Annotated in this window: 52 protein-coding genes and 1 tRNA gene (1 of these 53 only partly in view); 30 read left to right on the top strand and 23 right to left on the bottom strand. The window is 69.2% G+C overall.

Translation table 11 applies throughout. The features are described 5' to 3' along the window. The 4 genes from AB0P11_RS11760 to AB0P11_RS11775 form a co-directional block, all read right to left on the bottom strand. Positions 1–590, bottom strand: the beginning of a protein-coding gene (locus tag AB0P11_RS11760; protein WP_230100682.1) for a DUF2252 domain-containing protein. The gene continues 835 nt to the left of window position 1, outside the view; only the first 590 of its 1,425 coding nucleotides appear in the window; the start codon lies at positions 588–590; its stop codon lies beyond the left edge, outside the window. Next, positions 587–2,047, bottom strand: a complete 1,461-nt coding sequence (locus tag AB0P11_RS11765) for a hypothetical protein (RefSeq protein WP_363522119.1) — start codon at positions 2,045–2,047, stop codon at positions 587–589. The genes AB0P11_RS11760 and AB0P11_RS11765 overlap by 4 nt, the downstream gene beginning before the upstream one ends. A gap of 14 nt (positions 2,048–2,061) precedes the next feature. After that, complete coding sequence (locus AB0P11_RS11770) at positions 2,062–3,186, bottom strand: AI-2E family transporter (RefSeq protein ID WP_230100680.1); 1,125 nt, start codon at positions 3,184–3,186, stop codon at positions 2,062–2,064. 63 nt (positions 3,187–3,249) lie between these two features. Then, positions 3,250–5,820, bottom strand: a complete 2,571-nt coding sequence (locus AB0P11_RS11775) for a LuxR C-terminal-related transcriptional regulator (protein ID WP_363522121.1) — start codon at positions 5,818–5,820, stop codon at positions 3,250–3,252. A gap of 159 nt (positions 5,821–5,979) precedes the next feature. Between AB0P11_RS11775 and AB0P11_RS11780 the strand changes: the two genes are divergently transcribed. Genes AB0P11_RS11780 through AB0P11_RS11790 form a run of 3 tightly spaced genes read left to right on the top strand, consistent with a single transcriptional unit; the run spans position 5,980 to position 7,769 of the window. Then, positions 5,980–6,237 (top strand): hypothetical protein, encoded by a 258-nt coding sequence (locus AB0P11_RS11780; RefSeq protein WP_056277873.1) that lies wholly within the window; start codon positions 5,980–5,982, stop codon positions 6,235–6,237. Between the two features lie 44 nt (positions 6,238–6,281). After that, on the top strand, positions 6,282–6,659 hold the full coding sequence (locus tag AB0P11_RS11785; RefSeq protein WP_363522123.1) for an SHOCT domain-containing protein: 378 nt from the start codon (positions 6,282–6,284) through the stop codon (positions 6,657–6,659). Positions 6,660–6,683: 24 nt separating this feature from the next. Beyond that, the gene (locus AB0P11_RS11790; RefSeq protein WP_285363107.1) at positions 6,684–7,769 is read left to right on the top strand and encodes an ATP-binding protein; all 1,086 of its coding nucleotides are present in this window, start codon (positions 6,684–6,686) and stop codon (positions 7,767–7,769) included. Positions 7,770–7,785: 16 nt separating this feature from the next. Here AB0P11_RS11790 and AB0P11_RS11795 read toward each other — a convergent pair whose 3' ends face one another. The 7 genes from AB0P11_RS11795 to AB0P11_RS11825 form a co-directional block, all read right to left on the bottom strand. Continuing rightward, on the bottom strand, positions 7,786–8,145 hold the full coding sequence (locus AB0P11_RS11795) for a Fe-S protein (RefSeq protein WP_363522126.1): 360 nt from the start codon (positions 8,143–8,145) through the stop codon (positions 7,786–7,788). Between the two features lie 53 nt (positions 8,146–8,198). Continuing rightward, positions 8,199–8,672, bottom strand: a complete 474-nt coding sequence (gene ribH, locus AB0P11_RS11800) for a 6,7-dimethyl-8-ribityllumazine synthase (RefSeq protein ID WP_056277883.1) — start codon at positions 8,670–8,672, stop codon at positions 8,199–8,201. Then, positions 8,669–9,937 carry a GTP cyclohydrolase II gene (ribA, locus tag AB0P11_RS11805; protein ID WP_285363106.1) on the bottom strand — a complete coding sequence of 423 codons (1,269 nt, stop codon included), beginning with the start codon at positions 9,935–9,937 and terminating at the stop codon, positions 8,669–8,671. The genes ribH and ribA overlap by 4 nt, the downstream gene beginning before the upstream one ends. Beyond that, positions 9,934–10,563, bottom strand: coding sequence for a riboflavin synthase (locus tag AB0P11_RS11810; RefSeq protein ID WP_056277889.1), 630 nt, complete (start codon positions 10,561–10,563; stop codon positions 9,934–9,936). The genes ribA and AB0P11_RS11810 overlap by 4 nt, the downstream gene beginning before the upstream one ends. Further along, on the bottom strand, positions 10,563–11,597 hold the full coding sequence (ribD, locus tag AB0P11_RS11815; RefSeq protein ID WP_363522128.1) for a bifunctional diaminohydroxyphosphoribosylaminopyrimidine deaminase/5-amino-6-(5-phosphoribosylamino)uracil reductase RibD: 1,035 nt from the start codon (positions 11,595–11,597) through the stop codon (positions 10,563–10,565). The genes AB0P11_RS11810 and ribD overlap by 1 nt, the downstream gene beginning before the upstream one ends. Positions 11,598–11,868: 271 nt before the next feature. Continuing rightward, positions 11,869–12,732 carry a DNA-formamidopyrimidine glycosylase family protein gene (locus tag AB0P11_RS11820; RefSeq protein WP_056277894.1) on the bottom strand — a complete coding sequence of 288 codons (864 nt, stop codon included), beginning with the start codon at positions 12,730–12,732 and terminating at the stop codon, positions 11,869–11,871. Between the two features lie 33 nt (positions 12,733–12,765). Next, positions 12,766–13,329 (bottom strand): GNAT family protein, encoded by a 564-nt coding sequence (locus tag AB0P11_RS11825; protein WP_056277897.1) that lies wholly within the window; start codon positions 13,327–13,329, stop codon positions 12,766–12,768. 80 nt (positions 13,330–13,409) lie between these two features. On the opposite strand from AB0P11_RS11825, the gene mfd reads away from it, so the two are divergent. Beyond that, the gene (gene mfd, locus AB0P11_RS11830) at positions 13,410–16,988 is read left to right on the top strand and encodes a transcription-repair coupling factor (RefSeq protein WP_363522131.1); all 3,579 of its coding nucleotides are present in this window, start codon (positions 13,410–13,412) and stop codon (positions 16,986–16,988) included. Between the two features lie 25 nt (positions 16,989–17,013). Here the strand turns inward: mfd and AB0P11_RS11835 are convergent, their stop codons facing one another. Beyond that, positions 17,014–17,895 carry an SDR family oxidoreductase gene (locus AB0P11_RS11835; protein ID WP_363522133.1) on the bottom strand — a complete coding sequence of 294 codons (882 nt, stop codon included), beginning with the start codon at positions 17,893–17,895 and terminating at the stop codon, positions 17,014–17,016. A 153-nt stretch (positions 17,896–18,048) separates the two neighbouring features. On the opposite strand from AB0P11_RS11835, the gene AB0P11_RS11840 reads away from it, so the two are divergent. From AB0P11_RS11840 to AB0P11_RS11850, 3 genes are all read left to right on the top strand, one after another. Further along, a complete protein-coding gene (locus AB0P11_RS11840; protein WP_072590958.1) occupies positions 18,049–18,675 on the top strand; it encodes a gamma carbonic anhydrase family protein in 627 nt (208 codons plus the stop codon). Continuing rightward, positions 18,672–21,782, top strand: a complete 3,111-nt coding sequence (locus AB0P11_RS11845; protein WP_363522135.1) for an aminotransferase — start codon at positions 18,672–18,674, stop codon at positions 21,780–21,782. The genes AB0P11_RS11840 and AB0P11_RS11845 overlap by 4 nt, the downstream gene beginning before the upstream one ends. 157 nt (positions 21,783–21,939) lie before the next feature. Continuing rightward, positions 21,940–23,373 (top strand): APC family permease, encoded by a 1,434-nt coding sequence (locus AB0P11_RS11850; protein WP_082297762.1) that lies wholly within the window; start codon positions 21,940–21,942, stop codon positions 23,371–23,373. A gap of 84 nt (positions 23,374–23,457) precedes the next feature. On the opposite strand, the gene gdhA is transcribed toward AB0P11_RS11850, so the two are convergent. After that, on the bottom strand, positions 23,458–24,828 hold the full coding sequence (gene gdhA / locus AB0P11_RS11855) for an NADP-specific glutamate dehydrogenase (protein WP_363522137.1): 1,371 nt from the start codon (positions 24,826–24,828) through the stop codon (positions 23,458–23,460). Positions 24,829–24,979: 151 nt separating this feature from the next. Then, positions 24,980–27,667, bottom strand: coding sequence for a phosphoenolpyruvate carboxylase (locus AB0P11_RS11860; protein WP_363522139.1), 2,688 nt, complete (start codon positions 27,665–27,667; stop codon positions 24,980–24,982). 86 nt (positions 27,668–27,753) lie between these two features. Here AB0P11_RS11860 and AB0P11_RS11865 point away from each other — a divergent pair, with 86 nt between their 5' ends. The 4 genes from AB0P11_RS11865 (at position 27,754) to AB0P11_RS11880 (ending at position 31,802) form a co-directional block, all read left to right on the top strand. After that, positions 27,754–28,920: a Na+/H+ antiporter NhaA gene (locus AB0P11_RS11865; protein ID WP_285363100.1), complete on the top strand. Its 1,167-nt coding sequence runs from the start codon at positions 27,754–27,756 to the stop codon at positions 28,918–28,920. Positions 28,921–29,005: 85 nt separating this feature from the next. Next, entirely contained in the window at positions 29,006–29,620 is a 615-nt protein-coding gene (locus tag AB0P11_RS11870; RefSeq protein ID WP_053099038.1) for a MazG family protein, read from the top strand. 65 nt (positions 29,621–29,685) lie between these two features. Continuing rightward, complete coding sequence (locus AB0P11_RS11875) at positions 29,686–30,936, top strand: ATP phosphoribosyltransferase regulatory subunit (protein ID WP_363522349.1); 1,251 nt, start codon at positions 29,686–29,688, stop codon at positions 30,934–30,936. A 53-nt stretch (positions 30,937–30,989) separates the two neighbouring features. Further along, positions 30,990–31,802 (top strand): SGNH/GDSL hydrolase family protein, encoded by an 813-nt coding sequence (locus AB0P11_RS11880; RefSeq protein ID WP_363522141.1) that lies wholly within the window; start codon positions 30,990–30,992, stop codon positions 31,800–31,802. Here AB0P11_RS11880 and AB0P11_RS11885 read toward each other — a convergent pair. Then, a complete protein-coding gene (locus AB0P11_RS11885) occupies positions 31,771–32,295 on the bottom strand; it encodes a VOC family protein (RefSeq protein ID WP_363522143.1) in 525 nt (174 codons plus the stop codon). The two genes, AB0P11_RS11880 and AB0P11_RS11885, sit on opposite strands and share 32 nt — an antisense overlap. 154 nt (positions 32,296–32,449) lie before the next feature. Here AB0P11_RS11885 and AB0P11_RS11890 point away from each other — a divergent pair, with 154 nt between their 5' ends. Beyond that, positions 32,450–33,253 (top strand): helix-turn-helix domain-containing protein, encoded by an 804-nt coding sequence (locus AB0P11_RS11890; protein WP_072590962.1) that lies wholly within the window; start codon positions 32,450–32,452, stop codon positions 33,251–33,253. On the opposite strand, the gene AB0P11_RS11895 is transcribed toward AB0P11_RS11890, so the two are convergent. Together AB0P11_RS11895 and AB0P11_RS11900 are read right to left on the bottom strand one after the other, a co-directional pair. Next, complete coding sequence (locus tag AB0P11_RS11895) at positions 33,254–34,480, bottom strand: amino acid permease (protein WP_363522146.1); 1,227 nt, start codon at positions 34,478–34,480, stop codon at positions 33,254–33,256. Between the two features lie 48 nt (positions 34,481–34,528). Then, positions 34,529–34,999 carry a DUF4442 domain-containing protein gene (locus AB0P11_RS11900; protein ID WP_056277931.1) on the bottom strand — a complete coding sequence of 157 codons (471 nt, stop codon included), beginning with the start codon at positions 34,997–34,999 and terminating at the stop codon, positions 34,529–34,531. 100 nt (positions 35,000–35,099) lie between these two features. Between AB0P11_RS11900 and AB0P11_RS11905 the strand changes: the two genes are divergently transcribed. The 11 genes from AB0P11_RS11905 (at position 35,100) to AB0P11_RS11955 (ending at position 45,396) form a co-directional block, all read left to right on the top strand. Then, positions 35,100–35,450, top strand: coding sequence for a GntR family transcriptional regulator (locus AB0P11_RS11905; protein ID WP_072590965.1), 351 nt, complete (start codon positions 35,100–35,102; stop codon positions 35,448–35,450). Then, a complete protein-coding gene (locus AB0P11_RS11910) occupies positions 35,447–36,466 on the top strand; it encodes a DUF1648 domain-containing protein (RefSeq protein ID WP_363522149.1) in 1,020 nt (339 codons plus the stop codon). Before AB0P11_RS11905 ends, AB0P11_RS11910 begins: the two co-directional genes overlap by 4 nt. Before the next feature lie 73 nt (positions 36,467–36,539). Continuing rightward, a complete protein-coding gene (locus AB0P11_RS11915; protein WP_363522151.1) occupies positions 36,540–37,490 on the top strand; it encodes a type II CAAX endopeptidase family protein in 951 nt (316 codons plus the stop codon). Positions 37,491–37,521: 31 nt separating this feature from the next. Continuing rightward, entirely contained in the window at positions 37,522–38,181 is a 660-nt protein-coding gene (locus AB0P11_RS11920; RefSeq protein WP_295103320.1) for an O-methyltransferase, read from the top strand. A gap of 99 nt (positions 38,182–38,280) precedes the next feature. Further along, on the top strand, positions 38,281–39,561 hold the full coding sequence (gene eno, locus AB0P11_RS11925) for a phosphopyruvate hydratase (protein WP_053095504.1): 1,281 nt from the start codon (positions 38,281–38,283) through the stop codon (positions 39,559–39,561). Positions 39,562–39,614: 53 nt separating this feature from the next. Further along, positions 39,615–40,178 carry a septum formation initiator family protein gene (locus tag AB0P11_RS11930; protein ID WP_363522153.1) on the top strand — a complete coding sequence of 188 codons (564 nt, stop codon included), beginning with the start codon at positions 39,615–39,617 and terminating at the stop codon, positions 40,176–40,178. 68 nt (positions 40,179–40,246) lie between these two features. Next, positions 40,247–40,789: a DUF501 domain-containing protein gene (locus AB0P11_RS11935; RefSeq protein ID WP_053095505.1), complete on the top strand. Its 543-nt coding sequence runs from the start codon at positions 40,247–40,249 to the stop codon at positions 40,787–40,789. Continuing rightward, positions 40,786–42,078: a S8 family serine peptidase gene (locus tag AB0P11_RS11940; protein ID WP_363522155.1), complete on the top strand. Its 1,293-nt coding sequence runs from the start codon at positions 40,786–40,788 to the stop codon at positions 42,076–42,078. The genes AB0P11_RS11935 and AB0P11_RS11940 overlap by 4 nt, the downstream gene beginning before the upstream one ends. 39 nt (positions 42,079–42,117) lie before the next feature. Next, the gene (locus tag AB0P11_RS11945; protein WP_053099042.1) at positions 42,118–43,587 is read left to right on the top strand and encodes an FAD-dependent oxidoreductase; all 1,470 of its coding nucleotides are present in this window, start codon (positions 42,118–42,120) and stop codon (positions 43,585–43,587) included. A gap of 286 nt (positions 43,588–43,873) precedes the next feature. After that, a complete protein-coding gene (locus AB0P11_RS11950) occupies positions 43,874–44,689 on the top strand; it encodes a cation-transporting ATPase (protein ID WP_363522159.1) in 816 nt (271 codons plus the stop codon). Beyond that, positions 44,686–45,396 carry a DedA family protein gene (locus tag AB0P11_RS11955; protein WP_056277947.1) on the top strand — a complete coding sequence of 237 codons (711 nt, stop codon included), beginning with the start codon at positions 44,686–44,688 and terminating at the stop codon, positions 45,394–45,396. Before AB0P11_RS11950 ends, AB0P11_RS11955 begins: the two co-directional genes overlap by 4 nt. 11 nt (positions 45,397–45,407) lie before the next feature. Here the strand turns inward: AB0P11_RS11955 and AB0P11_RS11960 are convergent. Continuing rightward, a tRNA-Leu gene (locus AB0P11_RS11960) sits at positions 45,408–45,480 on the bottom strand. A 324-nt stretch (positions 45,481–45,804) separates the two neighbouring features. Here AB0P11_RS11960 and AB0P11_RS11965 point away from each other — a divergent pair. The 3 genes from AB0P11_RS11965 (at position 45,805) to AB0P11_RS11975 (ending at position 49,016) form a co-directional block, all read left to right on the top strand. After that, positions 45,805–47,052 (top strand): alanine racemase, encoded by a 1,248-nt coding sequence (locus AB0P11_RS11965; protein WP_072590972.1) that lies wholly within the window; start codon positions 45,805–45,807, stop codon positions 47,050–47,052. Continuing rightward, positions 47,049–48,362 (top strand): D-arabinono-1,4-lactone oxidase, encoded by a 1,314-nt coding sequence (locus tag AB0P11_RS11970; RefSeq protein WP_363522161.1) that lies wholly within the window; start codon positions 47,049–47,051, stop codon positions 48,360–48,362. The genes AB0P11_RS11965 and AB0P11_RS11970 overlap by 4 nt, the downstream gene beginning before the upstream one ends. Before the next feature lie 87 nt (positions 48,363–48,449). Continuing rightward, positions 48,450–49,016: a LemA family protein gene (locus tag AB0P11_RS11975; protein WP_042542063.1), complete on the top strand. Its 567-nt coding sequence runs from the start codon at positions 48,450–48,452 to the stop codon at positions 49,014–49,016. Positions 49,017–49,106: 90 nt separating this feature from the next. On the opposite strand, the gene AB0P11_RS11980 is transcribed toward AB0P11_RS11975, so the two are convergent. Next, positions 49,107–49,592 (bottom strand): hypothetical protein, encoded by a 486-nt coding sequence (locus AB0P11_RS11980; protein ID WP_363522164.1) that lies wholly within the window; start codon positions 49,590–49,592, stop codon positions 49,107–49,109. After that, complete coding sequence (locus AB0P11_RS11985; protein ID WP_056277957.1) at positions 49,589–50,851, bottom strand: crosslink repair DNA glycosylase YcaQ family protein; 1,263 nt, start codon at positions 50,849–50,851, stop codon at positions 49,589–49,591. Before AB0P11_RS11985 ends, AB0P11_RS11980 begins: the two co-directional genes overlap by 4 nt. Positions 50,852–50,930: 79 nt before the next feature. On the opposite strand from AB0P11_RS11985, the gene AB0P11_RS11990 reads away from it, so the two are divergent. Then, the gene (locus AB0P11_RS11990; protein WP_082297766.1) at positions 50,931–52,127 is read left to right on the top strand and encodes an AI-2E family transporter; all 1,197 of its coding nucleotides are present in this window, start codon (positions 50,931–50,933) and stop codon (positions 52,125–52,127) included. After that, a complete protein-coding gene (ilvA, locus tag AB0P11_RS11995) occupies positions 52,124–53,353 on the top strand; it encodes a threonine ammonia-lyase (protein ID WP_053095513.1) in 1,230 nt (409 codons plus the stop codon). The genes AB0P11_RS11990 and ilvA overlap by 4 nt, the downstream gene beginning before the upstream one ends. 76 nt (positions 53,354–53,429) lie before the next feature. On the opposite strand, the gene greA is transcribed toward ilvA, so the two are convergent. Next, on the bottom strand, positions 53,430–53,918 hold the full coding sequence (greA, locus tag AB0P11_RS12000) for a transcription elongation factor GreA (RefSeq protein WP_053095514.1): 489 nt from the start codon (positions 53,916–53,918) through the stop codon (positions 53,430–53,432). A gap of 96 nt (positions 53,919–54,014) precedes the next feature. Next, positions 54,015–54,401: a DUF4307 domain-containing protein gene (locus tag AB0P11_RS12005; protein WP_053095515.1), complete on the bottom strand. Its 387-nt coding sequence runs from the start codon at positions 54,399–54,401 to the stop codon at positions 54,015–54,017. Between the two features lie 69 nt (positions 54,402–54,470). Here AB0P11_RS12005 and AB0P11_RS12010 point away from each other — a divergent pair, with 69 nt between their 5' ends. Next, the gene (locus tag AB0P11_RS12010) at positions 54,471–54,755 is read left to right on the top strand and encodes a hypothetical protein (RefSeq protein ID WP_053095516.1); all 285 of its coding nucleotides are present in this window, start codon (positions 54,471–54,473) and stop codon (positions 54,753–54,755) included. 16 nt (positions 54,756–54,771) lie between these two features. Here AB0P11_RS12010 and AB0P11_RS12015 read toward each other — a convergent pair whose 3' ends face one another. After that, positions 54,772–55,500 carry a hemolysin III family protein gene (locus tag AB0P11_RS12015; protein WP_072590976.1) on the bottom strand — a complete coding sequence of 243 codons (729 nt, stop codon included), beginning with the start codon at positions 55,498–55,500 and terminating at the stop codon, positions 54,772–54,774. 96 nt (positions 55,501–55,596) lie between these two features. Between AB0P11_RS12015 and AB0P11_RS12020 the strand changes: the two genes are divergently transcribed. Further along, a complete protein-coding gene (locus AB0P11_RS12020) occupies positions 55,597–56,376 on the top strand; it encodes an isoprenyl transferase (RefSeq protein WP_053095518.1) in 780 nt (259 codons plus the stop codon). Positions 56,377–56,448 lie beyond the last annotated feature (72 nt).

Here is a 56,448-nt window from a genome sequence, read left to right on the forward strand (position 1 = left end):
TGACGGGTCGACAGCCTCGCACTCTCTGCGTCGAGTCGGTCGTACCAGGCGTCGAGCACCCTCGACTTGGCCGCCGCCCTCATCGCGGTGCGATAGCCTTGTGCCGCGGCCACGACGCAGGCGCGCTCCTCGTCAGCGCTGAATCCACGCTGCCTGCTGGCCACCGCGAAGCTCGCCGCGAGTCGTTTCACATCCCACTCGAACGGCCCTGGAAGCGTCTCATCGAAGTCGTTGATATCGAAGATCAGGTGCCGCTCAGGGGAGCTGAACAGTCCGAAGTTCGACAGGTGCGCGTCTCCGCAGAGCTGCGCGATGATGCCGGTGTGCTCGGACGAGGCGAGGTCCGATGCCATGTGCAGGGCCGCCCCCCGATAGAAGGCGAGCGGGGACGCGGCCATGCGCGCGTACCGCACCGGCGTGAGTTCCTGCACCCGTGATCGCCCCTGCTCCTCGAGCAGATAGATGGGATCCGGCCGGTCCGTGGCCGGTGACCATGCTGCGAGCTGCGACCGGGGCATTCGCGATCGAGCGGCGCGTCCTTCATCGCGCCGCTCGGCGAACGGCTTCGCGACCTCCGGGGACCGAGTCATGAGCTGGCTCGGCCAAGGGAGTCGGTGGAGGCGAGGGCAGCCTTCTCACGCGAGATCTCGTCCCGCGCGTCGTCCTCAGCCGCCACGGCATCGATGGCATCGGCATCGGCATCGGCATCGTCATCGTCGGACGACGGACGTTCGACGACCTCCAGGACGAGGACGACGAGCAGCGACAGGGCCAGAGTCCACAGCACGAGTGCGGGGGTGAGCGGCCGTACGAGCAGCACGACCGCCGCACCGGCCACGATGATCGCAGCCCTCAGGAGAGCGCGTCTCGAGTACATCCACGTGCCGACGCGTCCGCTGCTCAGGCCGCGCCGGTCAAGGGTGCCGCGCAGCGAGGCGGCGCCACCGTGGACGACGGCGCGAAGTCGTCGTGGAACGTCGAAGGGGCCGGCGAACCACGCGACCACGGCGGTGACGAGCGCGAGCACGAGCACAGCCACGGCGGTGTCGCGCATGGCGCCGCCGACCAGTTCGTAGATCGCGCCCCCGGCATCCGCGGGGATGCCGTTGCTGCGCAGAGCGGCGTCGAAGAGCACCCTGCCGATGGCGAGACCCGCGAGCACGATCAGCATCACGAGACCGAGGGAGAGCGCTGCGGTGACCAGCGCGACCGAGCGTCGTCGCGCGACGACCACGCCGGCGGCGAGGAACACGATCGCCACCCAGGGCAACCAGAGTCCAGCGGCCACCACCAGCTCGTAGGCGAGCTGGACCGAGGCGAGGGAATCGACCTGCGCGACGGTGATCGTGCGATCGACCGTCGGAATCGACGCCGCGAATCCGACGCCCTGGTCGACGAGCACTTCTTTCGCGGCGTCGATGATCGGCGCCAGCTGAATCCCGATCGTGCCGTCGGACCCGAGTGCGATGGCCGCATCCGGATCGTCCTGCAGCGCGGACACCACCTGCGCGTGGCTGATGCGGAGCGCCGACGCCCAGACGTTCGCGAACGCTTCGGACTCGACGAAGCGCTCGACCAGGGTTCCCACGAGCGATTGCAGACCCTGCGCAGCGGGTCCCTTCAGCAACTCCAGTGCACGAGTCGCCGCGGGGCCGGTGCCGAGGTCGATGATGCCGTCGATCACGTCCGTGGTGAGGGTCGGTATGTCGACCTGTCCCTCGATCGCCTCGACAACCTGATCGGTGACCGCGGACTGCACGTCAGGATCGCTCGCGAGCACGGCGTAGCTCGCGACGAATCGATCGGTGTCGGTGAGCTGCACGTTGCCCCAGGCAGCGACGAGGGCGACGGGTGCGATGAGCGTTCCCAGCACGATGAGGACGGTGGCCGAGAGAGTGCGTCCCCACCCGCGGGATCGGCGGCGCGACCCGACCGGATCGGGTGTCGAGGCGGGGGTTGCCGCCGGGATGCCGCCACGGAGGGCGCTGTTCTCGGCTTCGAGGGCAGCGAGGCGCCGCTGCAGCTCCTGGACCGTGGATCGTGCCATGTGATTCTCCGTCCTCAGACTCTCGCGTTCTGACGCGGGATGTGGACCTGCTTGATGATCAGAAGTATCGCGGCGGTGATCGGGATCGACACCAGTGCGCCGAGCAGACCGAGCAGGGCCCCGCCGATGAGCGCCCCGATGATCACGAGCGACCCTGGCACCGCGATCGCCCTGTTCATGATGCGCGGAGTCAGCAGATATGCCTCGAACTGCATGTAGATCAGATACAGCACCGCGAAGATCAGCGCGAGCAGGGGGTCGCTGAACAGCGCGACGACCGAGGCGAAGATCCAGTACGCGACCGGACCGATGAGCGGTATCAGGGTGATCAGGAAGGCGGCCAGCCCCATGAACGCAGGAGCTGGGAGCCCCAATATCAGATGCAGGAGGGTCGCGAACACCGCATTGCAGGCGGCGAGCACCACCATCCCGATGAGATATCCGCCGATCGAGTCGGTGATCTGCTCCGTGAGCGATCGGAGTCTGGCTCGATCGCGCGCGGGTGCGAGCGAGTAGAACGCGGACTTGATGGGCGACAGCGACGCGAGGAAGTACAGCGTGAGGACGACGACGATGATCACACCGGAGATCGCGTTGCCGACGCCGAAACCCACGGCGAGCACTCCGCCTCCGACGGCGAGCAGGTTGCCGGGATCCGCGAAGAACGCCGCGAGTTGATCGAGTGCGGTTCCGACGACATCTCCGACCTGTGCTTCGAAGGCTGTGTACGCCTCCGAGGTGCGGAAGTCGGCGATGGCCGCGGGGATGGAGCGTGCGAACTCGCCCACCTGCACCAGGGCGGGCGGGAGGATGAACCCGATCACGACGGCGAGGAAGACGAGGAAGCCGCCCGAGACGATCAGCAGTCCGCGCGTTCGCGACACCCGGTGTGCCTCCAGCCAGCGGATCACCGGGTCGAGGCCGAGGGCGACGAAGAGGGCAATCGCGATGTAGATGAGGATCGTGGCGACCGAGCTCGCGGCGACGCCGAGGACGAACGCGCCGAGCCCGCCGAGAACCAGCGCGAAGCCGAACAGCAGGGGGCGCGTCACGGTGATCTGGATGCTGCGTGGTCGCGGCCCGCGTGTGGCGCGCCGAAGCTGAGGGGGTGACTCCTCAGGCACGCTCGCATCGCTCACGGTGCCACTCTCGGGCGCAGGGCGCACGGCCGCGTCACCCTTTCAGGGCGATATACCGCGGGGTCAGATCAGGCCGAGGTCCTGTGCGCGCGCGACGGCCGTGTTGCGGTTGGGCACCGCGAGCTTTCGGTAGATGTGAGCCATGTGGGTCTTGATCGTGTTGGGCGACACATAGCAGCGGGCTGCCAGCTCGGTGTTGGTCATGCGAGTCGGAAGGTAGGTGAGGATCTCGAGCTCGCGGTCGGTCAGTTGCTCGGCCAGTTCGGGCGAGGTCGCGCGGGCGCGGCGGAGCAGGCTCGCCCTCTCCAGCACGGTGGCGCGGAACGGCGTCGAGGTGCCGGGGAGGTCGGCGATCAGGCGCATGACCTCGGGGCCGGCGCGCACGAAGACGGCGACCAGATCATGCCGTGACGCCAGATCGAGGGCCTTGTGCATGGCTTCCGCACCCGCGCCCGTCCCACGCTCGCGGGCATCGAGCCACGAGCGGAGGAGGAGCTGTTCCACACGGGCGCGCGGCATCGACTCGGGCGGCTCCGGGGTGACCACATCGAGGTGGGCACGAGCGAGGTCGGGACGGTTGCGCGTCAGTGCGGCGGCTGTCGCCTCGAAGGTCAGAGGAGACCAGCGTCCTGCGGTCGGATGGCGCAACCCGCCGTTCGGTGCATGCGCGAGGCGGAGTGCGCGAGCCTCTTCGGCCTCGAGCGCCACCGCGACGATCGGAGGCGGGGTCGACGGCAGACGCTCGACCGGGTCCACGGCGTCTCCCTTGCTGAGAACCGTCTCAAGGTGCGCGATCCACATGAGCTGAGTGCGGTGGTTCGCGGCGGCGCGGAGCGCACCCTCGTGCAGGGACACCGCGGCGAAGGACGGCGTGGCTCGCTCGATCGATGCGAGTGCCGCCGCCAGGAAGGCGTCCGCCGGCGACGGATGTGCGAGCAGGCCGGTCTCGGCGGCGAGATCCAGTGCCTCCTCGGAGACCGCCGCGGCACGGCGCAGCCGTCCTGCCCACGCTTCCAGCAGCGCGAGCGAGCCGAGAAGATGGATGCGATACAGGCTGTACTGGCCCCCTGGCGCGGCGAGCGCCTCGTCGAATCGTCGTCGCGCCGCGGTGAGATCGCCCGAGAGGAAGAGCGCTCGGCCCGCCGAGGTCAGCGAACTCGTGCGCAGCAGGTGCGGGTGCGTGAGACCCAGCAGCTCGGGCGGGTGCAGATCGGGATGCTCGCTGAGCAGTGCCGCAGCCGACTCCGCAGCCTGCAGTGCGATGCGGGGGTCAGACCGGAACTGCGCCCGCGCGGCGAGGAACGTATGAATGACCACCGAACGGCCCGGTGTGAGCGTTGGCCGATCGGCCTGTTCGCGCAGCACGTCCTCGGCTCGGGCCGCGTCTCCGTTCATCATCAGCAGCATCCCGCGGAGGATCTCGACGTCAGGTCGGGTCGCACGGAACTCTGCCGGCAAAGCATCGAGCCACCGACTGACCGACACCGTGTCGTTGCGTTCGAGCACCTCGCGGCCGTGTCCGGAGATGACGGTCGCCGCCCGCTCCCACGATCCGGCCTCGAGGAGGTAGTCGATGGCTGAAGGCGCATCACCCCGGGCGAGGTGCCAATCGGCCGCGGCCGTGCAGATCTCGGTCGCCGCTCCGGGGTGCTCGGCCTTCAACCGGTAGCGCAGGAGCTCTCGGAACATCGGGTGAAAGCGGAACCACTCCCGGTTTCGATCGAGGGCGACGAGGAACATCGACTCTCTCTCGAGCTCCTCGAACAGCGAGGTCGCGTCGTCGACGAAGAGGATCGACTCGACGAGTTCCGCGGACATCCGGTCGAGGCCCGACAGGTGCAGCAGCAGCGACCGTCGCTCGGGCGGCTGCTGGGCCAGGGCCTGTTCGCTGAGATACTCGGAGATGAGGCGATCGGTGCCGCGAAGTTCACTCGCGAAGTGCTCCGGATCGTCTTCATTGCGCAGACCGAGACCGGTCAGCACGACACCGGCGGCCCATCCCTCAGTGCGCTCCATCACTGCTGTGAGGGTGCGAGGACTGACTGGAGCGCCGATGATCCGCTCGAGCAGCGTCGCACTCGCGGCCTCATCGAGCGCGAGGTCGCTCTGTCGCAGCTCGATCAGCGAGTGGCTCAGTCGATGGTGACCCCAGCCGAGGCCGTAGTCGATACGTGACGAGAAGATGAGGTGGGTGTGCTCGGGAACATTGTCGGCGAGCCACCAGAGGTCGGGCAGCAGCGGCGATCCGGCGAGATGGTGCAGGTCGTCGAGCACGAGCACGACGGGGGGATGCTCGCGGAAGACGCCGACGAGAGACTCGAGGACAGGACGCCCCAAGGCGCGCGCGTTGACTGCATGAGGCCGTCCGAGGTCTCTCGTCCCGCGGCCGTGGGGCAGCACCGCACTCAGCAGGTGATCGAGCAGGCGGCGTGGATCGCTGTCGGCCGGCTCCAGCCCGATCCAGCTGACGCGCACGTCGGGGTGCGATGCCGCCCATTGCGACACCAGCACGGTCTTGCCGGAACCGGCCGGAGCGACGACCACGCTGAGGGGCGCGTTCAGCGCCGCGTCGAGTCGACTTCGCAATCGTGGTCGCTCGACGGCGTGAGCCGGCGGGGGAGGTATGGCTGTCATCGGCGAATCCGGTGTCAGTATGGCAGGGCGCGGCCGCGTCATCCACAGCGACTTCAGATCATCCGCAGAGGATGAGGACGCCCGCGATCCGCGCGTCCATCATGGGACCGTCGCGCTCGCGCGTTCACGCCGCTCGTGCACCCCAGGGAGGCTGCCGTCATGACCCAGGTCTTCGAAGTGCTCGTCCGCGGACGAATGAGCCCCCAGCTCGCACAGGCACTGGATGGCTTCACGGTGCAGCCTCGTCCTGGTGGACTGACGAGCATCCTCGGACCGATCGATGATCAGCCGCGCCTGCTGGGCCTGCTCGGGGCATTCGACGACCTCCACATCGAGGTCATCTCGGTGAATCCGGTCCCTGCATCTGACGCCGGGTCACCCGGGCAGGGTGACGCGGGGGCATCCGCGCCTGGCTAACTTCAGACCTGGTACTCACCACCTCCGATCGAAAGGGATCGCGCATGTCCATCTGGGATCTCGTGGCCTGGTTCTTCTGGTCCTTCGTCTTCATCTCCTACCTCATGGTCGTCTTCACGATCATCGGTGACCTCTTCCGAGACAGCTCTCTGAACGGATGGCTGAAAGCGGTGTGGATCATCTTCCTCGTCTTCCTCCCGTTCCTGACATCACTCGTGTACCTCATCGCCCGAGGGCAGGGGATGGCGCAGCGGCGCGGCGAGCAGATCGCCGAGTTGCACGCGGCGCAGACCGCCTACATCCGGGAGACCGCGGGGTCTTCGCCGGCTGACGACATCACGAAGGCACGAGGTCTGCTCGACTCGGGCGTGATCACCCAGGCCGAGTTCGAGACGCTCAAGGCGAAGGCGCTCGCGTCATAGCCGACGAAGGGCTGGAGGCAGGGCATGACCGAACTGACCATCGGCACGATGACGGACGATGCGGACGCAACCGTGCAGCTGGATGCACGTCGCTTCAACAGGCACACGTTCTGGTGCGGGCAGAGCGGCAGTGGCAAGACCTATGCGCTCGGCGTCGTCCTCGAGCAGCTCCTGCTGCGCACCGAGCTGCCGATGCTCATCCTCGATCCGAACGCCGACTTCGTCAGGCTGGCGGAGACGAGAGCGGGCGCGTCGACCGAGCATGCGGCCGCCATCGCGCAGACCGACATCCGCGTGTTCCGGTCGGGCCACGGGGAGGGTGACAAGGTTCATGCCCGGTATGTCGATCTGTCTCCCGCCGCGAAGGCCGCCGTGCTGCAGATCGATCCGATCGCCGACGCCGAAGAGTACAACGCGCTGCTGCACTGGTCGGTGAGCACCACGGACTTCGACGCCGACGAGATGCTCAGGGGGTTCCGCGCGACGGGTGATCCCGCGCATATCAGGCTCGCGAATCGGATGGAGAACCTGCAGGTGCTCGAGTGGGATCTGTGGTCGCGAGGCGCGGGATCTGTCGTCGACGTGGTCGATGAGCGGCCGCGGGTGACCGTCCTGGATCTCGGAGGATTCGATCATCCCGCCGAACCGAAGGTCGCGGCCCTCGCGGTGCTCGAGTCCCTCTGGACGCAGCGAGAGAGCCGTCGCCCCCTTCTCATCGTGATCGACGAGGCGCACAACCTCTGCTCGCCCGAGCCGCGCACCGCCGTCGAGAGGGCTCTCACCGAGAGGCTCGTGCAGATCGCTGCGGAGGGACGCAAGTTCGGACTCTGGCTCCTCCTGTCGACGCAGCGCCCGACCAAGATCCACCCCAACGTGCTCTCGCAGTGCGACAACCTCGGCCTGATGCGCGTGAACGCCCCGCGGGACATCGCCGAGCTGGCCGACGTGTTCGGCTTCGTCGGGGAGGACGACATCCGCCGGGCCCAGGGATTCGCCCAGGGGCAGGCGCTGTTCGCGGGAGGGTTCATCGCCCAGCCGACGTTCGCACAGATGGGCGAACGGCTGACCGAGGAGGCCGGAGCCGACGTGCGGGTGCCGCTGCGCTCGTGACCGAGTGATGCGCGGCTCAGCGCCAGATGGTCGCGATGCCTGCGTTGAGCGCCGTCAGGATGCCGACGAGCCAGAACATCGCGACGGGCACGGAGCCGGACTTGCGCTGCTTCGAGGTGCCGATGCCGAGGAGCGCGCCGATCACCAGGAGCACGACGAGCTTCGTGCCGATCTTGGCGTAGTTCATCTCGACGCCCTCGGGGAGACCCCACGGTGCGGCGAGTGCGAGGCCTGCGATCGCGGCGATCGTCATGCCGATGCTCATCAGACGGGTGAACTCGCGCTTGCCGCCGAAGGCCTGCACCGCCCAGGCGCCGAAGAGCGCGGCGAAGCCGATCAGGTGGACGAACAGAACGACGTGACGCAGAGTCTCCATGCCCTCACGCTATGAGCACGCGGGGTGCGCACGCCAGCAAGGGCAGGCTGACCTCAGCCGCGCAGCGCGCGCGTGACGAGCGCGGTGCGCAGCGCGGCATCCGCAGCCTCCGCACCCTTGTCTTCCTTCGATCCCTCGAGTCCGGCACGATCGAGGCCCTGCTTCTCGTCGTCGAGGGTGAGGACGCCGAAGCCGACCGGCTTGCCCGCGTCGAGTGCGACCCTCGTCAGCCCGTCGGTCGTGGCCGCCGAGACGTACTCGAAGTGGGGGGTGCCGCCGCGGATGATCACGCCGAGTGCGATCACCGCGTCCGCGCCGCCGGCGAAGGCGGCCTGCGCCGCGAGCGCGAGTTCGAACGACCCGGGCACGCGCACGAGGCGGTGCGTGGCGCCGGCCTCGTTCAGCACGCGCTCGGCGCCGGCGATCAGGCCGTTCGAGATGGTCTCGTGCCACGTGCCTGCGACGATGACGACATCGAGTCCGCGTCCGTCGATCTTCTCCGTCTGGGGTGCTCCTGCGCCGCTCATGCGTCGTCCTTCTTTCCTTCGGCGAGAGCCTCAGCGAGCTCTGCCTCTCCGATGATGTGACCCATGCGGTCACGCTTGGTCTCGAGGTACTGGTGGTTGTTCGGGCCGACTCCGACGATCAGCGGCACCTGCTCGACCACGTCGAGTCCGAGGCCGCGCAGCTGGTTCACCTTGTCGGTGTTGTTCGTCAGCAGGCGCACCTTCGACACCCCGAGGTCGGCGAGGATGCCGGCGGCGGCCGCATAGTCGCGGGCATCGGCGGGAAGCCCGAGTGCGAGGTTGGCATCGACCGTGTCGAGGCCCTCCTCCTGCAGGCTGTAGGCGCGGAGCTTGTTGATGAGACCGATGCCCCGACCCTCGTGGCCGCGCATGTAGATGACGATGCCGCCGTCCTGCTCGATCGCGTCGAGTGCCGCATCGAGCTGCGGGCCGCACTCGCACTTCAGCGACCCGAAGGCCTCGCCGGTCAAGCACTCCGAGTGCACCCGCACGAGGGCGGTCTCACCCGGTTCGCCCGAGACGACGGCGATGTGGTCGGTGCCGGTGACCCGGTCCTTGTAGGCGAGGAAGCGGAAGGTGCCGTGCGTCGTCGGCACGGTCGCGTCGGCCCTGAGGCTCACTCTGCGGCTGGCGCGTTCGGGAGCCCAGCCGGTGGGGTCGATCTCATTGAGGTGGGCGATGAGCTGCTCGATGGTGATGACGGGCACGCCGTCGCGCTGCCCGAGCTCGAGCAGGCCGGGAAGACGCATCATGCTGCCGTCCTCGGCGACGACCTCGGCGATCGCGCCGACCGGGCGGAGCCCCGCGAGCTTCATCAGATCGACCGCGGCTTCGGTGTGACCGCTGCGCTCGCGCACACCGCCGTCGACCGCCCGCAGGGGCAGGACGTGACCGGGGCGGATGATGCTCGTCGCGGTCGACGCGGGGTTCGCCAGCACGTTCAGCGTGTGCGCGCGGTCGTGTGCGCTGATCCCGGTGGTCACGCCCTCTGCGGCGTCGACGCTCACGGTGTACGCGGTCGAGCGCGCGTCTTCGGAGGCGGCGACCATCGGCTGCAGGTTGAGGTTGTCGGCGAGATCGGTCGGCATCGGCGCGCAGATGAATCCCGACGACCAGCGAACTGTCCAGGCCACCCACTCGGGCGTCGCGAGCTCGGCCGAGAGGATGACGTCGCCCTCGTTCTCGCGGTTCTCGTCGTCCGCGACGAGCACGGGGCGCCCGGCGCGCAGGGCCTCGAGGGCCTCGGGGATGGTGGAAAGGCTCACAGCGAGCCTCCTTCCGGTGCTGCCCGGAACGCCAGAAGGCGTTCGACATGGCGGGCGAGGATGTCGGTCTCGAGGTTCACGCGGTCTCCGACCGTGCGAGAGCCGAGGGTGGTGGCGGCGAGGGTCTCAGGGATCAGCGACACCTCGAACCAGTGCTCGGTCGCACCGGCCTCGCTGACTGCGCTCACGGTGAGCGAGGTGCCGTCGACGGAGATGGATCCCTTGTCTACGACGAGCGGGGCGAGATCGTCGGGCAGTGAGACGCGCAGCACGCTCCACTGCTCTCCCGGTCGCACCTCGACGATGCTGCCGACGCCGTCGACGTGACCCTGCACGATGTGGCCGCCGAGGCGCGCCCCGACCGGCATCGCCTTCTCGATGTTCACGCGGGTGCCGACGGATGCGCCGCCGAGGGCTGCGACGTCGAGGGTCTGCTTCATCACATCCGCGTCGAAGGTGTCGGCGGTCGAGCCGACGACGGTGAGGCACACGCCCGACACTGCGATCGATTCGCCGTGGATCGCGTCCGATGCGGCCTTCGCAGCGCGCACGGTCAGACGCCACCCGTCTCCGGCGGGTGCGATCGCAGTGATCTCGCCGATCTCCTCGATGATTCCGGTGAACATCAGGGGGCTCCTTCTTCCAGATGATTCGCGGGGGAGGCGATCGCGAGAAGATCTGCTCCGAGGGGCAGCCATTCGTCGATCGTCAGACGGCGGGCGGCGTCGATCGAGCCGACGCCGATGTCGGTGAGTGCCAGACGGTCGCCGCCGAGCAGCACCGGGGCGATGTAGGCGAGAACCCGGTCGGCGAGACCTGCGGCGATGAAGGCGCTCGCCAGCGTCGGACCGCCTTCGACGAACACGCTCTGGACTCCGCGGGAGTGCAGGTCTGCGAGAACCGAGTGCAGATCGCGGGTGTCGTAGAAGAGCGGCGTCTGCGGGTGCCGCCGGATCGCGGCATCGTCGGGCGTGGGCCGCGAGCCGATGACGACCGGCACCGGCTGGTTCTCGAACAGCACATCGCCGTCGCGAGCGGTGAGAGAAGGGTCATCGGAGAGCACGGTGCCGGTTCCGACGGCGATCGCATCTGCTGCGGCACGACGCCGATGCACGTCGGCTCGGGCCTGCGGCCCGGTGATCCACTGGCTCGAGCCGTCGGATGCCGCGGCGCGACCGTCGAGCGACTGCGCCCATTTCACGGTGACGTGCGGGCGGCCGAGGCGCTGCGCGGTGAGCCAGCCGTCGATGATCGAGTGCGCGATTCCTGCCTGTTCGCCGGCATCGACGCTCACACCCGCCGAGCGCAGGCGATCGGCGCCGCCGCCCGACACGGCACCGGGGTCGTCGAGCGCGTAGACGACCCGCGAGACACCGGCATCGATGAGCGCGAGCGCGCAGGGACCGGTACGCCCGGTGTGATTGCAGGGTTCGAGAGTCACCACGGCCGTCGCGCCGTGCGCGGCTCCCGGTGCGAGCTTCGAGAGGGCGTCGACCTCGGCATGCGGGGTGCCGGCGCCATGGTGCCAGCCTTCGGCGATGATCTCGCCGTCGGGGGAGAGGACGACGGCGCCGACCTGCGGGTTCACTCCGCGAGGGCCGAGCGTCGCGAGCTCGAGCGCACGGGTCATCGCCCGGCGTTCCGCCTCGTTCACTGCCATCCGTGGTCCTCTCTGAGGCTCCGGGGGATCTCCTCGAGGGAGACGTCGGCAGAACGCGCGCGCGGCGGCGCACCGTGCTGCCTCCCTTCCGGACTAGCGAGGCTGGGCCTCGCACCACCGTCGGTCCCGGAATTCCACCGGATCGGCATCTCGGAGAACCGAGACGCTCGCGGACTGTCACCGCCGGTTCGGATTCTCACCGACCCCGGAGCACGTTGATGCTCTGAGTGTACTCAACACATCCGGATGCATTTCATTCCGCGTCGAAGTGCTACTTGAGCAGCCGTGACAACCGGCGATCGGCGAGCGGTTTGCCCCCGGTCTGACAGGTCGGGCAGTACTCCATCGAGCGATCTGCGAAGAAGACGCTGCGCACCGTGTCGCCGCACACGGGGCAGGCCTCGCCACGACGGGCATGCACCTGCATCCCACGGCGCTTGGCGTCTTTGAGGTCGGCCGGCGGCTTGCCCGAGGCCTCGGCGACCGCATCCGCGAGAGTCGTCTGCATGGCGGCATACAGGCGATCGACCTCGTCGTCGTCGAGCTTGTCGGCGATCGCGTACGGCGACATCCGCGCGGCGTGCAGGATCTCGTCGGAGTAGGCATTCCCGATTCCGGCGATCACGCCCTGATCGCGGAGCAAGCCCTTGATCTGCGTGCGCCGCCCCTGGAGCAGACCGCCGAAGACCTCCCGGGTGAACGACTCGTCGAGAGGGTCGGGCCCGAGCCGGGCGATCCCCGGGACGTCCTGCGGGTCGCGCACGACATACACAGCGAGCGACTTCTTGGTGCCGGCCTCGGTGAGGTCGAATCCGCTCTCGTCGTCGAGGCCGACACGGACGGCGATGGGTGACTTGCCGGGTTTGATCGGCGTCGTGGGCAGCGTCTCGTACCAGCGCAGCCAGCCCGCCTTGGCCAGGTGGAAGACGAGATGCAGGTCGTCGCCGCACGAGAGCACGACGAACTTTCCCCGTCGGGAGGCCGCAGTGATCTGCTGACCGTGCAGTGCGGAGTTCGGCGGGTCGTATGTCTTGAGCGCGGCGATCGCGCCCACGCTGGTTCGCACGATCGTCCGCCCCACCGCGCGCTGGGTGAGGAATGTGGTCAGGCCCTGTACTTCCGGCATCTCCGGCATGCGTTCATCCTGCCATCGGGGTCGGACACGCGACTAGAGCACCGGCCAGTCGACCGGTGTGCGGTCGTCGGACGCGAGGAGTCCGCCGAACCACCCGTCGTCGCGGCCGCGCTCGCTCGTGAGCGCCTGGCGTGCGAATCCCTCGTAGCGGAACCCGAGCGCCCTCGCCGATCGTGCCGACGGGATGTTGCCCGCGACCGCCCGCCAGCCCAGCCGTGCGAGACCGAGCTCGTCGAAGCCCCAGTCGACGACGGCGCGCGCGGCCTCGACGAGGTAGCCGTTGCCGCGCGCGGCAGAGGTGACCCAGTATCCGAGCTCCGCGTGCCCGCCGGTGTGGTGCGGCGTGATGTGGTGCAACCCGATCGAGGCGACGAGCTCCTCGTCGCGATACGCGCACCAGATCGTCTGGCTCCCGTCGGCCCACCACTCGCCGATCAGGCGCACATAGTCCGCGGCGTGCTCTCGCGTGTAGGGGCTCGGCACGGTCGTCCACCGCGGGATCTCCGGATCCTGGCAGGCTGCGACGATCGCGTCGATGTCCGACTCGTCCGGCACATGCAGCGTGAGGCGGTCCGTGGTGAGGGTGACCGGTTCCATCCCGGAATCCTACGGGTCGGAGAACGCGTGTGCGCGCGGCTCCCGGTCCCGGTGTCGGCGGCCGCGACTAGGCTTGTCCGGTGACTGTTCCGGGGATTCTGCGCGCCTTGGAAGAGGCGTCTCTTTTTCGTGACGCCCTCGGCTGGGCGCAGACCGATGCCGATCTCGGCCTCGTCGACGGCCTCGACGCGCCGGCGCTCGCCGGCCTGCTCGAGAAGCGCCGCGCCGCGGGTCATCCCGCAGCGCTGCTGACCGTCGTCCCCACGGGGAGGCGCGCCGAGAGCCTCGCCGCGGCGCTCGGCGCCTACATCCCCGACGCCGAGGTCGTGACCTTCCCCGCGTGGGAGACACTGCCGCATGAGCGACTGAGTCCCAGCCCCGACACCGTCGGTCAGCGACTGCAGACCCTCCGTCGCGTCGCCGAGTGGTCGGGTGATCACCCCCTCGTCGTCGTCGCCTCGGTGCGAGCAGCGCTCCAGCCCATCGCCGGCAACCTTGGCGAGATCGCTCCGCTCGAGCTGCGCGCCGGCACGCGCGGTCATGAGCTCGACCGCGTCGTCGAGCAGCTGGTCGAGCGCGCCTACTCGCGCGTCGACATGGTGTCGCGTCGCGGCGAGTTCGCCGTGCGCGGCGGCATCCTCGATGTCTTCCCCGCGATCTCGGAACACCCCTTCCGCGTCGAGTTCTTCGGCGATGAGGTCGACCAGATCCGCGCGTTCTCCGTCGCCGACCAGCGCTCGCTTCCGGGCGACGTCGACGGCGTCGATCTGCCTCCGAGCCGCGAGCTGCTGCTGACCCCCGATGTGCGCGATCGTGCGCGGGCGCTGATCGGCGGCTTCCCGGCGATCGCCGGCATGCTCGAGAAGATGGCAGAGGGCATTCCGGTCGAGGGAATGGAGTCGCTGCTCCCGGCGGTGTCCGGTCCGCTCAAGTCCCTGGCCGAGTATCTGCCCGAGGGCAGCGCGACCGCGGTCGTTGATCCCGAGCGCTCCAGCGCGCGGGCCATCACGCTGGGCGAGACGAACCGCGAGTTCCTCGATGCGGCCTGGAGTGCGGCGACGTCCGGCGCATCGGCTCCCATCGACCTCGGCGCCGGCGACTTCCTCACCATCGCCCGACTGCGCGAGGTCGTCCGCGACCGTGGCGGCGTGTGGTGGCGGCTGAGCCCGTTCGCGATGGGCGGCGAGGATGCCGAGACCATCGACGCCCAGGTCATCCCGTCGTTCCACGGCAACGTCGACGGCGCGATCTCGTTCGTCGACGCCAAGGTGGCCGAGGGGTGGCGCGTGGTGGTCATCGCCGCCGGTGCCGGACTCGTCGACCGCGCCCGCGACGTGCTCTCCGACCGCGGCATCGCCGCGCGCATCGTCTCCGAGCTCATCGAGGCGCCCGACACCGGCGTCGCGACGCTCGTCACAGGATCCGTCGAGGCCGGCTTCCAGATCGGCGAGGCGAAGCTCGCCGTCCTCACCGACAACGAGTTCTACGGCCGCACCATCGGCGGCGACCAGCGGGTCGTCAAGAAGCTCGCCTCGCGTCGCAAGAACGTCGTCGACCCGTTGCAGCTCAAACAGGGCGACTTCGTCGTGCACAACACCCACGGCATCGGCCGCTTCGTCGAGATGACGCAACGCGAGGTCTCCACGGGCGGCCGCAATGCGACCAAGTCGGTGCGCGACTACCTCGTGCTCGAGTACGCGCCGTCGAAGCGCGGCTACCCGGGCGACAAGCTCTACGTGCCGACCGACCAGCTCGACCTGCTCTCGAAGTACGTCGGCGGCGAGGGCCCCACGCTCTCGAAGATGGGCGGCAGCGACTGGTCGCAGGCGAAGGGCAAAGCGCGCAAGGCCGTGCGCGACATCGCCGTCGAGCTCGTCAAGCTGTATTCGGCGCGGATGAGCGCCAAGGGGCATGCCTTCGGTCCGGACACGCCCTGGCAGCGCGAGCTCGAAGAGGCGTTCCCGTTCGCGGAGACCCTCGATCAGCTGCAGACCATCGACGAGATCAAGGCCGACATGGAGCGGCCGATCCCGATGGACCGCCTGCTCTCGGGCGATGTCGGGTTCGGCAAGACCGAGGTCGCCGTGCGTGCGGCGTTCAAGGCGATCCAGGACGGTAAACAGGTCGCGATGCTGGTGCCGACCACGCTTCTCGTGAAGCAGCATCTGGAGACCTTCACCGAGCGTTTCGCCGGATTCCCGGTCAAGGTGCGGCCGCTGTCCCGCTTCCAGACCGACAAGGAGGCTCGTCTCACGCTCGACGGGCTGCTCGACGGCACGGTCGACATGGTGATCGGCACGCATCGCATCCTCACCGACCAGGTCATGTTCAAGGACCTCGGTCTGATGATCATCGACGAGGAGCAGCGCTTCGGCGTCGAGCACAAGGACACCCTCAAGAAGATGAAGACCAACGTCGACATCCTCGCGATGAGTGCGACGCCGATCCCGCGCACGCTCGAGATGGCGGTCACCGGCATCCGCGAGATGTCGACGCTCGCCACCCCGCCGGAGGACCGGCATCCGATCCTCTCGTTCGTCGGCCCCCGCAGCGACAAGCAGATCGCGGCGGCGATCCGGCGCGAGATCCTGCGCGAGGGACAGGTGTTCTTCGTGCACAACCGTGTGCAGTCGATCCAGCGGGTCGCGGCACAGCTCGCCGAGCTCGTACCCGAGGCGCGCATCGCGGTCGCACACGGTCAGATGGGCGAGCACGCGCTCGAGCAGGTCGTCGACGACTTCTGGGAGCGCAAGTTCGATGTGCTCGTCTCGACGACGATCATCGAGACCGGCCTCGACATCTCGAACGCGAACACGATCATCATCGACCGTGCCGACAAGTACGGACTCAGCCAGCTGCATCAGCTGCGCGGACGTGTCGGGCGAGGTCGCGAGCGTGCGTACGCCTACTTCCTCTACGACGAGATGAAGCCGCTGAGCGAGACGGCGGCTGACCGACTCCAGACGATCGCCGTGAACAACGACCTCGGCTCCGGCATGCAGGTCGCGCTCAAGGACCTCGAACTGCGCGGCGCGGGCAACCTGCTCGGCGGCGAGCAGGCCGGGCATATCGCCGGCGTCGGATTCGATCTCTATCTTCGGATGATCGGCGAGGCCGTCGCGACGTTCCGCGGCGAGGATGTCGAGTCGGGACAGGAGCTGCGACTCGAGCTGCCTCTGGACGCGCGCATTCCGGAGCACTACATCGACAGCGAGCGACTCCGTCTCGAGGCTTACCAGAAGCTCTCCTCCGCCTCGGCGGCCACGGCGAAGGACGACGCGATCGACCTCGTCATCGACGAGCTCACCGACCGCTACGGCACCCCGCCCGACGAGGTCGAGGGTCTGATCGCCGTCGCACGTCTGCGTCGGCGTGCGGCCAGAGCAGGACTCTCCGACGTGGTGGTCATGGGATCGAACCTGCGCATCGCGCCGGCGCGGCTCGAGGACTCGATCAAGGTGCGTCTGCAGCGGCTGTATCCCAAGGCGAAGCTGGTCGCCGGGGGTGAGGCCCTCGTGGTGCCCATGCCCACCGTGCCGGCCGCCGTGGGAGTCGGCCTCGAATCGCTGCAGGCGGCCGAGCTGCTCGAGTGGGTCGGGCAGCTGTTCACCGCGATCTTCCCCGAGCCCGTCTCGGCCGAGAAGACCGTCGACGCCTAGGCGCGGCGCAGCGACCTCGCGTGCGTCACAGCGAGAACCCGCCGTCCGTGGTCAGCACCTGACCCACCACCCAGGAGCCGGCGTCGGTGCACAGCCAGCCGATCAGCCGCGCCGGGTCGTTCGGTCGACCGACTCGGCCGAACGGCGTGCCGGCGATCCATTCGTCGACGCCGGAGAGATCGCGATCCGTGGTGTCCGCATCGAGGTAGCCCGTGTTCACGGGGCCCGGGTTGACGGTGTTCAGCACGATCCCGACGTCGAGCAGCTCCGCCGCCGTCGACCGCGTGATGCCCGCGAGCGCGGCCTTGCTCGTCGCATAGGAGATCTCTCCGCGCATCGCTCCGTGGCCCTGACCGGAGGTCATCCAGATGACGTGCGCCGTCGGCTTCTCGAACGGGCCGAGTGAGGGGATGCTGTCGCCCGGGCGGGCGACGGGGGTGTCCGCGCCGCCGAGCTCGACCCGGACTCGACGCGCCAGGCCCGCGGTGAGCAGCAGCGATGCGCGCGCGTTCGCCTGCCAGTGCGCGTCCAGCCGGTCGGCGGTCATGTCGAAGATCGTCCCGTCGCCTCCGCTCATCGCCTGATTGCAGACGACGATGTCGAGCCGTCCTGACAGCGAGGACGCCGCATCGAGCAGCGGTTCGATGCTGTCGGGGTCGCGGAGATCCGCCTCGGCGTCGCCCGTCACCGCTCCGGATGCGAGCGAGTCCCGGATGCCGGTGCGGACGGCGTCGAGATCGTCGCCGCCCCAGGGGTGGTCGAGATCATGCGGGCGGAAGTGATGGACGAACACGTTCGCGCCGAGGGAGGCGAGCGTCGTGGCGGTCGCGAATCCGATGCCGCGCCTGCGCGAGACGCCGGTCACGAGCGCGGTGCGTCCGAGCAGGGGAAGGTCGGCGGAGTGCATGAGGATGCCTTTCGATCGAGGATGCCGCGGCATGCCGAGGGGCGGCCGGAGGCGGGGGGAGAGATCGAGTCACCTGCATTGCATGGGCGTCAGCGTAGCAGGACGCCGCCGTCGGCCTTCTCGTCCCGTGCGCTGCACCACTACGCTGGCGTCATGTTGTACGAGCACCTCGGGGCTCGGCCCCGGATCCATGACACCGCCGTCGTCGCTCCCACCGCCGTGATCTCCGGAGACGTGACGATCGGACCGGACTGCCAAGTGCTGCACGGCGCCGTGATCACCGCCGAGGGCGGGCCCATCACGCTCGGCGAGCACGTGATCGTGATGGAGAACGCGCTCATCAGGGCGACGGCCGCGAACGCCGTGCACATCGGCTCGCACACGCTCGTCGGAACCCTCGCGAGCATCGCGGGTGCGACCGTCGGCGAAGAGGTCTTCCTCGCGTCGGGCGCCCGGATCTTCAACGGCGCGCTGGTCGGGGACCGGTGCGAGGTGCGCGTGAACGCCATCGTGCACCGGCGGGCGGTGCTGCCGTCCGGCACCGTCGTGCCGATCGGCTGGGTCGCGGTCGGGGATCCCGTCCAGCTCCTCTCTCCCGACCGCGAGGAGGAGATCTCCGCGGCCCAGCCCGAGCTCGACTTCCCGGGGCACGTCTTCGGCGTGGACCGCGACACCCCCGACCTGATGGTTCAGCTGACCGAGCGGTACGGCAGTTCCCTGGCCCGGCATGCCGACGACGTGCGTCTCGATGCCGACGGCCACGCGGCGGGCCGAGGGTGAGTGACGGGGCAGGGCTCGTCCGACCGGACATCAGCACGGAGGACGCCGCGCTGATCGCTCGCGACTGCTACGGGGTCGACGCCCAGGCGAGCGAGCTCGGGAGCAACCAGGACCGGAACTTCGTCCTGATCGAGCCGGACGGATCACGCAGCGTGCTGCGCGTCGACAACCCGGTGTTCGGCGACGACGCGAGAGCCGCGCAGCATGCGGCGCTCGACGCCTACCGCGCAGCCGGCGTTCGTGTTCCCACCGTGCTCCCCGGGCTCGACGGTGAGCTCACCCAGCGCTGGCGAGGATTCGCGGTGCGGCGCAGCGAGTTCGCCGAGGGCGAGCCGATGGTCGACGCGGGCTATCTCGCTCCCGTCGTCCTGGGGGAGTTCGGCACGCTGGCTGCGGCATCCGTGAACGCGCTCGCAGGTCTCGTGCATCCGGGGCTCGACCGTGAGCAGATGTGGGACATGCGCGTCGCGTACGAGCAGATCATCGCGCTGGCCCCGGCAGTGACCGAGGCCGAACTGCGCGTGCGCGTGCGCACGGCAGCCGATGAGGCTCACGCCGCTGTCTCGACCGTCGCTGCCGGCCTGCCTGTGCAGCCGATCCATGGCGACCTGACCGACGACAACGTCACCGGAATGCGCGGTGCTGACTCGCGGCTGCACCCGCACACGGTGCTCGATCTGGGAGACCTGGGTCTCGGTTGGCGCGTCGCGGAACTGGCTGTCTGCGTCTCGTCGATGCTGCACCATGAGCCGGAGCGCCCGCTTCGCGCACTCGACACCGTCGCGGCGTTCCACGCCGATGCCCCGCTCACTCGCGACGAGGCGGTCGCGGTGTGGCCCCTCGTCGTGCTGAGAGCAGCGCTGCTCGTCGCGAGCGGCTGGCGTCAGCTCGCGATCGACGGGGACAACGACTACGCCCGCGAGAGGATCGAGGGGGAGCAGGCCATCTTCGACGCGGCGACCGCCGTTCCGCTCGCCGAGATGTCCGAGCACGTGCTCGCGCGGCTCGGGTTCGCGTCTCCGGAGTTCGAGATGTCGGATGCTGGGACTCCGGATGAGACTCCTGATGCGGGGACTCCGGATGCAGGGACTCCGGATGCGGGGACTCCGGATGCGGGGGCTCCGGATGCTGAGATTCCGGATGCCGAGATTCCGGGGGACGCTCCCGACGTGCCTGACGCTCCCGACGTACCCGACGCTTCCCGCCGGGAACTGTCGATGCTGCTTCCCGATCTCGACGGCCGAGTCCTCCTGGTCGATCCGGGCATCGAAGCCGAGGGGCTCGATGCAGGGCGCTGGTCGCATCCGGATGCCGAGGCGATTCTCGTGGCCGAGGCCCACGCGGCGGGTGCTCGCGCTGCCGTGGTTCCCTACGGCGTCTTCCGGCTCACCCGGACGACCGTCGACGCCGTGAGCGCAGCCGCCACCTGGCCGGTGGAGACGGAGGTGCATGTCGCCCCCGGTCCGTCGTCGCGACTGGTCGCGCCGACCGCGGGGGAGCTGAAGATCACCGACGACGGGGTGCACATCGAGCTCGACGGCGGGTGGAGGCTCGCGCTCCGTGGCACCGACATCGAGCCGAATCGCAGCGGGAGAGTCGAGAGGGGCGAGAGCATCGGCAGGCTCGCCGCATCCTTCGAGAACCGCACGATGGTCATCGGGCTGACGCGAGGGGATGCTCCGCCGCTCCGCTCCCCGCTGCCGAATCCGCCGATCGCCGCGCGGCTCGTCACCCCGGGACGCGTCGCGGCCTGGCGTCGCTTCACCGCGGACCCCGCTCCGCTGCTGGGCCTCCGGTCCGCCGCGCAGCGCGACGAGGCCGGTCAGGAGCTCGAGCGCCGCGAGCGCACCTTCGCGGCCGCACAGGAGCGCTATTACGAGCACCCGCCGCAGATCGAGCGAGGCTGGCGGCACCACCTCGTCGACACGACCGGTCGCAGCTACATCGACATGGTGAACAACGTCGCCGGGCTCGGACACGGGCACCCGCGAGTCGCGGCAGCGGCGAACCGCCAGCTGAAGACGCTCGCCACGAACTCCAGGTTCCTGTTCCGCGGCCTTGCCGAGTACAGCGAGCGACTCATCGCGCTGATGCCCGAGGGGAGCGGCCTCGACACCGTGCTGCTCGTGAACAGCGGATCGGAGGCGGTGGACCTCGGCATCCGTCTCGCGCAGGCGGCCACCGGCCGACGAACCGTCGTCGCGCTGCGAGAGGCCTATCACGGGTGGACGATGGCGAGCGATGCGGTCACCACCAGCGCCTATGACAATCCTGATGCGCTCGCGACGCGTCCCGATTGGGTGCACGTCGCCGATGTGCCCAACTCGTTCCGCGGCACGCACCGCGGCCAGGACTCAGCGGACAGGTACCTCGCCGACCTCGCCGCCGACCTCGACCGGCTCAGCGTCGAGGGCCGGGATCCGGCCGGGTTCGTGTGCGAGTCCGTGCTCGGCAACGCGGGCGGGGTGGTCCTCCCCGACGGATATCTGACCGGTGCGTACGACCTCGTGCGTTCACACGGTGGCCTGTGCATCGCCGACGAGGTGCAGGTGGGCTTCGGGCGCATGGGATCCACGTTCTGGGGATTCGAGCAGTCCGGAGTGATCCCCGACATCGTCACGATCGCGAAGCCGATGGGCAACGGCTTCCCGATCGGCGGCGTGATCACTTCGAAGAGGATCGCCGACGCGCTGAGCGAGCAGGGCCAGTTCTTCTCCTCGGGCGGTGGCAGCACGCTCAGCAGCAGCGTCGGCCTCGCAGTCCTCGATGCCATGGTCGAGGACGACCTGCAATGCAACGCGCTCGACGTCGGTCGGCATCTGGCGGAGTCGCTCCGTGCACTCGCGCAACGGCATCCGATCGTCGGGCCCGTGCACGGGCAGGGTCTGTATCTCGGGGTCGAGCTCGTGCGCGACCCCGAGACCCTGCACCCGGCGGCGGCCGAGGCGGCCGCGATCTGCGAGAGGCTTCGCGAGCTCGGCGTGATCGTGCTCACCACCTCGGAGCGCTCGAACGTGCTGAAGATCAAACCCCCGCTCTGTCTGTCGGTCGAGAGCGCCGACCATGTCGTCGCGATGCTCGACCGCGTGCTCACCGAGGGCTGGTGATCGAGCGGGGTCTTCGAATCGAGTCGGTTCTCGGCATGTTAAATGCGTATTTCGAATCAGATCCGCTCTTCCGCTGACGAATCTCCGGGGTACATACTGAGCGTCAGTGTCGGACCGCCCGAAGTCCGGCCCATGCGCTGTTCCCGAAGGAGTACTCATGGTCACGCCCATCAAGACGAAGCCGCTCGCGCAGGGCGGAGGAACCCTCCGCCGCAATCTCGGCCTCTGGGCGATCGTCGGTCTCGGACTCGGCTATATGACACCGACCGTCGTCTTCGACACGTTCGGCATGGTGGCTCGCGACACCGACAACGTCGTCCCCGCGGCCTACCTCGTCGCCCTCGTCGTGATGGTGTTCACCGCCATCAGCTACGGCAAGATCTCCCGCGCCATCCCGAGCGCCGGGTCTGCGTACACGTACGTCCGCGAGTCGATCCACCCGAACCTCGGGTTCATGGTCGGCTGGACCTCGCTCATCGACTATGTGCTGCTCCCGATGGTCAACTGCCTCATCATCCGCAGCTACCTCGAAGCGCTCTTCCCCGACATTCCCGGCTGGATCTGGGTCGTGCTGTACTGCATCCTCGTCACGAGCATCATCTACATGACGATGCGCGGCACCTCGAACATGAACATGATCCTGCTCGTGTTCTCGATCGTCGTGATGGTCGTGTTCGTCGTCATGGTCGTCGCGCAGCTGATGCGCGGCGAAGGAGCGGGCACGATCGCATCGGCCGCGCCCTTCATCCACGACGGTGCGACGATCGGCGCGGTGCTCATGGGCGCGACGATCGTCTGCTTCTCGTTCATCGGGTTCGACGCCGTGACGATGTACGCCGAGGAGGCGAAGGATCCGAAGACGATGCCCAAGGCGATCCTGCTGACCGTGCTGCTCGGCGGCGCGATCTTCCTCGTCGCCGCGTACGTCACGCAGCTGCGCTTCCCCGACTGGAACGAGTTCGCACCCGGTGGCGACATGCAGTACGTCGAGGATTCGACGCTGCCGATCATCGGAAACCTCGTCGGGGGCAACGTGCTCATGGCCGTGCTGACCGCCGCCGGCTTCTGCGCCACGCTCGCCTCGGGTCTCGCCTCGCACGCATCCGTCTCGCGGATGCTGCTCGTGATGGGTCGCAACAACGTCCTTCCGCAGAAGGCCTTCGGCTACATCAACCCGCGCACCCACACGCCCACCTTCAACATCGTGCTGGTCGGCGCGATCTCGCTGCTCGCGATCCCGTTCACCCTCGAGCTGATCGCGGCGTGGATCAACTACGGCGCCCTGATCGCGTTCACCTTCGTCAACATCTCGGTGATCGCCTGGTTCGCCGTGCGCAAGGGGCGGCGCCACACACCGCGCGACATCTTCTCGTACATCGTGATGCCGGGCATCGGCATGCTCCTCACGGGTCTGCTGTGGGTGAACCTGCACTCCGACGCCCTGACAGGGGGACTCATCTGGACCGCTCTCGGCCTGATCTACCTCGCCGTGATCACGAAGGGGTTCCGCAAGAAGGTGGTCGCGTTCGATGAGAACCAGGCGGTGACCGGGTTCAACAAGGTCGTGAAGGTGCCGGTCGACGAGAACTGAGCACCTCAGGCGTAGAGACGCGCAAGAGCCGCCTGCCCGGGAGGGAGGCGGCTCTTGTGTCGTGCGCAGTGGGTGCGACTCCGGTCAGATCACGCCCTGGGCGAGCATCGCGCCCGCGACGCGCTCGAAGCCCGCGATGTTCGCCCCGGCGACATAGTCGCCGGACACGTCGTAGCGCTCCGCGGCATCGAACGCGGCGCGGTGGATGTCCGCCATGATCTCGCGCAGCTTGTTCTCGCTCGCGTCGAAGCTCCACCGCTGGCGAGACGCGTTCTGGCTCATCTCGAGAGCGGAGGTGGCGACGCCTCCCGCGTTCGCCGCCTTGCCCGGCGCGAAGAGGACTCCGGCGCTCTGGAACGCATCGACGGCAGCGGGGACGCAGGGCATGTTCGCGCCCTCCGAGACCGCTCGCACGCCGTTGGCGATCAGGGTCTCGGCGGCGTGGAGATCGAGTTCGTTCTGGGTCGCCGACGGCACGGCGATGTCGACCGGGACCTCCCAGACGCTGCCGCCTTCGATGAATCGGGCGCCGGGGCGACGGTGGGCGTACTCGACGATGCGCGCGCGCTCGACCTCCTTGATCTGGCGCAGCAGGTCGACGTCGATGCCGGCGTCGTCGACGACGTACCCCGACGAGTCGGATGCCGTGACGGCGGTCGCGCCGAGCTGGGATGCCTTCTGGATCGCGTAGATCGCGACGTTGCCCGAGCCCGAGACGCCGACGCGCTTGCCGTCGAGCGAGTCGCTGTGCACGCCGAGCATCTCCTGTGCGAAGAACACCGCGCCGTAGCCGGTCGCCTCGGTGCGCACCTCTGCGCCACCCCAGCCGGTGCCCTTGCCGGTGAACATGCCGGACTCGTGGCGGTTGGTGATCTTGCGGTACTGGCCGAACAGGTAGCCGATCTCGCGACCGCCGACGCCGATGTCGCCGGCGGGGACGTCGGTGTGCTCGCCGAGGTGACGGTAGAGCTCGTTCATGAACGACTGGCAGAAGCGCATGATCTCGGCATCCGACCTGCCGTGCGGGTCGAAGTCGGATCCGCCCTTGCCGCCGCCGATGCCCTGGCCGGTCAGTGCGTTCTTGAAGATCTGCTCGAACCCGAGGAACTTGATGATCGACAGGTTGACCGACGGGTGGAAGCGCAGGCCGCCCTTGTACGGTCCGAGCACCGAGGAGAACTGGATCCGGTAGCCGCGGTTGACCTGCAGACGCCCGGCATCGTCGACCCACGGCACGCGGAACAGGATCTGCCGCTCCGGCTCCACGAGACGCTCGAGGATGCCGCCGTCGACGTACTCCGGGTTGCGCGCGAGCACCGGTGCGATCGAGTTCAGCACCTCGTGCACGGCCTGCTGGAACTCGGGCTCGTGCGGGCTGCGGGCGAGCACCGTGTCGAACACGGGCTGCACGTCGTCGGCGAGCGGATGGAAGTCGACGGAAGACGGAGAGGTCACGCGAAAGAGCTTTCTGATCGGGGGATGGTGCTGCGTGCGATCGTGTCGCGTGAGGGTGCGCCGGATACGGCGAAGTTTTCACTCTAGCGGGCACGCCGAGGTGAGCACCTTCACACCGGCATGCGCTTGTTCGGGGACGACGACGCGGGGGTCACCCGGTGTTCTGGAGGCCCGCCGCGACGCCGCTCACCGAGAGCAGCAGCAGTCGCCGCTGCTCGTCGTCGGCACCCGAGCCGGTCGCCTCGGCCGGGTCGCGCAGTGCGCGGAGGGCGCGCAGCTGCAGCAGCGACAGGGCGTCGACGTACGGAGTGCGCAGCTGCACGGCGCGCTGCAGGATCGGCTTGTTCTCGAGCAGGCCCACGCCGCCGGTGAGACGGATGACCCACTCGCGCGTCAGCGACAGCTCGTCGAGCACGAGCTGCGCGAGATCGTCCCGATCGCCGAGGGCGAGGTACTGGCGGGCGATGCGCTCATCGGTCTTCGCGAGGCTCATGGCGACGTTGTCGATCATGGTGCGCAGCAGCGGCCAGTCGCGATAGGCCTCGGCGAGACGGGCCTCGTCGCCGACGGCGGCGAGAGCGGTTCCGAGTCCGAACCAGCCGGCGAGGTTGATGCGGGCCTGGGTCCAGGCGAAGACCCACGGGATCGCGCGCAGGTCTTCCAGCGACTCGACCGACAGCCCGCGTCGAGCCGGGCGGGAGCCCAGGGCGAGCAGGCCGATCTCCTCGAGAGGGGTGACCGTGGCGAACCAGGGGGCGAAGCCCTCCGCCTTGACGAGCGAGAAGAAGCGCTCGCGCGACGAGGTGTCCATGACGGCGGCGATGTCGGCGAAGCGTGCGGCGGCGTCGCTCGCGTGCTTCTCGACGGACGGAGACGAGGCGAGCAGCGTCGCCGCGGCGACCTGATCGATGTGGCGCATCGCGATGGCCGGCTCGCCGTAGCGCGCGAAGATGACCTCGCCCTGCTCGGTGAGCTTGAAGCGACCGTCGACCGAGTGCGGCGGCTGAGCGAGGATGGCCGAGTTGGCGGGTCCGCCGCCTCGGCCCAGAGCACCGCCGCGACCATGGAACAGGGTCAGTTCGATGTCGGAGTCCTTGGCCCACTGCGCGATCTTCTCCTGCGCCTCGTACAGGGCGAGGTTCGCGGCGACCGGGCCGACGTCCTTCGACGAGTCGGAGTAGCCGAGCATGACCTCGAGCCGGTTGCCCGTCGTGGCGAGGCGTTCCTGGAACTCCGGGAACGTCACGGCCTCCGCGAGGATGGCGGGCGCGGCCTGCAGGTCGGCGAAGGTCTCGAACAGGGGAACGACGTCGAGCACGGGCGCGTCGTCGCCCAGCGCGTGCCTCGCGAGCGCATACACGTTCGCGAGGTCGGACGCCGACTGAGTGAACGACACGACATAGCGGCCGGCAGCCCGCAGGCCGCGGTCGCGCTGGATCTCGGCGATCACGCGGAAGACCTCGAGCACCTCCTCGGTCCGCGCGCTGATCGCGTCGCCGCTGGAGAGCTCCGAGAGCGCCTTGCGATGCACCTGCGAGTGCTGACGCACCTCGAGCTCGGTCAGATGGAAGCCGTAGGTCTCCACCTGCCAGATGAGGTGCTGCACGCCGCCGAACGCATGGCGCTTCGCGCCCGCATCCGCCAGCGACGACTGCACCGTGCGCAGGTCGTCGAGCAGCTCCTCGGGGCGCGAGTAGCGCTGCTCCTCGCCACGGCGGGTGGCCGCGACACGGTGGGCGAGGGCGAGCAGCACGCGGCGGTGCGGCTCACCGGGGGAGCGGGCGCCCAGCTCCTCGGCGACGCGCGGCTCAGCGGCGGCGAAGGCCTCCCACAGCGCCGTGACTCCGGCGCTCGCAGGGGTGTCCTCGGCGTCCAGCGTGAGGGCGCGGCCGATGCGCTCGAGTGCGCGCTCCAGCCCGCGCAGCACGTGGTCGGAGGCGATCTGCGACGCCTCACGGGTGACGGATGCGGTCACGAACGGGTTGCCGTCGCGGTCGCCGCCGACCCAGGACCCGATGCGCACGAACGCGGGCACGACCGGAGCGCTCGAGCCGGAGTCGTCGCCGCGGAGTGCGTCGTCGATGCGCCGGTACACGTGCGGCACGGTGGTGAACAGGGTCTCGTCGAACACGCCCATGACCGTGCGCACCTCGTCGGTCGGCGAGGGCTTCTCGGCGCGGAGCGGCGCGGTGCGCCAGAGGGTGTCGATCTCCTCCAGCATCCTCCGGCGCGCGCGGTGCTCCTCCGACCCGCCCTCGCTCGCGGCGTCGTGCTGGGTGAGCAGCTCGGAGAGGCGGCGGATGCTCGACGACACCGCGCGACGGCGTGCCTCGGTCGGGTGGGCGGTGAACACCGGGTGGAAGCGCAGGCCTTCGAGACGGCGGAGCGCCTCGTCGTCACCGACCTCCGTCTTCAGACGCGCATAGGCGGTGGCGACGGTGTCGGCCGCATCCTCGCGGCCCGGCTGGCCGGCCCGCTCGCGGAGCACCCGCACGCGCTGGTGCTCCTCGGCGAGATTGACGAGGTGGAAGTAGCAGGTGAACGCCCGGGCGACCTCGTCGGCGCGCGCGATGCTGAACGACTGGGCGATCGCGGCCGCCCGATCGAAGGCGTCGGAGGTCTCTTCGTCATAGGCCTGGATCGTCGCCAGCCGCAGCCGCTCGACGTCCTCGAAGAGGTCGTCGCCGCCTGCTTCGCGCAGTACCTGGCCGAGAAGGGCGCCGAGCATTCTGACGTCGGAGCGCATGGCATCCGGAATGCCGCGGCCCGCTTCGAAACGGCCGATGATGCGGATGGCCGAGGTGTCAGTGGGCTCGGGGAAGGCGTGTTCGGGGGTCACCGTTCGAGAGTATCCCGGGTCGGGGTCGTGCTCTGAACGCATGACGATGTGAGACGTGCGGGGCGCTCGCAATTACCATGGGGGCGATGCGCATCTCCGCGAACCCTCTCCGTGGCCAGCAGTTCCCTGCTGTCCTGCTCCTCGTCGCGGCAGGGCTCGGCATCCTGCTGGCGAATCTTCCCTCGCATGATGCGCTCGCCGCGGTGCTCGACTTCCACATCGCCGTGCCCGGCACAGTGCTCGACCTCGCGATCGAGCACTGGGTGTCCGACGGGCTTCTCGCCGTGTTCTTCCTCGTGGTGGCGATCGAGCTGCGGCACGAGCTCACCCACGGCGAGCTCGATTCGCCCAGCAAGGCCGTGCAGCCGGCCATCGCTGCCGCCGGCGGTGTGCTGGTGCCGATCGCTGTCTATCTGCTCATCGCGGGCGACTCCGCGACCGCCACGGGCTGGCCCATCCCGACGGCGACCGACATCGCCTTCGCGCTCGGCGTGCTCGCGATGTTCGGACGGGGGCTTCCGTCGAACGTCCGCGTCTTCCTGCTCGCGCTCGCGATCCTCGACGACATCATCGGCATCATCTTCATCGCGGTCCTCTTCGCGCACGACGTGCAGTGGCTGTTCCTCGCGCTCGCCGTCGCCGCCGTCGTCGCGTTCTGGCTGCTCAGCAGACTGCTCCACGCCAAGGGGCATCCGGCGGTGGCCGTCGCGATGATCATCGTCGGCGTCGTCGCCTGGGGCCTGGTGGCCTCGTCGGGCATCCACGCCACCATCGCCGGCGTGATGCTCGGGCTCGTGATGTCGCCCGTTCCTGCCGCGCGCACCAGGCACGTGCTCGAACCGACCGTGAACGGCGCGATCCTGCCGATCTTCGCGTTCGTCGCCGCTTTCGTGGTGATCCCCGCCCTCGCACCGTCGGAGCTCTCTCCCGCCTTCTGGGGGATCGTCGTGGCGCTGCCCGTCGGAAAGATCATCGGCATCTCCCTGTTCGGGTGGCTCGCGATGCGGATCCGGCCCCGAGGCGCGGCGCCGGCCCTGCCGTTCGCCGACATCTTCGCCGCCGGTGCGCTGGGCGGCATCGGCTTCACCGTCTCGCTTCTGCTCGCCAACCTCGCCTTCGCGGCCGACGCCGGCACCCGCGATCAGGCCATCCTCGGTGTGCTCGTCGGCTCGCTCGTGGCTCTCGTGCTCTCGGGTGTGATCGTGTCACTCCGCGCCCGTACGTACCGACGACGCGGCGCCGTGACCTCGTGACCGCGAGGCGACCCGAGTGGCGTTCGAAGGAGGACCGGTGAGTGCAGAGCCCGCCCGAGACCCGCTGCGCGCCGCAGCCGAGACGATGCGCGAGGTCCGGGATCGCTGCGTCTGGTCGCAGCAGATCACCCATCGTGATCTCGTGCCGTATCTCATCGAGGAGTCGCACGAGGTGATCGACGCCGTCGAGGACGGCTCACGGGCCGACCTGCGTGAGGAGCTCGGCGACCTGCTCTGGCAGGTGCTGTTCCACGCCGCGATCGCTGCGCAGGACCCCGACGACCCGTTCGACATCGACGATGTCGCGGCCACGCTCACCGAGAAGATGGTGCGGCGGCATCCTCACGTCTTCGCGGACGAGGTCGCGACGACCCCTGAAGAGGTCCTGGTGCACTGGAACGCCGCGAAGGCGGCGGAGAAACGCGCGAGACGCAGCGTCCTCGACGGGATCCCGCGCGGTATGCCGGCGCTCGCGCTGGCACAGAAGGTCGCCGGTCGAGCCGAGGGGGCCGGCGTCGTCGTCGCCCGGACCGACGCGGACGGGGCTGGACCGGCGCCCTCCTCGGAAGCAGAGCTCGGCGACGCACTTCTCCGCCTCGTGGCGGTCGCGCGCGCCGAGGGCTGGGATGCCGAACGAGCGCTGCGCGAACGGCTCCGAGCGGTCGAGGCCGAGGTCCGCGAGGCGGAATCCGAAGCCTGAGTCCACGGCCTGGCCCGCCGACCTGGAAAGATGGAGGCGTGGCTACTGTGAACCCGCCGCGCGGAATGCGCGACATCCTCCCCGCCGACAAGGCTCGCCGCGAGCGCGTCCTCTCCGTGATCCGTGATCGTTACCGCTCGCACGGGTTCGACGAGATCGAGACCCCGGCGCTCGAGGAGTACTCGCGACTGCACGCCGGCATCGGCGGCGACAACGAGAAGCTCGCCTACAACGTGCTGCGCCGCGGCCTCGATGCGGATGCCATCCGCGACGCCGCCGACGACCAGGGCGCCCTGGCCGACCTCGGTCTGCGATACGACCTCACGGTTCCGCTCGCGCGCTTCTACGCGAGCAATCGCGCTCAGCTCCCCGGTGTGTTCCGCGCGATCCAGATCGGTCCGGTCTGGCGTGCTGAGCGACCGCAGAAGGGGCGCTACCGCCAGTTCGTGCAGTGCGACATCGACATTATCGGCGACGACTCGTCGCGCGCGGAGGCCGAGCTCATGGTCGCCTCGCTCGATGCGGTCGACGCACTGGGTCTCGAGGGCGCCACCGTGCGCATCAACGACCGCCGTGCGCTGGACTGGATGCTCGACAGCTTCGGCTTCACGGGCGACGAACGTCCCGGGGTCCTCATCACGATCGACAAGCTCGACAAGATCGGGCCCGACGGCGTCGCCGCCGAGCTGCGCGAGCGCGGTTCGGCGCCATCGGCCGTCGACGCGTTCGAAGCCTTCCTCCGGCGCCCGCAGACCATGGAGTACAACCCCTTCGGCGAACGTCAGATCCGCAAGGCGCTTCCCGACGGTGCCCCGGACGAGATCGTCGGACACCTCGTCGCGATCGGCGAGGCCGTCGCCGCCGGCCGAGGCGCGACCGACATCCCGCTGGTCTTCGACCCGTTCCTCGTGCGCGGCATGGGCTACTACACGGGCACGATCTTCGAGCTGGCCCACCCTTCGGTGTCGTACTCGCTCGGCGGCGGCGGTCGCTATGACGGCATGATCGGCCGCTTCCTCGGCCAGCAGGTCCCTGCCGTCGGGTTCTCGCTGGGCTTCGAGCGCCTCGTCGACCTCGTGACGGCGGGCGCGGATGCCGGCGAGCGCGCCGTCGTGCTCATCCATGACGCCGACGTGCCGGTCGCCGAGCTCGTCATGCACAAGGCGGGTCTCGTGGGCTCCGGGGCGCGAGTGCGGCTGGAACGGCGCACGAAGAACGTGAAAGCTCTGCTCGAGCGCTCGGCCGCCGACGGATACACGGAGTTCGCGACCGTGTCGTCGGGCACCTCGCAGCTGGAGCTCAAGCCCCTCTCCTGAGTTCGGCGGATGCCGTTCACTCGGCGTTCACGCCGTTCCGGTCGAATCGGGACATGAGCCGACCGCCGTTCGTCGCCGTCGCGGCGGTGGGTGTCGCCACCGCGGTGGCCGCCGCCGGAGTCCGGGTCGTCCTCACCCGACAGGCCGCGATCGCGCGTCGACGCATCGGCAAGCCGCTCGGTGAGGAGTCGATCGACGCCGACCGCGTCTGGCGTCGTTCGCTCGACGGCATGCCGATCGATCTGCTCGTGCTCGGAGACTCGCTGGCGGCGGGCCTCGGCGCCGAGCGGCGCAAGGAGACACTGGGCGGACGACTCGCCAAGGGTCTGGCGCGACGGATGCGACGACCGGTCCATCTGCGCACGGCCGCCGTCGTCGGGTCCGAATCGCCCGACCTCGCCGCCCAGCTCGACGCGCTGCCCGAGGACTACGCCCCGCATGTCGCCGTGATCGTGGTCGGGGGCAACGACGTGACGCACCGCATCCCCGTCGCCGTCTCGACGCAGCACCTGCGGGAGGCCGTCCGACGGCTGCGTGCTCGGGGTACGGAGGTCGTGGTCGGCACCTGTCCCGATCTCGGAACCCTCCGCCCCGTACCGCAGCCTCTGCGGCGCCTGATGTCGAGCATGTCCCGTCGACTCGCCAGGGTACAGGCCGAGACCGCTCGTGCCGAGGGCGCGCACCCCGTCGACCTCCGCCGCGCCGTCGGCCCGATGTTCTTCGACGATCCGGAGGCGATGTTCAGCCTCGATCGCTTCCACCCGAGTCCGCTCGGCTATCGGCGCACGGCGGAGGCACTGCTCCCGGCCGCGTGTCGGGCTGCCGAGACCGCGCTCAGCTCGCGCCGTCAGACGGGGCAGCACTGAAGGACGCCGCCCAGTCGGCGACCCGCCGTGCGCTCTCCTCGTCCGAGAGGTCTTCGACCCGGGTCATCACCGACCATCGCACGCCGAACGGATCCCGGATGCTGGCGAATCGGTCTCCCGACACGAACGCCGACGGAGCCTCGCGCACGGTTGCGCCCGCGGCGACGGCACGCTCGACGACGGCGTCGACGTCCGAGACATAGAGTCCCATCGAGTAGCAGTCGCCGTCTCCCGACGGCGCAGAAACCAGATGATAGTCGGGGCTCGGCTCGCCCAGCTGCAGGTGGCCGAACCCGAAGTCGAGGTCCGCATGGGCGACGACACCGCCGAACTCCGTGACATCGATGACGCGAGCGCCGAAGACGTCCCGGTAGAACTCGATCGCCTCCCGTGCCCGGGGGACCGCGAGGAAGGGAGTGAGGGAGGTCGCGCTGTTCGGTCGGCCGTCCGTGGTGTGCTCGCCGGTCACGCCGGTCCTGTTCTCGGTGCTCATGCAGCCACAGTAGGGAGCAGTCGCAGACGCGCGCTTGAACTTGCGCGACACGATCGTGCGCCGGGTCATAGGGTCGAGGCATGGACGTCGACGACCTCGGACCGACCGTGTCCGCCATGCGGGTCACCGTGACGATCCTCGCCGGCGGCTAGCGATGCGTGCGACCCGCGGTGTGCTGTATCCGGCCCGGCTGCCGGACTTCCATCGTCTGCCGCCTGCGACCGCCGCGCGGGACCTCGCGGTGTGGTTCTGGATTCCCGAGTGGAGCATCGAGCCCGCTCGATCGTCTCGCCAGGAGATCGTCGGCTACCCGGCGCTGAACCTCGTCGTCGAGAACGGTGACGTGAGTCTGTCCGGGGCGACGACACGGGCTTCGCATCGCGAGCTGACCGGCACGGGCTGGGCAGTGGGCGCCCTGCTGCGACCCGCAGCTGTCGCGGCCCTCATCGACGACCCTGCCGCACTCGTCGATTCCGAGCAGCCGGTCGTCGCTCCCGAGCTCGCGGACGGGGTCAGTGCTGCGATGGCGTCGGGGGAGGGGCACCGCGAACGCGCCGTCGCGGTGTTCTCGGAGTGGCTCGCTCGTCGGGTCGGACCCCTCGACGACAGTGCGAGGCATGCGAACGCGCTGGTCGAGGTGCTCATGGAGGAGGGCGCGGCCGACTCGGTCGAGGAGGCCGCGACCCGACTCGCGGTCTCGCTGCGCACGCTGCAGCGCCTCGCCCATCGTCACGTCGGAGTGTCGCCGGCCGCCATGATCCGGCGCCGCAGGCTGCAGGAGGCCGCGGAGCACCTGCGTCTGCACCCATCGGTCGATCTGGCGGATCTCGCCGCCGACCTGGGGTACGCGGATCACGCCCATCTCACCCGCGACTTCCGGAACGTGCTCGGAATCGCGCCCCGCGCGTACCGGGCGTCCTCCGCGCAGGACGTTCGGAGCGCTGCCGCGCCACCCTGATCAGCGCGCGAGCCGCAGCCGGATCATCCGATAGAGCACACCGACCAGCACGACCGCGGTACCCACCACCGAAGCCACCACCGGCAGCGTGTTCACGAGCACGAGGCACCCGAGCGCACCGACGACCTGCAGCACCCGCGGATAGCGGCGAGCCGCAGTGCGCTGGCGGAATGCCGCCGCATTGGCGATGAGGTAGTACAGCAGTACACCGAACGAGGAGAAGCCGATCGCGTCGCGCAGATCGGCGACGAGCACGATCATCACGATGATGACCGCGATCGTGATCTCGGCTCGACGGGGTACGTGCCAACGCTCGTCGACCTTCGCGAGGAAGCGCGGCAGATCCTCTTCGCGGGCCATCGCCAGTGTGGTGCGACCGATGCCGGTCAGGAGGGCGAGCAGGGCTCCGAGCGAGGCGGCGGCCGCGGCCACGCGGACGACAGGAGTGAGAGCCGTCCACCCCGAGGCCGTGACGACATCGGCGAGAGGGGTGGTGCTCGTGACCGCGTCGCCGCCGAGCACGATCACGACCGTGATCGCGACGAGCGTGTAGACGACGACCGTGCCGCCGAGGGCCAGGGCGATCGCCCGGGGGATCGTCCGGGCGGGGTCGACGACCTCTTCGCCCATCGTCGCGATGCGCGCGTATCCCGCGAACGCGAAGAAGAGCAGGCCTGCGCCCTGAAGCACCCCGTACGCGGAGGCATCCGGAAGGGGAGCCGGGGCGGTAGACGAGGAACCGCCGAGGCCCACCGCGACCACCACGGCGAGTCCGAGCAGCGAGCACACGACGAGGATGCGCGTGACGAGGGCGGTTCGCGTCACGCCGAAGCAGTTGACCGCCGCGAGAGCGACGACGGCAGCGACGGCGACCGGCACCTCCCAGCCTTCCGGTGCCGCGTAGGCGGCGAAGGTCATGGCCATCGCCGCGCAGCTGGCGATCTTGCCGATCACGAAGCTCCATCCGGCGACGAATCCCCACCACGGGCCGATCTCGGCGCGGGCGTAAGCGTAGGTGCCGCCGGCGACGGGATGCGCGGCGGCGAGCTGCGCCGAGGCGGTCGCGTTGCAGTAGGCGACGATCGCGGCGATCGCCAGGGCGATCAGGATGCCGCTTCCGGCGACTCCCATGGCCGGTGCCCACACGGAGAACACGCCGGCGCCGATCATCGAACCGAGACCGATCGCGACGGCGTCGACCAGTGTCAGGCGGCGGGCGAGGGGCATCCCGTCATCGTGGCACGTCCGGGTGAACGTCCGGTATCGCCGTCGCCGTCAGCCCCGAGCGGAGGTGACGCGCTGCTTCTCGCGGATGTAGACCTGTCGGCGGACTCTGGCGACGACGTCTCCGTCGCGATCGGTGATGACGGTCTCGAACCACTCGAGCACCTTCGCACCGCCGTGCGCCCGCTCGCGGATCTCCTCGGCCCGCTCGCGGCTGACCTCGAACTCGGCGGTCAGCACCCCGCGCCCGGGCTTGACGAACTCGATCTCGCCCCGGGTGTCCCAGACGACATAGTCCCGACCGAGCTGATGCATCACGAGCATGAAGAAGTACGGGTCCGTCATCGCGGACATCGAGCCGCCGAATGCCGTCTTCACGTAATTGCGGGTGAACACGTTGACGTGCAGCTCGACCGTGGCGTGCGTCCAGTCCTCGCTGAAGCGGCGGATGCGGATGCCGCTGAACAGATTGGGGACCCACAGGCTCATGCCCGTGGCGAGACGACGGGGAGTGATGCGCATGAGGTCAGTGTGGCCGACGGCCTGATCCGGACAAAGCTCGCTGGAGGGTTGCGACAGTTGTTATAGTTTATGTAGAACTACTAGAAGATTGGAGGACGGGATGCTGATCCGCATCGACGCCGACAGCGCTCGGCCGCTCTTCGATCAGGTCGCGGCATCCGTTCGCGCCGATGTCCTCGCCGGACGTCTCGTGCCGGGTGACCGGCTGCCTGCCGCCCGTGAACTCGCCGAGGCGCTCGAGATCAACCTGCACACCGTGCTCCGTGCCTATCAGCAGCTGCGCGACGAGGGGCTGATCGATCTGCGCCGTGGCAGGGGAGCGGTGGTGTCCGCTGCTGCATCTCCGCTCGCCGAGCTCTCACAGGACATCGCCGCGCTCGTCGCCCGCGCCGCATCCCTCGGACTCTCTTCCTCGACACTGGCCGCGCTCATCAAGGAGACCGACGCATGACCCCCGAGATCCGCCGCGCCCGCACCGCCTTCTGGTGGGTCGGGGTCATCGTCCCCGCCGCTCTGATCGTGCTCGCCGCCGTCATCGTCCTGGCGTGGCTGCCCGACATCCCCGATCCTGCGGCGATCCACTGGGGCCTCGACGGGGCCGATGGCTTCGCGCCGCGGTGGACGCCACTGGTCATGCTGATCGGCCTGGGCGGAGGGATCGTGGCGATGTTCGCGATCATCGTCCTGGTCTCGCACAGGCTGCCCCCACGGGGCTCGGGCGGGCCGCTTCCTCAGTCGCAGTGGTCGACGACCGCCCGTCTGCTCGGAGCGGCCGGCCTCGCGATGGCGGGCCTGATGTCCATGCTCGCGATCACGACGACCGGCTCCCAGCGAGGGCTCTCCGATGCGACCGAGGCGCCCGACATCACCCTCTGGGTCCCGGTCATCGTCGCGATCGCCGCCGGCCTCGGGGTGATCGGATGGTTCGCGCAGCCGAAGGTGCCCGTCGCATCCGTCGCGTCCGCGGATCCGGCGGCACCTCTGCCTCTCGCCGACCACGAGCGCGCCGTGTGGATGAAGACCGTGAACGTGGCCCGCAGTGGCCAGGTCGTCCTCGGGATCAGCGTCTTCTTCACGGTCGCCGTGAGCGTGCTGCTGCTCGCCCGGGGCATCGCCGCCGGGTGGATCGTGGCGGGCATCACTGTGGTCCTCGTCATCGTCGTGGCGACCGGTCTGTCGTTCCGGGTGCGGGCGAGCACCGCTGGCCTTCGGGTGCGCTCCGTCGCCGGATGGCCGCGTCTCGAGATCGCCGCGGCCGATATCGCCAGCGCTCGCGCGGTGCAGGTCGACCCGTTCGCCGAGTTCGGCGGCTGGGGCTACCGAATCGGCACCGACGGGCGGCGCGGATTCGTGCTGCGCACCGGCGAGGCCCTCGAGATCACCCGCACAGACGGTCGCGTGTTCGTCGTCACCGTCGACGACGCCTCCACAGCGGCATCCGTCCTCGCTTCCGCAGCATCCCGATGATCGCACCGCACATCGACACCGAACAGCACATCGACACCGAACAGCACATCGACACCGAACCGGGAGTCAATCCATGACCCGCATCAGAGCCGCATCCGTCGTCCTCTTCGTCGCGCTCGCGTGCGGGCTCGCCTGGCTCGTCGCCCTGCCGCTGTGGCTGGGCGACGGCCTCGCCGAGCCCAGCGCCTGGTTCCTGCTGCCCGTGATGATGCTGACCCCCGCGCTCGCCGCGCTCGTGGTCACCCTCGCCCTGCGTGTGCCGGCACCGGGGGAGCGGCTCCGCTTCCTGGGCATCTGGCCCCTGCGCCCGGCCAGGCGGGTCGTCTGGCTGATGGTGGCGGGCTGGCTCGTCCCTCCGGTTCTCGTCGCGCTCGGCATCGTGGTCGCGGCGGCCTTCGGATGGGTGCAGCTCGACCCGACGTTCTCGGCGTTCTCCGCTGAGATCGCGAGGTCGCTGCCCGCCGGTGCGCCGATGCCCCCGATCGAGCTCATCGTGATCTCGCAGATCGTGATGATCCCTGTCGGCGCCCTGATCAACAGTGTGCTGGCGTTCGGCGAAGAACTCGGCTGGCGCGGGTGGCTCGTCCCGGCCCTGCGACCGCTCGGCACGTGGCCGGCACTCCTCATCAGCGGAGCGATCTGGGGCCTCTGGCACAGCCCGGTGATCCTGCTGGGCTACAACTTCGGGCGCACCGACATCACCGGCGTGCTGTTCATGATCGGCGGCTGCATGGCCTGGGGTGTGCTGCTGGGCTGGCTGCGTCTGCGCTCCGCATCGGTCTGGCCCGCCGTCCTCGCGCACGGCTCGCTGAACGCGGCCGCCGGACTCGTCCTCATCTTCGCCGCATCGCAGCCCGATCTCGCACTCGCCGGACCTCTCGGCGTCGCGGGATGGATCGTCGCGGCGGCGGTGATCGCCGCATTGGCACTCACGGGCCAGTTCCGTCGTCAGCCCGAGCTCGCGGGCGCGCCCGGGCGGCTGCTGTCCGCTCCCCGAGCCGGGAGGGGGCCGCAACCCTCTTGACGCTCTTCGGGGCTCACGGTTTGCTGAGGGCATGGAATCCACTCCCGCCGCCTGGTCGAATGCCGACGCCTATCTCGCTGATCTCCTCGTCGGTCATGATCCGCAGCTGGAGGCGGCGCTGGCCGCTCAGCACGATGCCGGTCTTCCCGAGATCGAAGTCGCGCCGGTCGGCGGCAAGCTCCTCAACCTCCTGGCCCGCATCAGCGGCGCTCGCCGCGTGCTGGAGATCGGGACGCTCGGCGGCTACTCGACGATCTGGCTCGCACGGGCGGTGGGTCCCGAGGGGCGGGTGATCACCGTCGAGGCCGAAGCGGACAACGCCGCCGTGGCCCGCGCGAGCATCGATGCCGCCGGCGTCGGAGACCGCGTCGACATCCGGATCGGCCGAGGTGCCGACGTGCTCCCCACGCTGGTCGGCGGCTTCGACCTGGTCTTCATCGACGCCGACAAGGAGTCGAACACGGTCTACCTCGACTGGGCCGCGAAACTGGGCCGTCCCGGAACCGTGATCGTGCTCGACAACATCGGACGGGAGGGTGAGATCGTGCGCGACGATGCGGCCGACCCCAAGGTCGTCGGCACCAGGGATGCACTGCGGATGCTGGGCGAGGACCCGCGCTTCGACGCCACCGCGCTGCAGACGGTCGGTGTCAAAGGCTGGGATGGCGTCGCGCTCGCTGTCGTCGTGTGAACCTCCGACCCCGACCCGGGTGCTGAGGTTCGGGCGGGCTAGACTGGGCGCGGATCGACGACGCTCCACACACCTTTTCTCTGAGCAAGGAGCACATCAGTGGCACTGATCGAGGCTGTAGGCGCACGCGAGATTCTCGACTCGCGCGGAAACCCGACCGTTGAGGTGGAGGTGCTCCTCGACGACGGCGTAGTCCAGCGGGCAGCCGTCCCGTCGGGTGCATCCACCGGCGCATTCGAGGCGTACGAGCTGCGCGACGGCGACAAGAGCCGTTATGGCGGCAAGGGCGTGCTCAAGGCCGTCGACGCCATCATCGACGAGCTCGGACCGGCGCTCGAGGGCATCGAGGCGAGCGAGCAGCGCATCGTCGACGAGATCCTGATCGAGACCGACGGCACCGAGAACAAGCAGCGCACCGGCGCCAACGCGATCCTCGGCGTCAGCCTCGCCGTCGCGAAGGCCGCGGCCGACTCGGCCGATCTGCCCCTGTTCCGCTACCTGGGCGGCCCCAACGCGCACGTGCTGCCCGTGCCGCTCTTCAACGTGATCAACGGCGGCGAGCACGCCGACAACGGCATCGACATGCAGGAGTTCTTCCTCGCGCCGATCGGCGCCGAGACGTACTCCGAGGCGCTTCGCTGGGGTGTCGAGACCTACCACGTGCTGCGCGGCGAGCTGAAGGCCGCCGGCTACGCGACGGGCCTCGGCGACGAGGGCGGCTTCGCCCCCGACCTGCCCAGCAACCGCGAGGGTCTCGACTTCCTCGTCAAGGCGATCGAGAAGGCCGGCTTCAAGCCGGGCACCGAGATCGCGCTCGGCCTCGACGTCGCAGCGACCGAGTTCTTCAGCGACGGCGTGTACCGCCTCGACAACAAGGACTGGACCGGCCCCGAGCTGATCGAGTACTACCAGGGTCTGGTCAACGACTTCCCGATCGTCACGATCGAGGACGCCCTCGCCGAGGACGACTGGGACAACTGGAAGCTCCTCACCGACGCTCTCGGCTCGAAGGTCCAGCTCGTCGGAGACGACCTGTTCGTCACCAACCCGACGCGTCTGGCTGACGGCATCAAGCGCGGCGTCGCCAACTCGCTGCTCGTGAAGGTCAACCAGATCGGAACGCTCACCGAGACGTTCGACGCGGTCAGCCTGGCGCAGCGCTCGGGTTACACCGCCATGCTGTCGCACCGCTCGGGTGAGACCGAGGACACGACGATCGCCGACCTCGTGGTCGCGACGAACGCGGGTCAGATCAAGGCGGGTGCGCCTGCTCGCAGCGAGCGCGTCGCGAAGTACAATCAGCTTCTGCGCATCGAGGAGGAGCTGGGCGACGCGGCTGTCTTCGCCGGCCGCTCCGCGTTCCCGCGCTACCAGGGCTGAACACAGCTGAGACAAACAGAAGCCGCCTGAGCGGCTCGAACGGAGGAGGAGCCGTGGCACGACGACCGGCTCCTCCTTCGGCGTCTCCGGGTGCGACCCGACCCGCCTCAGCGCCGCCGTCGCCCGCACAGCGCACCGCGGGTCGGACGCCCCGGGGTGCGGCGAGCAGAGGCGCGCAGGACCGCAGGGTCGATGTGCGCGAGTGGGCCTCCGGCATCCGCCTGTCGGCCTTCTCGGTCATCATGCTGTCTCTCGTGGTCCTCGGCGCGTGGGTGCTGGTGCCGACCCTCAGCACCTTCATCGATCAGAGGCAGAAGATCTCGGCTCTGGAGCAGTCGATCCAGGTCTCCGAAGACCAGATCGCCGCGCTCGAGAAAGAGCGTGAACGCTGGAACGACCCGGCGTACATCACCACCCAGGCGCGTGAGCGCCTGTATTACGTCAAGCCCGGCGAGGTCGTGTACCTGATCGACAACGACCTCGACCCCGCCGCGCTTCCGCAGCAGCAGGGCCCGGTCAGCGACACGCTCGAGGAGACGCCCTCCGACTGGATGCCGCAGCTCCTGCGCACTCTGACGTCCGCCGGACTCAGCGACACGGCCGCAGTCGCCCGCTGACCTGCGCCGCCGCCGCACGGGGCGTGTGCTCCGAGCATCCTCCCGGTCGGCTCCCGTACGCTGGTCGGGTGACCACGCCGCCATTCCCCGCCCCCACGACCGCCGAACTCGCCGTGGTGTCGGCCCAGTTGGGGAGAACCGCTCGCGGCGTCGTCGGCATCGCAGCCCGTTGCGTCTGCGGCAACCCCACGGTCGTCGCCACCACGCCGAGGCTGCCGGACGGAACGCCGTTCCCCACCTTCTACTACCTCACCCACCCTGCCGCGACTGCGGCCATGTCGACTCTCGAGGCCACGCAGGTCATGCCGGAGCTCGCGGCGCTCCTCGCCGAGGACGACGGGGTCGCGGCGGCCTACCTCGCGGCGCACGAGGCCTACCTCGCCGACCGTGCGCAGTTCGGCGAGGTCACCGAGATCGACGGCATCTCGGCCGGCGGCATGCCCACGCGCGTCAAGTGCCTGCACGCTCTGGCCGGTCACGCTCTCGCGGCCGGCCCCGGCGTGAACCCGATCGGCGACGTGGCGCTCGAGCGTTCGACGTGGTCTCCCGAGAAGTGCCGGTGCGACGCCCCGGGCGCGGCGCTGCGCGACGTCGAGGCGTCGACCGAATGAGGCCGCCGCGGATGCTGCGCAACGGCGTCGCGGTGGCGACGATCGTGGCATCCGTCCTGCTCCTCGGCGCAGCGGCGACGCCGCCACCGGTGCCCGATGATCCTGCCGATCCGGTGCGCGCCGCCGAATACTGGCTCGATGGCGCCGGGATCCGAGACGCCTGGCAGACCACCCGCGGCGACGGAGTGACCATCGCCGTCATCGACACCGGGATCGCCAAGGTCCCGGGAGTGTTCGACGGGGCCGTCGTCGGCGGCACGGACGTGTCCGGCACCGGGACACCCGACGGGCGCACCCCGGTGGGTGCCATCGACGGCAATCACGGCTCGTGGGTCGCATCCCTCGCCGCCGGGCGCGGCGCGGCCGACGGCAAGGGCATGATCGGCGTCGCCCCCGAAGCCGATCTGCTCTCGATCTCCGTGGGGTTCGGCGCAGCTGCCGCCGTGCCGTTCACCGAGCAGGTGGCGAAGGCGATGCGCTGGGCGGTCGATCACGGGGCGGACATCATCAACCTCTCGTTCACCACGAACACGCTGGACTGGGACAAGAGTTGGGACGACGCGTTCCTCTACGCCTTCGAGAACGACGTCGTGGTCGTGGTCGCGGCGGGCAATCGGGGGAGCGGCACCGACATCATCGGCGCCCCCGCGACGATCCCCGGCGTGCTCACGGTCGGCGGAGTCGATCAGACGGGCACGGCGAGCATCGAGGCCTCGACGCAGGGGATCACCATCGGCATCGCGGCACCCAGCGAGGGCCTGCGCGGTGTCTCGGCGGACGGCACGGTCGTGCCCTGGAGCGGCACCAGCGGTGCGGCGCCCATCGTCGCGGGCATCGCGGCCCTCGTCCGGTCCGCGCATCCCGAGCTCGATGCCGCCAACGTCATCAACCGCATCATCAAGACGGCGATCGAGGTCCCCGGCATGGCGGATCCGCCCGACCCCCTCTACGGCTACGGTCTGGTGGATGCCGAGGCGGCGATCAGCGGGGACGTGCCCAAGGTCTCCGAGAACCCCATGGGAGACCTCGCCGAGTGGGTTCGCCTGTTCCGTCGGGCGGAGACGGTCCCGCAGCCGGAACCCAGCGCCGCGCCGGTCGAGGTGCCGCCTCTGCCGGATGCGGACGCGCCGACGGAAGCCGGTTCACCGCTGCTTCCCAGCGCTGAATCGCTGCGCTACGGTACCCTGCCGCTCATCGCGCTCACAGTCCCTGGTATCCTGATAGCGCTTGGCGTCACCGCAGCTGCCCGGCGCATCCGATCGGCGCGCGCACGCACGCCACATTCCTGACTCCCGAGGAGTTGTCCCCCTGTGCCTCAGAACAGCACTGTGCCCAAGATTCTGATCGTCGGTGGAGGCTATGCAGGCTTCTACACGGCGTGGAAGCTGGAGAAGCACCTTCGCAAGGGTGAAGCAGACGTCACCATGGTCGACCCGCTGCCGTACATGACGTACCAGCCGTTCCTCCCCGAGGTGGCCGCCGGCTCGATCGAAGCCCGACACTCGGTGGTCGCCCACCGTCGTCACCTCAAGCGCACGAACGTGCTCACCGCCAAGGTGACCGGAATCAACCACGCCGAGAAGGTCGCGACGATCACGCCTCCCGTGGGCGAGCCGTACGAGTTCGCGTACGACCAGATCGTGGTGACCGCGGGTGCCGTCTCGCGCACCTTCCCGATCCCGGGCATCGCAGACAACGCGATCGGCCTGAAGACGATCGAGGAGGCCGTCGCGATCCGTGACCGCCTGATGTCGAACTTCGACAAGGCGGCGTCGCTGCCTGCGGGCCCCGCGCGTGATCGCCTGCTCTCCGTCGTCGTCGTCGGCGGTGGCTTCGCCGGCATCGAGGTGTTCGCCGAGCTGCGCTCGCTCGCCTCGTCGCTGGTCAGCAAGTACCCGCAGCTGACCTTCGACGACACCCACTTCCACCTCATCGAGGCGATGGGGCGCATCATGCCCGAGGTCTCGCTGCAGACGAGCGAGTGGGTGCTCAAGGACCTCGCGAAGCGTGGCGCCAACGTGCACCTCGACACGCAGCTCACCAGCGCGGTCGACGGCAACGTCGAGCTGTCGACGGGTGAGGTCATCCCCACCGATCTGATCGTCTGGACCGCCGGTGTCATGGCGAACCCGACGGTGGTGCGCGGTGGCGACCTCCCGATCGAGGAGCGCGGCCGCATCCAGACCCGTGCAGACCTCCGTGTCGGCACCCCCGAGGCCTTCGTTCCCGGGGCCTGGGCCGCCGGTGACGTCTCTGCCGTCCCCGACCTGTCCGGTGGTGGCGTCGGCGGCTTCTGCGTGCCGAACGCCCAGCACGCCGTCCGTCAGGCGAAGCTCCTCGCGAAGAACATCGTCGCCGTGCTGCGTGGCGAGGACCCGAAGGAGTACTTCCACAAGAACCTCGGCGCCGTCGCGGGCCTCGGGCTCTACAACGGTGTCTTCCAGTCCGGCAAGATCGCCCTCAAGGGGTTCGTCGCCTGGGTCGCCCACCGTGGATACCACGGCCTCGCGATGCCCACGTGGGAGCGCAAGTTCCGCGTGGTGTGGGGCTGGTGGAACAACCTGTGGCTCGGTCGCGACCTGGTGAACCTCGAGACGGTCCAGAACCCGCGCTATGTCTTCGAGGAGTTCGCCGCTCGCCCGCGTCCGGCCGCCGATGCGCCGGCTCCCGCCGTCACGGCTCCGGCCGCGCAGGCGACCGCCGTCGACAAGGCTGCTGACGAGAAGCCCGCCGGCCAGAAGACCGGTGCCAAGAAGCCGGCCGCCAAGAAGACCGCCGAGACGGCTGCCGCCAAGTAGTCCTCTCCTCGAACGCCCCGAGTCCTCCGGAGTCGGGGCGTTCGTCGTCTGCGGCGACGGGGCGTGTCTCGCACCCCGTTCATAGGCGCGCTTGCTACCGTCGGCAGCGCAAGGGGAGTACTCCCGTCTGCGGTGGTGTCGTCATTACGGATACGAGGTCGTGTCCCGGCCCACCGGCCCGTGAGGGTGGAGGAGACCTGGCGTCCGTATCCGCGGACGGCCAAGGACCCCTCACCGCACCGCTGTCGAGACCCGTGGTCGTCCACACCACGAAGGAATCGTCACCATGGGAAAACTCAACCGACTGCTCGGGATGGCCGCTCGCGCCCTCGATCTCGACGAGAGCGGATCCCGCACGGATCGCGACGGCTCGCGGGGGCAGACGCCTCCCGCGCCCGGACGGCGTCACCCGGAGAATGATCGATACTCTCCTCCGCCGGTGCACCGGACGTCGCGTGACCCGTACTCTCCGCCTCCTGCCGGTGCCGCCTCCGCCTCCCGTGCAGCCGGATCGGGGTCGGATGCCGACCGGGCCGCGATCGCACGGTACGACTACCTGCTCGAGACCGCCGATCCGCACCGCATCGAGCAGATCCATCGCGAGGCGTTCGCGCGGCTGACGCCGGCGCAGCGCGCGCAGGTGCAGGAGCGCATGAACACGGAGCTCGCGCCCGGCGAACGCCCGACCTCGTCCTCGCCGGAGGATCTCGCACGTGCGGCCGGGCGCTCCGAGGCGGCGCACCCCGGACGCATGCGCGGCATCCTGTCGCGGGTGCGCGGGTTCGGCGCTGCCGGTGCCGTCGGCGGCGCCGCCGTGGGCGCGTTGGGCATCGTGGCGGTCGGCGCCGTCGGCAGTGCCGTCGCCGCCCCCCTTCTCGAGCAGGCGGCCGGGCTCGGTGTCGACTTCGACGCGCTCGCGCAGGGTGTCGACGTCGAGGCGATCGCGAGCGGACTCGGCGGCGAGGAGCTCGCGGGAGCCGCTGAGGGTGTTCTCGGATCGGCCGGTGAGACCGTCTCGGGCCTCGGCGACGCCGCGAGCGAATGGGGTCAGCGGCTCGGCGACCTGGGCATCCCCGGAATCGGCGATCTGTTCGGTCGATGAGCGGCGCGATCATGGCGGCCGCCGAGTCATCGCCGTCGGATCACGGATTCTCCGGCCTCACCGGGTTCGCCGCCGACGTCCTCACCCAGCTCGGCGACATCGGGGTGGGCGTGCTGGTGTTCCTCGAGGTGCTCGTCCCGCCCATTCCGAGCGAGGTGATTCTCCCGTTCGCCGGCTACCTGAGTCAGAGCGGCGACCTCACGCTCGGCTGGCTGATCGTGTGGAGCACCCTCGCCTCATGGATCGGGGCGCTCCTGCTCTACTGGCTCGGGGCGGCCATCGGCATCGAGCGGGCCGTGCGGCTTCTCGCGGCCACCAAGCTGGTCAGCCGCGGCGATCTGGACCGGGGAGTGGCCTGGTTCCAGCGAAGCGGAGGGTGGACGGTGCTCGTGGGGCGGATGGTCCCCGGAGTCCGCAGCCTGATCTCGATCCCTGCGGGTGCCACGCGGATGAACCTGGCGCGATTCAGCGTCTACACCATCGTGGGCAGCGGCCTGTGGAACACTCTGCTCATCGGGGTGGGTGCCCTGCTGGGAACCCAGCACGAGCAGCTCGAGCACCTGCTCGGGTATCTCGACTACGCCGTGTATTCAGCGCTGGCGATCGCCGTCGGTGTGCTGGTCCTGCGCCGAATCCGTGAGGCGCGCGGGTCGGCATCCGCGAACGGACAGACCCGCGGCGCGGCAGATGGACGCGCGGATGGCTGAGAAGCGCGCTGTGCCCCCGCTGGGACTCGAACCCAGACTGAAGCGATTTTAAGTCGCCTGCCTCTGCCATTGGGCTACGGGGGCTCCATGTGACTGGCTCAGATTACACGGGTATATCGGCCGCTCCGGCGCCGCATCCCGCACGGACAGGGCGAAGGGAGACGGGCGTCCCAGCGCCCGTCTCCCTGTGATGCTGCTGAGACAGCATCGCTACCCCCCGGCAACCGGCCGGGCACGGCCGGTGAGCCGCCACGAATGACGGCCTCAGTGATAGAGACGGCGACCGTGGATGTTCATTACGAGCATTGCGGCTAAAGTACCGGGATTCCGGACGTGGCCGTACGACTGCGCTGCGACTCGATCTCAGAAAGCATGAATCCGCGTCCGCGCTGGACATAGGGTGGGGGAGTGCTCGACCTCATCGCCGATATGAGCCCCGATCAGGGACGAAACGCAGTCTCCCCCGAGTGGCACGACCCGTCACGGTACTGGCCGCGCCTGTCTGCGGCGACCGGCCACCTCTCTGCTCCCGTGGCGGTGATCGACAGAGAAGCGCTCCGGCACAACGCCCTGGATCTGCTGGTCCGTGCGGGCGGACTGCCGATCCGCGTCGCCTCGAAGTCGGTGCGCGTGCGCTCGGTGCTCGACGCGGTGCTGCAGCTTCCCGGCTACCGGGGGATTCTCGCGTTCACCCTCGCCGAAGCGCTCTGGCTCGCCGAGACCCATGACGACATCGTGATCGGCTACCCGACGGTCGATCGCGCGGGACTCGCGCAGCTCTTCGAATCCGAAGAGGCGGCGCGGCGCATCACGCTCATGGTCGACGACCCGGCGCATCTCGACATCGTCGACAGCGTCGCGCCTGCCGGCCATCGCCCCGACATCCGTGTCGCGATCGACGCGGACGCCTCACTGCGATCGGCGGCGCTCGGTCATATCGGCGTCCGCAGGTCCGCGCTGTTCACTCCGGGAGAGGTGGCGGCCTTCGCTCGCACGATCGTCCGCCGCCCCGGCTTCACGCTCGTCGGCCTGCAGATGTACGAGGCCCAGATCGCCGGGCAGGGCGACAACGCGGGACCGGACGCGCCGGTGATCCGTCTGATGCAGGCGCGCTCGCGGTCAGAGCTGCGAGACCGACGAGCCGCGATCGTCGGCGCACTCTCGGAGATCGCCCCTCTCGAGTTCCTCAACGGCGGAGGGACCGGCTCCCTCGAGTTCACCGGCAGCGACGAATCGCTGACCGAGGCGAGTGCCGGCAGCGGACTGCTCGGAGGGCACCTCTTCGACGGGTATCGATCCTTCCGCCCGGCACCGGCGTCCGCGTTCGCGTTCGACGTGGTGCGGCGGCCGGCCGCCGACATCGCGACCGTGCTCGGTGGCGGATGGATCGCCTCGGGCCCCGCCGTGGCGTCGCGACAGCCGTCGCCTGTCTGGCCGCAGGGATTGCGCACTCTGTCGCGCGAGGCCGCGGGCGAGGTGCAGACACCGCTGCAGGGGCGAGAGGCCCAGCACCTCGGAGTGGGCGATCGGGTCTGGTTCCGCCACGCGAAGAGCGGCGAGCCTGCCGAGCGCATCGACAGCTACCAGCTCGTCTCCGGCGACGAGATCGTCGACGAGCTTCCCACGTATCGCGGCGAGGGGAAGGCGTTCCTGTGACCCGGATCGGCGGAACCTGGCAGAACTGGGGGCGGTCGGCGCAGGTGAAGCCGCTCCGCGTCGAGCGCCCGCGCACGCCGGAAGGCGTGCAGCGCGCCGTCCGGGCAGCTGTGTCGCAAGGTCTCACCGTGAAGGCGGTCGGAGCGGGGCACAGCTTCACGGGCATCGCCGTCGCCCCCGGGGTGCTCCTGGAACTCGACGACATGCAAGGACTCGTATCGGCCGACGCGTCCACCGGCCGCGCGACTCTGCTCGCGGGAACCCGGCTGCACCGCATCCCCTCACTGCTTGCGCCGTTCGGTCTCGCCATGGAGAACCTCGGCGACATCGACCGTCAGTCCATCTCCGGCGCGATCTCGACCGGGACCCATGGGACCGGGTCCGGGTTCGGAGGACTCGCCACACAGGTCGTCGCGGCGACCATGGTGACCGCAGCCGGCGAGTTCCTGAGAGTGGACGAGAGGCAGAACACCGATCTGCTGCCCGCGGTCACACTGGGGCTCGGCGCGCTCGGGATCCTGGTCGACATCACGCTGCAGTGCGTGCCGAACCTCCTCCTGGAGGCAGTCGACGAGCCAGCGCCTCTCGACGACGTTCTCGAGACCCTGCACAGTCGGGTCGAGGAATCGGACCACTTCGAGTTCTACTGGTTCCCGCACACGGACATCGCTCTGACCAAGAGACAGACCAGACTGCCGGAGTCGACTCGGCGGCAGCCTCTCCCCGTCGTAGGGCGCTGGATCGGTGAGACCCTGCTCTCGAACGGCGTATACCGGGCGGTATGCGCCGCCGGGCAGGTGGCACCCGTCATCACTCCGCCGTTCAACAGGCTCGCGGTGAAGCTCACGGGCGACCGGCGCTACACCGAGCTGTCGCACCGCGTCCTGACACAGAGCCGCACGGTGCGGTTCCGCGAGATGGAGTACGCGCTGCCCGTCGAGAACGTCGTGCCGGCCTTCCGCGCTGTGCGCGAGCTCATCGAGCGACGAGGATGGCGCATCGAATTCCCGATCGAGGTGCGCTTCGCGGCGGGCGACGACAGGTGGCTGTCGACGGCGTACGGCAGGGCCACGGGGTACATCGCGGTCCACCGCTACTGGCGCGCCGATCCGTCGGTGTACTTCGAGGCCGTGGAGCAGATCATGCTCGAGCACGGCGGACGGCCCCACTGGGGCAAGCTGCACACGCTGACCGCCGAGCAGCTGCGAGAGCGCTATCCGCGGTTCGACGACTTCACCGCCGTGCGCGACCGGCTCGACCCGGATCGCCGATTCACGAACCGATACCTGGATCGCGTTCTCGGCGCATGACGGGGCTGCAGCTGACCGTCGCACACCCAGTCGACGCGCAGGCTGCGCCGATAGGATGAGACAAACACGAGGAAGGGTGGGCCTCTGATGGAATGGCTCGTGCCGGTACTGATCGTCGTCGGTGTGATTCTGCTCATCGGAATCTACCTCTGGGCGACCTACAACTCGCTGGTGCAGCTCAACGTCCGCGTCGACGAGGCCTGGAGCGGCATCACGGTTCAGCTGAAGCGCAGAGCGGATCTGATACCCAACCTCATCGAGACGGTGAAGGGCTACGCCTCGCACGAGAAGGCGGTGTTCGAGAACGTCACGCGTGCGCGAGCGGAGACGCTGTCTGCCGGCAGCCCCGGCGAGGCGGGCATCGCCGAAGGTCATCTGCAGCAGGCGCTCCGCAGCCTGTTCGCGGTCGCCGAGGCCTATCCGCAGCTGCAGGCGAGCCAGAACTTCCTTCAGGTGCAGCAGGCCCTCGTCGACACCGAGGACAAGATCCAGGCTGCGCGCCGCTTCTACAACGGCGGGGTCCGCGAGCTGAACACCAAGATCAAGGTCTTCCCCAACAATCTCTTCGCCAAGGGACTCGGATTCACCGAGCGCGAGTTCTTCGAGGTCGCCGACAGCGGCGCGATCTCCGAGCCGCCACGCGTGCAGTTCTGATGTGTCACAAGGCCCGATGCGCACCAGCGCATCGGGCCTTCTGCATGTCCGGCCGCCCGTGGCGAGTCGATCCCGGGGCCTGAGCGTCGCTCACCAGACGTCGAGCTCCACAGCGTCACCCTCGACGGTCACGCCGCCGCGGAGCATCCAGGAGTCCGTGCGATACGTCTCGGTCCTCGGACTGCCGTCCTGACCTGTGCCAGACACGGTGGCGACGAGGACGCCCCCGTCGGCGACGAATCCACCGTCCGTGAGCTCCAGGACCGGCAGCTGCTCTATGCGGAACCGGACGTCGTCGACCGAGGCGAACTCGGTGCCCCAGGGGATCCTGATCCCGCATCCGTCGGGAACGGCGTCATCGGAGACCTCCGCAGACGTGCACTCCTCGAGGTGGTCGTCCAGCGCCTGCTGTGCGGTCGTGCGCACATCGATCTCAGGCGTCGGTGAGCTGCTCGTCGCCGGGGGACCGGCAGCAGGGGACACATCGCCGGATGACAGCCACAGCCATGATGCCGCCACCACGACGACGAGAGCGGCACCGACGCCGCCGATCGCCCATGCCCTGCGGCGGTTCACGAGGGCACCTCTCTCGCGTGCACATGGCGACGCACGGACGTGTCCGGGCGAACCGAGAGTGCGGCGTGAAGAGCCTCTGCCGCGGTGCCCCACCGCGAGACCGAGACATGCGCGAGGCCCTGCCATTCCGCTGCGAGCGCCAGCTCTGCGGCGATCCGCTCAGCGTCGGCGTCAGGCCTGGCCTGAGGTTCCCACCAGGCCGACTGCACCTGAAGCGTCGACGTCGCGCGGTCGGCCTTCAGATCGACGCGGGCCACGATCCGGTCGCCGACGAGCACGGGCAGCGAGTAGTAGCCGTATCGCCGCTTGTCGGCGGGGACGTAGATCTCGATCCTATAGTCGAGCTCGAAGGCGCGCAGCGCTCTGTCGCGGAACCAGACGACGGGATCGAACGGTGTCAGCAGCGCTGACGCGTCGATGCGGCGCGGCAGCACGGCATCCCGATGTCGCCAGCTCGGGAGCGGGCGCCCACCGCGGTCCCAGCCCCGCACCGACACCGGGAGCAGCTCGCCCGTGTCGACCAGATCGGCGATCGACTGCGAGACCGCCGCGCGATCGCGGATGCGGTGGTAGTCGGCGAGATCCGACTGCGTCGCGACTCCCGACGAGCGCGCCGCCCGACGTGTGAGCTCGCGGATCGCATCGTCCCGCGGCACGTGGCGCGACAGGATGGCGTCGGGGATCACCTGCTCGGCGAGAGCGTAGCTGCGCTCGAAACCCTTCCGACCGCTGATCGCGACGTCCCCGGTGCGCCACAGGTGCTCGAGCGCGAGCTTGACGTCATCCCAGTCCCACCATGTGCCGCGCTCGCGGGGCGCATCTTCTCGGAGATCCGCCGGTCGCAGTGGGCCCCGCGCCCTGAGCTCGTCCTGCACCCAGCGCAGCGTCCGCGTGTTCAGGCTCATCCACGAGTCGGCCGCCGCCCATCGAGCGCGGAAGTGATCCATCCGGAATCGCCACAGCGGCCAATCCTCGATGGGGATGAACGTCGCCTCATGAGCCATGTACTCGACGTAGTGGGTGGTCCGGGAGTGGAACACCCGATCGAACAGCGCCGGATCGTAGGCTCCCAGACGCGAGAACAGCGGCATGTAGTGCGACCTCGCGAACACGTTGACCGAGTCGATCTGCAGCACGCCCAGCCGATCCATCACCCGGTGGATGTGCCGGGCCGACACCGATGCGGGGCGTGCGCGGGAGAAGCCCTGCGCGGCCAGCGCGATGCGACGGGCCTGGGCGGAGCTGAGGGTCTCGGTCACCTCGTCAGGGTATCTCCGAGCGCCGACATCCGGACCTCGTACGTCCGGACGCGCGGCGCCCGCGCCGTAGACTTGGGCGATGAGCGAAGAGCTGCGTCCACGGCTGAGAGACCTCTTCCGTCCGCGCCCGGTCTCGCCGGATCGCACGGTGACCACCGAGGCCGATGAAGCCGTCCCGCGAGGACTCCGCATCACGGCCGCATATTCCTGGCGCATCCTGCTGATCGCAGCGGTGGTGGCCGGATTCATCTGGCTCGTGATCGAGCTGAAGCTCCTCGTGATCCCGCTCATGGTCGGCATCCTCATCACGGCTCTGCTGTGGCCGGGATTCCAGTGGATGCTGCGCCACCGGTTCCCGCGCTGGCTGGCAGTGGCGCTGTCGATCATCGGCACGCTCGCGATCGTCTCCCTACTGCTCTGGCTCGTCATCTGGCAGGTCCGCGCCCAGCTGCCCGACGTGCAGGCGCGGAGTTCCCAGGCGATCGAGGAATTCCGGCAGTTCCTTCTCAACGGACCGCTGCACCTGAGTGAGACGCAGATCCAGGACTACATCGATCAGGGCCTCGGCATCATCAACGAGCAGACGCAGACGCTCCTCAACGGGGCTCTCGCGGTCGGCACGACCGCCGCGCATGTGGTGACCGGAGCGGTCCTCTCACTGTTCATCCTGATCTGCCTGCTCGCCGACGGTCGGGGGATCTGGCGCTGGACGCTGCGCCTGTTCCCGCGCGCGGCGCGACCTGCCGCCGACGCGGCCGCGAGCAACGGCTTCGCGACGATCGTCAACTACGCCCGCACGCAGCTGCTGGTGGCCGCGATCGACGCGGTCGGCATCGGCGTGGGTGCCGCTCTGCTCGGCGTCCCGCTGGCGATACCGGTCGCCGTGCTCGTCTTCCTCGGATCCTTCGTGCCGATCGTCGGTGCGGTCGTGACCGGCGCGATCGCGGTCCTGCTGGCCCTCGTCTACAACGGGCCGTGGATCGCTCTGGCGATGCTGGCCGTCGTGCTCGGCGTGCAGCAGCTCGAGGGGCACATCCTGCAGCCGATCCTGATGGGCTCCGCGGTGAAGGTGCACCCGCTCGCGGTCGTGCTCGTCGTCGCCGGCGGCTCGATGGTCGGCGGCATCCCCGGAGCGCTGTTCGCGGTGCCTCTCGCAGCGTTCGTCAACGTCGCAGCGGTGACCGTCAGCACGGGGTCGTGGAAGACCGGCGACGTCCCGAACGCAGACCTAATCTGGAGCACAGTTCCGCGCGAGCGGAGACGGAGGAATCGATGAGCGCAGTCCCCAGCCTGGACGAGTTCGAGAAGGCAGCTCAGAGTCTGGCTGAGGTGATCACGCGGACGCCGACGTTGCCTTCGCGCGCTCTGTCGGATGTCCTCGGAGCGCCGGTCGTGCTCAAGATGGAGAACCTGCAGCGAACGGGGTCCTTCAAGATCCGGGGATCCGCATATCGCCTCTCCCAGCTGAGTGCCGAAGAGCGCGCGCGCGGCGTGGTCGCGGCCTCCGCCGGCAATCACGCGCAGGGCGTCGCCCTCGCGGCGCAGACCCTCGGAATCCCGGCGACCATCTTCGTGCCGATCGGCATCCCGGTGCCCAAGCTGCTGGCGACCAGGAGCTACGGCGCCGAGGTCGTGCTCGAGGGAGAGACGGTCGCGACGTCGCTGCGGCTCGCCGCCGAGTTCGCCGAGCGCACGGGAGCGGTGATCATCCATCCGTTCGACCACCGCGATGTCGTCATCGGCCAGGGCACGCTCGGGCTCGAGCTGCTCGAGGATGCTCCGGACGTCGACACGATCGTGCTGGGGATCGGCGGGGGAGGCCTGATCGCCGGTGTCGCCGCCGCGGTGAAGGCGAAGGCCGCCGAGATGGGCCGCACCGTCCGCATCATCGGCGTCCAGGCCGAGAACGCCGCGGCGATGCTTCCCTCGCTCGAAGCGGGATACCCGGTCGACATCGAGACGAAGCCCACGATCGCCGACGGCATCCTGGTCGCGCGCCCCGGCGCCATCCCGTTCGAGATCATCAAGGACCTCGTCGACGAGGTCGTCACGGTGACGGACGACGACCTCGCACGCGCCATCCTCGTGCTGCTCGAGCAGTCCAAGGTGATCGCGGAGCCGGCGGGTGCCGTCGGAGTCGCCGCGATCCTCGCCGGCAAGGTGAAGGCCAGCGGCAAGACCATGGCCGTGGTCTCCGGTGGCAACATCGACCCGCTGCTGCTGCAGCGCGTGGTCTCTCACGGTCTGGCGGCATCCGGCCGGTACCTGACGATCCGCATCCCGCTGCCCGACCGTCCCGGTCAGCTGGCGCGGGTGTCCGAGCTGATCGCGGAGGCCGGCGCCAACGTGATCGAGGCGATGCACACCCGTCACGGGCACGGGCTGCAGATCAGCGAGGTCTTCCTCGAGCTCAGCGTCGAGACGCGGGGCACCGAGCATTCCGAGCACACCCTCGACACCCTCCGTCGTGCCGGCTTCCAGCCGATGATCGTTCCGGACTGACCCGCGACGACAGAAGGCCCCGTCCATTCGGACGGGGCCTTCTGTCGTCGCGGAACGCGCGCGTGATCGGAGCGCGTCAGCCGGTGTAGGTCTCGACGTTCACGATCTCGACCGAGATCGCGCGGCCGTTCGGCGCCTCGTACGAGGACTTCTCGCCGACCTTGAGCCCGAGGATCGCCTGTCCGAGCGGGCTGGCCTCGCTGTACACGTCGAGGTCGCTGCCCACGGCGATCTCACGGCTGCCGAGGAGGAAGACCTCTTCGCCACCGGCGACCACGGCGGTCACGACCGTGCCGGGCTCGACGATGCCGCGGCTCGCGGGCGCCTCGCCGACCTTGGCGGTCTTGAGAAGGTTCTCGAGGGTGCGGATCCGCGCCTCCTGCTTGCCCTGCTCGTCCTTGGCGGCGTGGTACCCGCCGTTCTCCTTGAGGTCGCCCTCTTCGCGTGCCGCTTCGATGCGCTTGGCGATCTCTTCGCGACCGGTGGTGGAGAGGTGCTCGAGCTCGGCGACGAGCCGGTCATACGCTTCCTGCGTGAGGAAGGGAACCTGAGCGTCAGTAGACATGACGAAGCTCCTTCGTTAGGTACCCGGCGACGTTCCGCGGGGGATATGCCAAGACGCCCCGGCACGGTGCCAGGGCGTCATCTGTCTGGCTCGAGTCTAAGCGACCCAGCAGCTGTTCACCAAACCTGTCGTGGCGCTCGAGACGGTGGGAACCGTGGCAGAGAGCGCCTGCGAATGGGCATCTCCGGCGGGGATCTCGACGACCTTCCAGCCGACGACCCCGAACTCCTCGTCCAGCGCCTCGACGATGCAGGCCACGTCCTTGCCCTGCACCCCGGTGATCTGGAAGCGCACGGTGACGCTGTGCTCATCCACCAGATCGAAGCCGAGATCGTCCGAGTCGACCGCGTTCATCTGCGCCGCGACGATCATCCAGCCGAACGCGCCGACGAGAAGTGCCGCGATGGCGATCAGGACGATCCATGGCCCCCGGCGGGAGCGGGTGCGACCGTAGCGGTCGTCGAGCTGTTGTGCGGTCGTCACGGGGTAGGTCTTCCGGTCGTTAGGCTGGTAACTCCAGGTTATGCGACCTGCGCATGAAAGGCAGACTCCATGCTCGCTCTGACCGAGACACCGATGCCGACGCCCACGATGACGGTGGCACCGGAGCTGGTCACGCCCGGATTCGTCGGCTTCGCCGCCGTCGTGATCATCCTGATCGCGGTGATCCTGCTGATCCTCGACATGAACCGTCGCATCCGTCGGGTCCGCTACCGCGAAGAGGTCAGGGATGAGCTCGACGCCGAAGAGGCCGCGCGGGCGGCTGACGAGGCGACCGAGACGGATGCCGACCTGCCGATCGTGCGCGAGGGCGACGACGACCCCGAGAAGCGCTGACCGAGCCTTCGGCGGGTCAGGCCCCGAGTGACGGGGACAGCGGTGCGAGGGCGATGAGCAGACACGCGACCCAGTGGCACAGGAAAGCGAGCACCGTGCATACGTGGAAGATCTCGTGGAACCCGAAATGGCCGGGCCACGGGTTGGGCTTCTTGATCGCGTAGACGACCGCGCCGCCCGTATAGAGGAGCCCTCCGACGATGACGAGCACCATCATCGTGGCGTTCGCGACGAAGAGGTCGGCGAGGTACATCACCGCAGCCCAGCCCAGAAGCAGGTAGAGGGCGACGTACAGCCACCGCGGAGCATTGATCCAGAACACCCGGAACAGGATGCCGAGAAGCGCCCCGCTCCACACGAACACGAGCAGCAGGGCGCCCTTCTGAGGGGGCAGAGCGAGCACGGCGAGCGGCGTATAGGTGCCGGCGATCAGCAGCAGGATGTTCGCGTGGTCGATCCGCTTGAGGATCACCTTGACCTTCGGGCTCCAGTCGATCCGGTGATAGAGAGCGGAGTTGCCGAAGAGCAGCAGCGAGGTGGCCATGAACACGGCGGCGGCCCACTTGGCCGCGCCGCCCTGCGCGACGGTGATCAGCACCACCCCGGCGACGATCGCGACGGGGAACGTGGCCGCGTGGATCCAGCCGCGCCAGGTCGGCTTGATCTCGACGGCGGCGTCGTGCGCCGCCTCCTCCAGGAGGGGCAGCTGGGGGACGTCAGGTACCGAGGAGTCGGGAGTGCTCACGCCTTCACTCTATGCGGGCGCCCATGCAGGCGAGCGTACATATCCTGAGCGTCGGCCCTGGGTCCGCCGACGCCGACGCGATAGCGTAGGGAGGTGATGACACGCGATGGTCAGGGGCGGGGGCCGCTGTACCGCCTCTACACCAGCCGGCTGCGCCGCCATCTCGATCCGGCGACCGTTCCCCATCACGTCGCCATGATGATCGACGGCAATCGGCGCTGGGCCAGGCAGCTCGGCTACGAGACTCCCGCGGAGGGACACAGGGCGGGTGCCGCCAAGATGCGCGAGTTCCTCGGCTGGTGCGACGAACTCGGGGTTCGGGTCGTGTCGCTGTATCTCCTGTCCAGCGACAACCTGCGAAAGCGCGACTCCGCCGAGCTCGCCGATCTGATCGAGATCATCGCCGAGCTCGCCGAGGCACTGTCGCGCGAGGGCAATTGGCGTGTGAAGCACGTCGGACGCTCCGACATCCTTCCCGCGGAGCTCGCGAAGGTGCTGGACGACGCACAGGAGCGCACGCGCGACCACACCGGCCTCCACGTCAACCTCGCGGTCGGCTACGGCGGACGCAACGAGATCGTCGATGCGGTGCGCAGCATCGTCACGGCGCATCAGGCGTCCGGCGGCACGATCGAGGACCTCGCCGCTCATCTGACCCCCGAGATGATCGGGGAGCATCTGTACACCGGCGGCCAGCCGGACCCCGATCTCGTCATCCGCACGAGCGGCGAGCAGCGTCTGAGCGACTTCCTGCTCTGGCAGAGCGCCCACAGCGAGTTCTACTTCGTGGAGGCGCTCGGGCCGGACCTGCGCCAGGTCGACTTCCTCCGCGCGATCCGCGACTTCGCCGACCGCGACCGGCGCTTCGGCCGCTGACCTCGACGACGACGCCACCCCGCGTTAACCAACACGTAACGAACTCGTGGCGTGTCGAGTCCGTCAAATGTC

It is taken from the genome of Microbacterium sp. NPDC079176 (assembly GCF_040686675.1).
Classification (GTDB): Bacteria; Actinomycetota; Actinomycetes; order Actinomycetales; family Microbacteriaceae; genus Microbacterium.

Excerpts from the sequence above, each read along its gene's own strand:
- AB0P11_RS11880 (WP_363522141.1), top strand. The coding sequence starts at position 30,990 with ATGAGCCGACCGCCGTTCGTCGCCGTCGCGGCGGTGGGTGTCGCCACC.
- AB0P11_RS11895 (WP_363522146.1), bottom strand. The coding sequence starts at position 34,480 with ATGCCCCTCGCCCGCCGCCTGACACTGGTCGACGCCGTCGCGATCGGT.
- AB0P11_RS11955 (WP_056277947.1), top strand. The coding sequence starts at position 44,686 with ATGAGCGGCGCGATCATGGCGGCCGCCGAGTCATCGCCGTCGGATCAC.
- AB0P11_RS11890 (WP_072590962.1), top strand. The coding sequence starts at position 32,450 with ATGCGTGCGACCCGCGGTGTGCTGTATCCGGCCCGGCTGCCGGACTTC.
- AB0P11_RS11870 (WP_053099038.1), top strand. The coding sequence starts at position 29,006 with ATGCGCGAGGTCCGGGATCGCTGCGTCTGGTCGCAGCAGATCACCCAT.
- AB0P11_RS11905 (WP_072590965.1), top strand. The coding sequence starts at position 35,100 with ATGCTGATCCGCATCGACGCCGACAGCGCTCGGCCGCTCTTCGATCAG.
- AB0P11_RS11835 (WP_363522133.1), bottom strand. The coding sequence starts at position 17,895 with ATGCACTCCGCCGACCTTCCCCTGCTCGGACGCACCGCGCTCGTGACC.
- AB0P11_RS11765 (WP_363522119.1), bottom strand. The coding sequence starts at position 2,047 with ATGGCACGATCCACGGTCCAGGAGCTGCAGCGGCGCCTCGCTGCCCTC.
- AB0P11_RS11820 (WP_056277894.1), bottom strand. The coding sequence starts at position 12,732 with ATGCCGGAGATGCCGGAAGTACAGGGCCTGACCACATTCCTCACCCAG.
- AB0P11_RS11780 (WP_056277873.1), top strand. The coding sequence starts at position 5,980 with ATGACCCAGGTCTTCGAAGTGCTCGTCCGCGGACGAATGAGCCCCCAG.
- AB0P11_RS11975 (WP_042542063.1), top strand. The coding sequence starts at position 48,450 with ATGGAATGGCTCGTGCCGGTACTGATCGTCGTCGGTGTGATTCTGCTC.
- ribD (WP_363522128.1), bottom strand. The coding sequence starts at position 11,597 with ATGGCAGTGAACGAGGCGGAACGCCGGGCGATGACCCGTGCGCTCGAG.
- AB0P11_RS11825 (WP_056277897.1), bottom strand. The coding sequence starts at position 13,329 with ATGGAACCGGTCACCCTCACCACGGACCGCCTCACGCTGCATGTGCCG.
- AB0P11_RS11910 (WP_363522149.1), top strand. The coding sequence starts at position 35,447 with ATGACCCCCGAGATCCGCCGCGCCCGCACCGCCTTCTGGTGGGTCGGG.
- ribH (WP_056277883.1), bottom strand. The coding sequence starts at position 8,672 with ATGAGCGGCGCAGGAGCACCCCAGACGGAGAAGATCGACGGACGCGGA.
- AB0P11_RS11840 (WP_072590958.1), top strand. The coding sequence starts at position 18,049 with ATGTTGTACGAGCACCTCGGGGCTCGGCCCCGGATCCATGACACCGCC.
- AB0P11_RS11940 (WP_363522155.1), top strand. The coding sequence starts at position 40,786 with ATGAGGCCGCCGCGGATGCTGCGCAACGGCGTCGCGGTGGCGACGATC.
- AB0P11_RS11865 (WP_285363100.1), top strand. The coding sequence starts at position 27,754 with ATGCGCATCTCCGCGAACCCTCTCCGTGGCCAGCAGTTCCCTGCTGTC.
- AB0P11_RS11920 (WP_295103320.1), top strand. The coding sequence starts at position 37,522 with ATGGAATCCACTCCCGCCGCCTGGTCGAATGCCGACGCCTATCTCGCT.
- greA (WP_053095514.1), bottom strand. The coding sequence starts at position 53,918 with ATGTCTACTGACGCTCAGGTTCCCTTCCTCACGCAGGAAGCGTATGAC.
- AB0P11_RS11775 (WP_363522121.1), bottom strand. The coding sequence starts at position 5,820 with ATGACAGCCATACCTCCCCCGCCGGCTCACGCCGTCGAGCGACCACGA.
- ilvA (WP_053095513.1), top strand. The coding sequence starts at position 52,124 with ATGAGCGCAGTCCCCAGCCTGGACGAGTTCGAGAAGGCAGCTCAGAGT.
- AB0P11_RS11785 (WP_363522123.1), top strand. The coding sequence starts at position 6,282 with ATGTCCATCTGGGATCTCGTGGCCTGGTTCTTCTGGTCCTTCGTCTTC.
- AB0P11_RS11810 (WP_056277889.1), bottom strand. The coding sequence starts at position 10,563 with ATGTTCACCGGAATCATCGAGGAGATCGGCGAGATCACTGCGATCGCA.
- AB0P11_RS12010 (WP_053095516.1), top strand. The coding sequence starts at position 54,471 with ATGCTCGCTCTGACCGAGACACCGATGCCGACGCCCACGATGACGGTG.
- AB0P11_RS11850 (WP_082297762.1), top strand. The coding sequence starts at position 21,940 with ATGGTCACGCCCATCAAGACGAAGCCGCTCGCGCAGGGCGGAGGAACC.
- AB0P11_RS12020 (WP_053095518.1), top strand. The coding sequence starts at position 55,597 with ATGACACGCGATGGTCAGGGGCGGGGGCCGCTGTACCGCCTCTACACC.
- AB0P11_RS11950 (WP_363522159.1), top strand. The coding sequence starts at position 43,874 with ATGGGAAAACTCAACCGACTGCTCGGGATGGCCGCTCGCGCCCTCGAT.
- AB0P11_RS11795 (WP_363522126.1), bottom strand. The coding sequence starts at position 8,145 with ATGGAGACTCTGCGTCACGTCGTTCTGTTCGTCCACCTGATCGGCTTC.
- AB0P11_RS11875 (WP_363522349.1), top strand. The coding sequence starts at position 29,686 with ATGCGCGACATCCTCCCCGCCGACAAGGCTCGCCGCGAGCGCGTCCTC.
- AB0P11_RS11990 (WP_082297766.1), top strand. The coding sequence starts at position 50,931 with ATGAGCGAAGAGCTGCGTCCACGGCTGAGAGACCTCTTCCGTCCGCGC.
- AB0P11_RS11885 (WP_363522143.1), bottom strand. The coding sequence starts at position 32,295 with ATGAGCACCGAGAACAGGACCGGCGTGACCGGCGAGCACACCACGGAC.
- AB0P11_RS11900 (WP_056277931.1), bottom strand. The coding sequence starts at position 34,999 with ATGCGCATCACTCCCCGTCGTCTCGCCACGGGCATGAGCCTGTGGGTC.
- AB0P11_RS11915 (WP_363522151.1), top strand. The coding sequence starts at position 36,540 with ATGACCCGCATCAGAGCCGCATCCGTCGTCCTCTTCGTCGCGCTCGCG.
- AB0P11_RS11790 (WP_285363107.1), top strand. The coding sequence starts at position 6,684 with ATGACCGAACTGACCATCGGCACGATGACGGACGATGCGGACGCAACC.